Genomic DNA, 56,033 nt, shown 5'->3' on the forward strand with positions numbered 1-56,033 from the left:
CAGCCTCGGACACCTGCTCGCCGCCTACGTCGTCGACATCAACCAGATCGCGAACGGCGCCACGGACCTCTCCGCGAGCCCGCCGAACAGTGCCGTGTGGGAGACGGACCTGCCGCCGTCGGCCGTGTTCAGCGCCACCGAGCTGCGGAAGGTCCTCCGCGAGGTGATGACCGACCCTGCCGCGGCGAGCACCCTCGGCGAGGCCACCGCCGCACTCAACGCCGCACGGATGGCCGCGGGCCTGGACGCGTGGGCGACGGGCTCCGACTTCGGCGCGGCCCAGGCTGCCGCGAACCAGTCCGCCGCCCTGCAAGGATTCGTCGTGCACTCCATGACCCTGGGCCTGACCGCCGAGGCCGCCGAGGCCGACGCCAACGTCCAGGCCTTCCTGGGCGCGGCGACCGACATCATCGACCTCATCCCGACCGGCGGGGCCGTCACGTCCTTCTTCGTCGACCAGGCCAAGTCCGCCGGCACGGACGCGGTCACCTCGGCCTGGACGCAGCACGCAGCGCGCGTCACGGAGGCACGGCAGACGGTCGAGCAGACCGCTCTGATCGACGTGCAGATGGCGATGGTCACGGCGATGGCCGAACGCGGCCTGCTGCCCGAGTCGGCGATGCGCGACAACGACGACCGGCTCTACCCCTGGTTCACCGGTGGCGCGTTCGACGCCGACGAGGCCTCACGGCCCGAGGTCCGGTCGGCCTTCGTGGCGTGGATGACGTCCGGCGACCCCGGGGAGCGTGCCGCAGCGCTCCTGCCCGACGTCGCCGCCGAGTTCGCATTCGGAGCAGACAGGGCGACATGAGACGCACACCGGCGACACTGACGGGCCTCGCGCTCGCCCTCCTGCTGGGCGCCTGCTCGACGCCCGACGACTCCCCCGTGCCGACGACGGCCGCGGCGCCGTGGGCGTGCCCCGGCGTCCCGCAGGAGGGTGTCGACCTCATCCTCGGCGGGGCTGCCGAGGACACGGAGACGAGGAACTCCTGGGAGCCGGGTCTCGGCCACGCCACCTTCGGCTGCCTCGCCGACCGGGGCGACGACGCGCGCCTGACGGTGACCTACGGCGGCCCCGGCAGCGGACCGACCGCGGACAGCATGAAGACGATGCGCGGCGCCGTCCCGATCACGGCGGACGCGACCGGCGAGGGCTGGGCCGACCAGAGCGACGAGCTGAACGTCGCCGTCTGGGAGTGCGGCGACAACGTCCTGATGGTCAGGTTCGAGGGCACCGTCGAGGGGCGCGACAGCCTGACCGACGCCACCCACCTGCTCGTCTCGATGCTGCCGTGGGCGTGCGACGGCGCAGAGGTCCCCGGTCTCCCCGGGTAGTCGTGCCCAGGTGTGGACCTGGCGTCGCACCTGGCGGGACCTGCGTGCGCCGGACGCCACGTGCGCGGCCCTGAACGACGAGGAACCCGCGCTGACACAGGCTGGGGTGCCTGGTCCAGCGCGGGTTCCTGGTGGAGCCGCCTTGGGGAATCGAACCCCAGACCTTCTCATTACGAGTGAGACGCTCTGCCGACTGAGCTAAGGCGGCGTCGTCGTCCCCGTGGGCGGACCCCCGGATCGACGAGCGCGCCCACTGTACCCGGCGCAGGGCCCTGGCTCCAAAGCGGCTAGCAGCGCGTGCCCTCGGGCGGGACGGTGCCGGTGAGGATGTACTCGTCGACGGCGTCGGCGATGCAGTCGTTGGACGACCCGTAGGCGGTGTGGCCCTCGCCCTCGTAGGTGAGGAGCGTCGCGGTCGACAGGGTCGTCGCGAGCTTCTCGGCCCACGCGTACGGCGTCGCGGGGTCGTTCGTCGTCCCGACGACGAGGATCGGCGCGGTCGCGTCCTTGGCCGAGTAGTCGTCGAGACCGCCGACGACGGGCACGGGCCAGTCGGCGCAGATGGTGCCGCCGTAGGAGAAGAACGAGCCCATCGTGGGTGCGACGGCCTGGATGCGGTCCGCCTGCGCGCGCATCTCGGCCGGGTCGGCGCTCTGCCGGTCGTCGAGGCAGCCGATCGCCCAGAACGCCTCGGTCGCGTTCGTCGAGTAGGTGCCGTCGGCCTCGCGGTCGAAGTACGCGTCGGCGAGCTGCAGCAGGATCGAGCCGTCGTTCTCGTGGATCGCCGCGTCGAGCGCCTGCGTGAGATACGGCCACGAGGGCTGCGAGTACAGCGGCAGGGCGATGCCGTAGAACGCGAGCGAGCCGGTGACGCGGCGGTCGGTGCCGGTCGGCAGCGGGTCGGCGACAGCGTGGTCGAGGAGCGCGCGGATCTGCCCCATCGCCTGGTCGACGTCGCCGGTGAGCGGGCAGCGGGCGCCGGCCAGGCAGTCCGTGACGTACGCGCGCAGCGCGTTCTCGAAGCCCTGCGCCTGCCCCTCGGCGAGCTCGTCGGCGGTCAGGGTGGGGTCGAGCGCACCGTCGAGGACGAGGCGGCCGACGCGCAGCGGGAACAGCGCCGCGTAGGTGGCCCCGAGCTGCGTGCCGTACGAGAAGCCGAGGTAGGTGAGGGCGTCGTCGCCGAGCGCCGCGCGCAGCACGTCGAGATCGCGTGCCGCGCTCACCGTGTCGACGTGCGCGAGCGTCTGGCCGGAGCGCTCCTGGCACGCCTCGCCGACGCCGCGGAAGACGTCGATCGCCTCCTGGATGCCGGCGTCCGTCGAGTAGTCCGCGTCGTAGGCGACGACCTTGTCGAGCTCCTCGCCGTCCATGCAGGTGATCGGGCTCGAGCGCTGCACGCCGCGCGGGTCGAACGCCACGAGGTCGAGCTGGCGCAGCACGTCCTCGCTGATCATCGACGCGGCCTGGTCGAGGAAGTCCACGCCCGAGACGCCGGGGCCGCCGGGGTTGACGAGCAGCGACGCGACGGCCGAGCCCCCGGTCGCAGGACGGCGCGCCAGCGCGATGCCGATGGTCGCCCCCGACGGGTCCGCGTAGTCGAGCGGGACGGTCGCCGTGGCACACTCACCCTGATCGCACGTCGTCCACTCGAGCTGCTGGTCGTAGAACGACGCGAGCGCCTCGTCGGGCGCACCCGACGTCGCGGCGGACGTCGGGACCTGCGCCTGGTTCTTGGCCGGGACGCACCCGCCGAGCACGAGCACGACGACCGTGCCCAGCGCGGCGACGACGACGGCGGCACGCCGCCGCGCACCCGCTCGGGCGGTCGCGGCGGACGGTCGGGGCGAGGCGGTCGTCACGGGCACGCGCCTACGGTAGTCGGCGCGCCTGTGCGGTCCGGCTCATGCCCGCCGCGCGTACCGCAGATGGACCACACCCTCGGAGAACGCGCGCTCCTCGACGAGGCGCAGGTCGAGGCGCAGGCCGTCGGGCAGGAACCGGGTGCCGCCGCCGACCGCGACCGGGACGACGAACAGCAGCACCTCGTCGACGAGGCCCGCGCGCAGCGCGTGCGCCGCGAGGGTCGGGCCGCCGATCGACACGTCGGCCGGCGAGGACTCGACGAGCGCGCGGACCGCGACCGGGTCGAAGCTCCGCTCGAGCCGCGTGCGGGCCGTCGTCACCGCGTCGAGCGTCGAGGAGTACACGACCTTGTCGGTGCCCTGCCAGACGGCCGCGTAGTCGAGGACCACGTCCGGGGCGTCGGGGAGCGTGTGCGCCGTCTCCCAGAACTGCATGACCTCGTACATGCGGCGGCCGTACAGGTACGTGCCGACCGGGCGCTCGAGGTCGTTGACGTACGCGTGCACGTCGTCGGGCGGCCGCGCCCAGTCGAACGCACCGGCCGCGTCGGCGGTGTACCCGTCGAGCGACGTGATCCCCGCGTAGAGCAGCGCCACGACGTCCCCTCTCGCCCGGAGGCCCTTCGGCGCCGCCGTCCTGCGCGGCGGCGGCGCGGCCGCGGCCTCGTCCCGTCAGCCCTGCGGTCGCAGCGCGATGGCCATCGCCTCGACCGCGAGCAGCGGCGCGACGTTCCCCGCGATGCGCGTGCGCGCCTGCCCGACGGCGTCCATGCGGCGCAGCGTCTGCTCGGGCGTGCTCTGCTCGGCGAGCGTGCGCACCGCCTCGGCGTGCTCGACGTTGACGAGCTCGACGCCCGCGCCGAGCTGCACGACGAGCACGTCGCGGTACAGCGACAGCAGGTCGACCATCGCGCGGTCCAGCACGTCGCGCTGCGCGCGTGTGGCGCGACGCTTCTGCTCCTCCTCGAGCTGGCGCACCTGCGAGCGCAGCGCGGGCGGCAGCGTCGTCGCACCCTCGGCGCCCAGCGACCGGAGCAGCTCGGCCTTCTCGGCGGCGTCGCGGTGCTCGGTCGCGGCCTTGGCGTCGGCCTGCGCGGTCTCGACGAGCTCGCCCGCCGCGAGGACCGCGTCGCCGACCCCGCGGATCTTGGCCGCGATCGCCAGGACCGCGGACCGGCGCGCACGTCCCTCGGGGTCGCGCGCCAGGCGCCGGGCGATGCCGACGTGGCTCTGCGCGGCCCGGGCGGCGACGCCCGCGACATCCGCGGGGATGCCGTCGCGCGACACGAGCAGCGCCGCGACCGCGTCGACCGGCGGCACGCGGAGCGCGACCGAGCGGCTGCGGGATCGGATCGTCACGAGCACGTCCTGCGGGCTCGGCGCGCACAGCACCCACACGGTGCGGGCGGCGGGCTCCTCGATGGCCTTGAGCAGCGCGTTGCCGCTCGTGTCGTTCAGGCGGTCGGCGTCCTCCACGACGATCACGCGCCAGCGACCCTGGGACGGCGACCGCTGCGCGAGCTCGACGAGCGGGCGGACCGTGTCAGCCCGGATGACGACGCCCTCGGTCGCGACGTACGTGACGTCGGGGTGCGTGCCGCCGAGCGTCGTCGTGCAGTCGTGGCAGCGGCCGCAGCCGCCGTCGACGCACTGCAGCGCGGCGGCGAACGCGCGCGCCGCGTTCGAGCGGCCCGACCCGGGCGGGCCCGTCAGCAGCCAGGCGTGCGTCATGGCCGACGGGTCGCGGACCGCCGTGCGCAGCACCTCGACGGCGGGCTCCTGCCCGACGACGTCGTCCCACACGCTCACGACGTCACCGCGCTCGGGTCGGCGGGCGCCTCGCGACGGGTCCCCGCGTCGGCCGCCGCCGCCGGGTCGTCGTCGGCGGCGCCGTCGACGTCCGCGGCACGGTCGGCGTCCGCCGACACCGCCGCCGCGAGCAGCGCGTCGACGCGGTCGCCGATGACCGCCGCGAGCTCCTCGGCCGGGCGCGTCGCGTCGAGCACGAGCCAGCGGTCGGGGTCGGCCGTCGCGCGGTCGAGGAACGCGAGGCGGGTGCGGCGGTGGAAGTCGTCGCCCTCGCTCTCGAGCCGGTCGGGAGCCGAGGTGAGGCGGGCGCGGCCCACGTCGGGGTCGAGGTCGAGCAGCACGGTCAGCGCGGGCAGCAGGCCCCGCGTCGCCCACAGCGACAGGTTCTCGACCTCGTCCGCGCCGAGCTCGCGGCCGGTGCCCTGGTAGGCGACGGACGAGTCGAGGTAGCGGTCCGTGACGACGACCGCTCCGCGCTCGAGCGCGGGCCGGACGAGCGACGCCACGTGGTGCGCGCGGTCCGTGGCGTACAGGAGGGCCTCGGTGCGGGCGTCCACGTGCTCGCCGTGCAGCACCGCGTCGCGGAGCGTCTGGCCGAGCGCCGTGCCGCCGGGCTCCCGGGTCAGCACGACCGCGCGGCCCTGCGCCCGCAGCCGCTCGGCGAGCAGCCGAGCCTGCGTCGACTTGCCGGCACCGTCGCCGCCCTCGAACGACACGAACAGGCCGGGAGCAGGAGTCACGACGTCAGGGTAGTCGCGGCCACCCACGGCCCCCTCACTCGCCGGGGTAGGTGACCCCGATCTGCCGCCGGACCTCGTCCATCGTCGCCATGACGGCGAGCGTGTCGTCCCACGTCAGGCGCGGACTCTCGACCTCGCCGGCCGCGACGCGTCGCGCGACCTCGGCGGCCTCGAACTGCAGACCCTTGCTGCCGGGCTGGTCGAAGGACCACACGCGCCCGTCGGTGCGCTGCACCCGGAACGACGTCGGCCGGTAGAAGGAGCCCGCGACCTGGATGTTGCCCTCGGTGCCGCTGATGAGCGCGACGGTCGGCGTGCGCGACCACAGCGTCGTCGAGAGCGTGGCCTGCGCGCGCTCGCCGTAGGACAGGACGATCGAGACCTGCCCGTCGACGCCCGTCTCGGTCAGCGCACCCACCGCGTGCACGGCGTCGGGGACGCCGAGGAAGTCGTGCGCGAACGACACCGGGTAGACGCCGAGGTCCAGGAGCGCGCCGCCCGCGAGCTCGGGCGCGAACAGACGGCTCGCCGGGTCGAACGCGAACGCCTGCCCGTGGTCGGCGGACAGGTTGACGATCTCGCCGATCTCGCCCGCGTCGATGACCTGGTGCAGCGCGGCGACGTGCGGCAGGAACCGCGTCCACATCGCCTCCATGACGAAGACGCCCGCCTCGCGTGCGGCGGCGAAGATCTCCTGCGCCTCACCGACGTTGCGCGTGAACGACTTCTCGACGAGCACGTGCTTGCCGGCGCGGATCGCGAGGAGCGCGTGCTCACGGTGCTCGGAGTGCGGGGTCGCGACGTAGATCGCGTCGACCTGCGGGTCCTCGACGAGCTGCCGGTAGCCGACGTGCGTCGTCGGGATGCCGTGCGCGGTGGCGAACCGCTCGGCGCGGTCGCGGTGGCGCGAGCCGACGGCGACGAGCTGCGCGCGCGTGTGCTCCCGGACGGCGTCGGCGAACGCGGCGGCGATGCCGCCGGCGCCGAGGATGCCCCAGCGGATCGGCGGTGCGGTACGGGGGTCCTCGGTGCGAGCCATGCCCGACAACCTAGCGCGGGGAGGTGGACGGGTCCTGGTCGGCAGCCCGTCCACCGCGCACGCGGCTACTTCTTGGTCGCGGCCTTCGCGCGGGTCGTCGTGCGGCGGGCCGGCGTCTTCTTCTTCGCCGGGCCCTGCGCGCGCTTCTCGGCGAGCAGCTCGACGGCCTGCTCGGGCGTGATCGACTCGGGCGTGACGTCGCGCGGGAGCGTGCGGTTCGTCTCGCCGTCGGTCACGTACGCACCGAACCGGCCGTCCTTGACGACGATCGGCTTGCCCGACGTCGGGTCGTCACCGAGCTCGCGCAGCGGCGGCGCCGCGGTCGCGCCACGGCCGCGCTTGGGCTGCGCGTAGATCGCGAGCGCCTCCTCGAGCGTGGTCGTGAACAGCGCCTCCTCCGAGGCGAGCGTCCGCGAGTCCGTGCCCTTCTTGAGGTACGGCCCGTAGCGGCCGTTCTGCGCGGTGATCTCGGCGCCCGACTCCGGGTCGACGCCCACGACGCGCGGCAGCGACAGGAGCTTGAGCGCGTCGTCGAGCGTGACCGTGTGGAGCGACATCGACTTGAACAGCGACGCGGTGCGCGGCTTGGGCGCTGCGGCCAGGGCCTTCTTGCGCGCGGCGGCCGACAGCGACGGGTCGAGCTCGGGCTCGGGCAGCAGCTCGGTCACGTACGGGCCGTAGCGGCCGTTCTTCGCGACGATCGTCGTGCCCGTCGACGGGTCCTCGCCGAGCACCAGGTCGCCCTCGGGCTGCGTCTCCATGAGCTCGCGCGCCTTCTCGACCGTGAGCTCGTCGGGTGCCAGGTCGTCGGGCACCGACGCGCGGCGCGGGTTGCCGTCCTCGCCCAGCACGGTGGCGTCCTCGAGGTACGGGCCGTACCGGCCGACGCGCAGCGTGAGCCCGTCGCCGATCTCGATCGAGTTCACCTCGCGCGCGTCGATCTCGCCGAGGTTCGCGACCAGGTCGCGCAGGCCCTCGCCCTCGCCGGGGAGCGCCGGGTCGCCGAAGTAGAACTGCGCGAGCCAGTCGCTGCGCTCCTTCTCCCCCGACGCGATGAGGTCCAGGTCCTCCTCCATCGACGCCGTGAAGTCGTAGTCGACGAGCCGGTCGAAGTTCTCCTCCAGCAGCCGCGTCACGGCGAACGCGAGCCACGACGGCACGAGCGCCTGCCCGCGGGACGTCACGTAGCCGCGGTCGAGGATGACCGAGATCGTCGCCGCGTACGTCGACGGGCGACCGATCCCCCGCTCCTCGAGGGCCTTGACCAGCGACGCCTCGGTGTAGCGCGGCGGCGGCGACGTGCGGTGCCCGTCGGCCGTGAGGTCGCGTCCCGTCAGCGGGTCGCCCTCGGCCATCGTCGGCAGGCGCGACTCGCCCTTCTCGCCCGAGGCGCCCTCGGCCGCGTCGTCCTCGTACCGGGAGACGTCGCGACCCTCCTCGTACGCGGCGAGGAAGCCGCGGAAGGTGATGACGGTGCCCGACGCGGAGAACACGGTCTCGACCGGCGCGTCGCCCACCGACGTCCCCGCGGTCGGGGTCGCGGTCGCCGCGATCCGGACGGACGCCGTCTGCCCGCGCGCGTCCGCCATCTGGGAGGCGACGGTCCGCTTCCAGATCAGCTCGTACAGCCGGAACTGGTCACCGGTGATCTCACGCGCGACCTGGGCCGGAGTGCGGAAGTGGTCGCCCGCGGGACGGATCGCCTCGTGCGCCTCCTGCGCGCCCTTCGCCTTCGACGTGTAGACGCGCGCAGCGTCCGGCACGTACTCCGGGCCGTACAGCTCGGACGCCTGGCGGCGGGCCGCGTCGATCGCCTGCGACGACAGCGCGGGCGAGTCGGTCCGCATGTAGGTGATGTAGCCGTTCTCGTACAGCGTCTGCGCGGTGCGCATCGTCTGCCGGGACGACATGCGGAGCTTGCGCGACGCCTCCTGCTGGAGGGTCGACGTCGTGAACGGCGCGGCGGGGCGACGCGTGTACGGCTTGGTCTCGAGGCTCGCGACCGACCACGACGCGTCGTCCAGGCCCGCGACGAGCGCGTGCGCGGCGGCCTCGTCGAGGTGCACGACGTCCCCGCCGCGCAGACGGCCGCGGTCGTCGAAGTCACGGCCCGACGCGACGCGACGCCCGCCGACGCCCGTCAGGCGCGCGGAGAACTCCGGCTGGGTCGCGTCCTCGACGGCGAACGTGCCGGTCACGTCCCAGTAGTCGGCGGCGACGAACGCCATGCGCTCGCGCTCACGCTCGACCACCAGACGCGTCGCGACGGACTGCACGCGACCCGCGGACAGGCCCTGGCGGACCTTGCGCCACAGCACCGGGCTGACCTCGTAGCCGTACAGACGGTCGAGGATGCGGCGGGTCTCCTGCGCGTCGACGAGCCGGTCGTCGAGGTCACGCGTCGACGACAGCGCCCGCTGGATCGCCTCACGCGTGATCTCGTGGAAGACCATCCGCTTCACCGGGACCTTGGGCTTGAGCTCCTGCAGCAGGTGCCACGCGATGGCCTCGCCCTCGCGGTCCTCGTCGGTCGCGAGGTAGAGCTCGTCGGAGTCCTTCAGCAGCTTCTTGAGCTCGCTGACCTTCTTCCGCTTGTCCGGGTCGACCACGTAGTAGGGGACGAAGCCGTTGTCGACGTCGACCGCGAACTTGCCGAACGGACCCTTCTTCATGTCGGCCGGCAGCTCGGACGGCTGCGGGAGGTCGCGGATGTGCCCGACGCTCGCCTCGACGTCGTACCCCTCGCCGAGGTACCCGGCGATCGTGCGCGCCTTCGCCGGCGACTCCACGATCACGAGCTTGCGCCCTGCACCCATTCCGTCAGGCCTTCCTACCGAGTGCGCGAGCCCTTCCGGCCCGCGTGCACCTCACCGCTGGGGACTCTACGACGTGCCGTCAACTCTCCGGCAACCGCGACGCCGCGGCCTGCCGCAGCACCAGCAGCAGCGCGAACGCCACGCACGCGGCGGCCAGCGCCCCCGTCGCACCGCCGGCGTAGGCCAGGACCTCGTCGGCGCGCGAGGGTACCGCGTCGACCTGGCGCCACGTGTGCGACAACGACCAGACGGCCACCGCACCCGCGACCGCCCCGCCGACGAGCAGGCTGGTCACGGCCACGCGCAACGACCCGCGCCCCGTGCCGGCCCCGGCGTCGACCCGGCGCAGCGCGCCCGTCGAGGTCGCGGCGCGCGCCGGCGTCAGCGCCACCATCGCGCACGCCACCGCCCCCCAGGCGAGCACCACGAGCACGCCCGCGACGACGTCCGACGGGCGGTGCCACTGGCCGATGAGCGTCGAGACCCCGGTGAGCGTCGTGTACCCCGCGCCCGCGACCGCCGCCCACGGCCGCACCCGGGGCGGGACGACGAGCAGCAGCGCGACCGACACCGACGCGGCCGCGGTCGTGTGACCGCTCGGCAGCGTGTTGCCGTAGCTCTCCGCGACGCCGAGCTCCGGCCGGTAGAAGACGAAGAACTTGAGGAGCCGCGTCGTGACGTTCGCGCCGATCATGAGGACCGCGACCTGCACCGCGAGCTCCCAGCGGCGCCGGAGCACCGCGATCGTCATGGCGCCGAGGATCACGGCCGCGATGAAGCCGACCGACACGACGTCGAGCACGCGCTCCGCGACGCGCCACAGCTGGGTCTGCCCGTACTCCGCGCCGCGCAGCGCCGCGAGCTCGACGACCTGGCCCGACGTCGTCGTCACGAAGACCTTCCACAGCGCCCACACGCCCACGACGCTCGCCGCCGCCACCGCGAGGCAGAGCGCCACGACGCCGGCGCGTCCGTCGGGCGCGCGCGACGGGACCACGGGGGTCGGTCGGGTCACGGGGGCGCTGCTCACCACCACACGGTAGGTCACGTCACGGCGTGCCGTTCGGCCGCCGCCGCGTCGTGAGGGCGCTCGTCACACGACCTGCACACGACGTGCGTCAGGTGGCCGGGACCGGCTCCCCCGGCGCGACCACGACCGCGTGCCGGCACCCGCCGAGCCGGCGGCGGGACTCGTCGTCCGCGTTGATGCACAGCAGGCAGCCGCCCCGGCGCTCGAGCGCGGCCGCCGCGTCGTCGATCGCCTCCGCAGCGCGGCCGCTGCGCAGCGACATCGCCTGCAGGTCCAGCACGACGAGGGACGCGCACGCGGACAGCGCGTCGAGCAGCGCGCGCAGACGCCCCACGTCGCTGCGCCCGAACGACCCCGCGGGTCGCACGTTCGCCGTCAGCCAGGTCGTCTGCTCGTCGGTGCTGGTCATGGTGCCCTCCGGTGCCACGGGGACTGCGGTCGGGACTGCGTCGGCACCATCCGACCGCCGGGACCTGTGACCGGGCTGGGTGCGCGCCACGGGTCGGCTGGGACGTCCGCGGCGCGAGCGTGACGGGCGCGTCAGGCGGGCGTGGTGCGTGCGGGCGGAGCCGGGGCGTCGTCGTGCCACACCCACGTCGCGAGGATCCTGTCGGCTGCCTCGACAGCGCGCGCGTGCCACGACGACGACAGCACCCCGACGACGAACGCCCAGCCGTCCCGGTCGACGTGCGTGTCGGTCAGCACCGACGGACCGCCCGCGCTCGCCGTGACCCGCCACCCCGCGCCGAGCGGCGAGTCGACGCGGTCGACCGGCCCGAGCGCACGCCAGCCGTCGGGCGGCTGCGTGGCGAAGCGCTCGGCGCGCGCCGGCGCGGGCAGCACCTCGTGCTCCCGCCAGCGCGACCCGACCCGCCCCAGGCACACGACGAGCAGGTGCACGCCGTCGGCCAGGACGACGCGCGCGTCCTGCCGCGAGCCGTCCGGGCCGATGTCGCCGCCACCGGCCGCCGGGCCCGGCGCGCGCAGCGACCAGCCGGGACGGCCGTCGCCGAGCGGGGCGACGGTCACGTCGTGGGTCCGCGCGTACGGGTCAGCGGGCGCGGGCGTCGACGGCCCGAACAGCGGCGCCGACCGGAACGCGCGGCGCAGGTCGTCGGCCTGCTCGGGGAAGTCGCGCACGAGGCGGCGCAGCGTGCGCTCACGCCACCACAGCACGCGGGCGACGTGCAGCACGACGCCGACGCCCGCGATCACGGTGAGGACGACCAGCAGGTCCACCAGCGCGCCGGTCGGGTCGTCGGCGAGCGTGCCGGCCGCACGGAGGCCGGCGAGGACGGGGGTGGGCATGCCAGCGGCATCGGTCGGCCGCCCCGACGACTTGAGCGGGCCCCTGCGCGTCGTGGCCGGTCAGACGGCTCTCTCGACGTGCACGTGCACGACCGTCGACGACTGCCGCACCGACGCGACGCGGTACGCCGCGGGCAGGTCGGCGAGGTCCTCGAACAGCCGCTCGCCGCGACCCAGCAGCACGGGCACCACGGCGAACCGCAGGTCGTCGACGAGGTGCGCGGCCAGGTACTGCCGGACGGTCGCCGCTCCCCCGCCGAGCCGCACGTCCCGCCCGCCCGCGGCCTCCCGAGCCCGGTCGAGGGCGGCGTGGATCCCGTCCGTCACGAAGTGGAACGTCGTGCCGCCCGCCATCTCCAGGGGTGGGCGCGGGTGATGCGTGAGGACGAAGACGTCGCAGTGGTACGGCGGGTCCTCGCCCCACCAGCCGCGCCACGAGCCGTCTCCCCAGTCACCGCGGATCGGCCCGAACATGTTGCGGCCCAGGATCCACGCGCCGATCCCCTCGAAGCCCGCGTCGACCGCCTCGTCGTCGAGGGCGTCGGCGGGCTCGCGACCCTCCGCCTCGTCGAGGTCGCGGAACCGCCGCGTGCCGAACATCCAGCCGTGCAGCAGGTGCATCGCGCCCACGCCGAGCGGCTCGTCGAGGGACTGGTCGGGGCCCGCGACGAAGCCGTCGAGGCTCATCGACATCGTGTGCACGCGCAGCCTGCCCGTCCGGGTCATGGCGTCCTCCTGGTCGTGTCGGGATGCTGTCGTCGGGTGGTCGGAGCGGGACCGTCGATCTCGACACGACGACGACGTCGAGAAGCGCCGGTCGGCTCCGACCAGAGCACGGACCACCCGCCCGGGCGGTCGACCGACGGAAGGACAGACCCGTGAAGTACATGCTGCTCATCTGGAACCGGCCCGGCTTCACCGACGAGCTCTCGGAGGCGGAGCGCACCGCGCTGTTCGCCGAGGTCGGCTCGATCATGGACGAGCTCACCGAGCGCGGGGAGCTCGTCGGCGGCGAGGCGCTGGCCGACCCGTCCGCCGCGCGCACCACGCGGCTCGTCGACGGTCGCACGACGCTCACCGACGGGCCGTTCGTCGAGAGCAAGGAGCAGTTCGCCGGCTACCTCGCGATCGACGTCGAGACGCACGAGCGGGCCGAGGAGATCGCCGCGCGCTGGCCGGACACCCGGTTCGGCGGGGCGATCGAGCTGCGGGCCGTCATGGTGGGGTCGGGCGAGGAGATGTGACGGCGCCTCCTGCACCGGAGTCCGGGGCGACCTCGTCCGCCTCGGTCGAGGACGTGCTGCGCGCGGTGGGGCCGCAGGTGCTCGCGGCGCTCGTCCGACGGTACGGGCAGTTCGACGCGTGCGAGGACGCCGTGCAGGAGGCGCTGCTCGCCGCCGCGACGCAGTGGCCGGTCGAGGGCGTGCCCGCCGACCCGCGGGCGTGGCTCACCACGGTCGCCCGACGACGGCTCACCGACGCGTGGCGGTCCGACTCCGCACGCCGGGTCCGGGAGGCGGCCGTCGCCCTGGACCCGGCGGCGCGGCGCACGGCACCGGGTGCCGACGAGGAGCCGCCGTCGCACGACGACACGCTCACGCTGCTGTTCCTGTGCTGCCACCCGGCGCTCACGCCCGCGTCCCAGGTCGCGCTGACCCTGCGCGCCGTCGGCGGGCTGACGACCGCGGAGATCGCCGCCGCACACCTCGTCCCCGAGGCGACCATGGCGCAGCGGATCAGCCGCGCCAAGCGGACCGTCCGCGGCGAGCCGTTCACGTTGCCGTCGGCGGCCTCGCGGCCCGCGCGGGTGTCGGCCGTCCGCGAGGTGCTGTACCTCGTCTTCACCGAGGGGTACACCGCGTCGGGCGGGTCGGACCTCGTGCGCATCGACCTGACGTCCGAGGCGATCCGGCTGGCGCGCCTGCTGCACGCGCTGCTGCCCGACGACGGCGAGACCACCGGCCTGCTCGCGCTCATGCTGCTCACCGACGCGCACCGCGCTGCCCGGACGGGACCGGACGGTCTCCTCGTGCCTCTCGCGGAGCAGGACCGGGCGCGCTGGGACCGGGGTCAGATCGACGAGGGCGTCGCGCTGGTGTCGGCCGCGCTCGCCGTGCACCCCGCCGGCCCCTACCTGCTCCAGGCCGCGATCGCCGCGGTGCACGCCGAGGCCCCGACCGCCGCCGACACCGACTGGCCGCAGGTCGCCGCGCTCTACCGCCTGCTCGACCACGTCGCGCCCGGCCCGATGGTGACGCTCAACCGCGCCGTCGCGGTCGCGATGGTGTCGGGCCCGCGGGCAGGGCTCGACCTGCTCCGCCTCCTCGACGACGACCCGCGTACCGCCGACCACCACCGCCTCTGGGCGGTCCGCGCGCACCTCCTCGAGCAGGCGGGTGACCTGACCGCGGCCGTCGAGGCCTACCACCGCGCCGCCCGCCTCACGACGAGCCTCCCGGAACGCCGCTACCTCGACGCCCGCGCGTCCCGTCTCACGGCACCGCTCACCCCTCCCGACCCCGTCATGGAGCCCGGTACAGGCCTCTGAACGGTCGCGGTGACGGGGTCGTCAGGCGATCCGGTGGGTCGTCAGGCGTGCGGCGAGGTGCCGTCGCGACGCCGGCGTGCGTCGACCGCCTGCTGGCCGAGCGCCGACCGGTGCAGGAGCTCGTCACGTGCGGCCGGATCGTCCGCGAGCCGGTCGAGCACGGCGTCCAGGACCGGCACGGCGAGGCGCGGCGCGGCGTCGAGCACGCCCGACAGGACGCTCCACGCCGCGAGCGCGTCGCCGTCCGGACGCCCGTGCGCTCGGCGTCGACACAGGTCCGCGACACCGTCCAGGACGTCGTCCCCGACACCGTCGGGGTCGGTCGCCCGCCGGGCGGCGTCGGCCGTGGCCGCCGCGTCCGTCGACCAGCCGGCCTGGTGCCGGAGCACGAGCGCGTGCAGGCTCGGGTCGGCCAGGGCGGCCGCGGCGGCGAGCTCGAGCTGCCAGACGGCGCCGTCGGGTCGGGACAGTGCCGCGCGGACGTGCGGCAGCGCGCGCGGGTCCGACCGGTGGGCGAGCCCCAGCAGCGCCTCGCAGCGGGTCTCGTCGTCCGGGTCGTCGAGCCGCGCCGAGAGCGCGTCGCGGACCTCGGCCGAGTCGACGTCCTCGCGCCACTGCGTGCCGAGCGAGAAGCACGCCCAGTCGCGGACGCGCGGGTCCGGGTCCGACGTCAGGGCGATGGCGATCCCGACGAGGTCGCCGGTGGGGCGGTCCCACGCGGCGTGCTCGCACAGGTCCGACGCGAGCCGACGTCGGACCTCGACGTCGGGGTCGGCGGCGAGGGTGCGGAGCAGACGGACGTCGGTCGCCGGCTCGTGCTCCGCCTGGTCGCTGTCGTCCATGACCGTCCCGTCTCGACCCCGCGGACCGCCCGCGACTGCGCCGAGCGTAGGGCGCCGCGCCGCGCCCAGTCCCGGGACCCACGACGTCGGTCCCTGACGGCGCCCGGTCGCCGAGCACAACGTCACGCGCGTCCGAGCCGTCTCGTGCGCGCGCGATGGTGTGCTCGGCGTGGGGAGCGACGAGCCGAGCGTGCGAGGAGCACCGCTCCGTCCCGGGGTGTCGCGACCGGAGGGACGCGACCGCCCACAGTGCTCCCGGGACGGAGCGGTGGATCGGGGCGACCGGCGTGGATCGGCACGGTCGCGGGTCGGGCCCGACGCGTGGTCGGGCGGGTGGCGGCTCAGCGCAGGGCGAGCTCCGGGGGGACGGGGACGGGCGTGAAGCCGGCCGCCGCGACGCGGTCGGGGTCGTGGCGGAGGCACGCGACGGACCGGCGCGGGTCGTCGCCGGGGACGTCGGGGGCGACGAGCTCGGGCTGGACGTGCGCGCACGCGTCGAAGACGAACGGGCAGCGGGCGCGGAACGGGCAGCCGGAGGGCAGCCGCGCGAGGTCCGGCGGGGAGCCGGGGATGCCGCCGAGCTCGCGTCGCGGGCCGCGCAGCGGCGGGAACGAGTGCAGCAGCCCGTTGGAGTACGGGTGGCGGGGGCGGCGGTAGACGTCCTGCGCGGTGGCGTCCTCGACGATCTCGCCCGCGTACATGATCGCGATCCGGTCGGCGATCTCGATGAGCAGCGACACGTCGTGCGTGATGAAGATGACGGAGAACCCGAGGCGGTCGCGGAGCTCGGCGATCTGCTCGACGATCTGCCGCTGCATGACGACGTCGAGCGCCGTCGTGGGCTCGTCCATGATGAGGACCTGCGGGTCCAGGGCGAGCGCCATCGCGATCATGACGCGCTGCCGCATGCCGCCGGACAGCTGGTGCGGGTAGGCGCGCAGCCGGTCGGGCGAGATGCCGACCATGTCGAGCAGGTCGGCCGCGCGCTCCAGTGCCTCCTTCTGCGACACGGAAGGCCGGTGCGCGCGGATGGCGTCGGCGATCTGCCGGCCCACCCGGAACACCGGGTTGAGCGAGTTCATCGCGCCCTGGAAGACGATCGCGAGGTCCTGCCAGCGGGACGCGCGCAGCTCCGCGTCGGACATCGACAGGATGTCCGCGGTCGAGCCGTCGCGGCCGTGGAAGAGCACCTGCCCACCGGTGATGAGGCCGGGCGGCGGGAGCAGCCGGGTCGCGGCGTACGCGAGGGTCGACTTGCCGCAGCCCGACTCGCCCGCGAGCCCGAGGACCTCGCCGCGGTTCAGCGTCAGGGACGCCTGGCGCAGGACGTGGACCGGGTTCTCGTCGTAGCCGTAGTCGACGGACAGGTTGCGGATCTCGAGCACCGGGTCGGCGGTGAGCCGACCGGGGGCGACGGGGACGGCGCTCACGACCGATCCTCCTTGGCCTCGTGCACGACCGGCGTGAAGCCGATGCGCGGGCGGATGCCGCGCTTGCGCAGCGTGCGGGCGTGCAGGCCCGTCGAGCGCAGGCGCGGGTTGACGAACTCGTCGATGCCGAAGTTGATGAGCGTGAGGGCCATCCCGAGCAGGGCGATGCACAGACCCGCGGGCACGAACCACCACCACGCGCCGCGCTGGAGCGCGAGGTTGCCCTGCGCCCAGAACAGGATGGTCCCCCAGTTCCACTCGGACACCGACGTGACGCCGATGAACGCGAGCGTGATCTGGGACAGGACGGCGAAGGTCACGGTGCCGACGAACCCGGCGGCGATGATCGCGGTGAGGTTCGGCAGGATCTCCGCGAGCACGATGCGCCAGGTCCGCTCGCCGTTGGCGCGGGCCGCCTCGACGAAGTCGCGCTTGCGCAGGGACAGCGTCTGGGCGCGCAGGACGCGCGCGCCCCACGCCCAGCCGGTGACCGCGATGACCGCGGCGACGGTGAGCCCGCCCGCCGACGGGAGCTGGCCCGCGATGAGGATGATGAGGGGCAGCTGCGGGATGACCAGGAAGATGTTCGACAGCGCGGACAGCGTCTCGTCGCCCGCTCCCCCGACGAACCCGGCGGTGACGCCGATCAAGACGCCGATCACCGTCGCGAGCACGCCCGCGACGAGCCCGACGACGAGGACGCCGCGGGTCCCGACGAGCACCTGCGACAGGATGTCCTGCCCGAGGTGCGTCGTGCCGAACCAGTGCGCACCCGACGGCGGCTGCAGGATGTCCGGGCTCACGGCGCTCGGGTCGTAGGGCGCGATCCACTCCCCGACGACGGCGAGCACCGCGAAGAACCCGAGGATCGCGAGGCCGGTGATCGCCTTGCCGTTGCGCAGGAACAGGAGCTTGCGCTTGCCCGCGACGGGTGCCGTCGCGTCGGTCGCGACGTCCTCGGTGTCGGTGAGGACGGATGTCTCGACGGCCATGTCAGCCCTCCTGCCGGGTGCGCGGGTCGAGCGCGGCGTAGACGAAGTCCGCGACGATGTTCGCGACCAGCACGGACAGGGTGATCACGAGGAAGCAGCCCTGCATGAGCGTGTAGTCGTGGTTGGTCGTCGCGTTGTAGAGCAGGAAGCCGATGCCCGGGTAGGAGAAGACCATCTCCATGATGAGCGTCCCGCCGACGATGAAGCCGAGGGACAGGGCGAACGACGAGATCTGCGGCAGGATCGCGTTCCGCGCGGCGTACCCGAAGACGACGGCCCGCTCCGACAGGCCCTTGGCCTGCGCGACCGTCACGTAGTCCTCCGACGAGACCGTCACCATCATGTTGCGCATGCCGAGGATCCAGCCGGCGATCGACGAGACGACGATCGTCAGGGCGGGCAGCGTCCCGTAGTAGAGGACGGACCCGATGAACTCGGGGGTGAACGCGGGCACCATCGACCGGTCGTAGGCGCCCGACGACGGGAACCAGCCGAGGTTCACCGAGAAGATCGCGATGACGACGAGCCCGAGCCAGAAGTACGGGACGGCGGAGAAGAACGTCGAGATCGGCAGCAGCGAGTCGGCCCACGTGCCGCGCCGCCAGCCGATGCCCGTGCCGAGCAGCGTCCCGACGACGAACGCGATGACCGTCGCGACGCCCACGAGACCGACCGTCCAGGGCAGCGTCTGCCGGATCATCTCCGCGACGGGCGTCGGGTAGTACGTGAACGAGACGCCGAGGTTCCCGTGCAGCAGCAGGTTCCAGTAGTCGAGGTACTGCTGCCAGATCGACTTCTGCTCGTCGAGGCCGAAGAGCGTGCGGATCGCGGCCTCCGCCGAGGAGTCCAGGCGGCCCTGGCTCTTGGCCATGATCGCCTTGACCGGGTCGCCGGGCATGAGCCGCGGGATGATGAAGTTGATGGTCACCGCGGCCCAGGCGGTGACGACGTAGAAGATGCCGCGGCGGACGAAGAACCTCACCGCTCGCCCTCCTTGGTCTCGACGGTGATGGTCTCGACGGCCGCCTCGTCGTCCGACGCGTGCAGCAGGTCGACGTCGATCGTCGGCCGCTCCCCGTACGCGTCGAGCACGTCGCCGAGCCGCGGCCGGTCGGGCCTGTCGGAGTAGCCCCAGCACGCGGCCTCGCGCTCCTCGCCGACGGCGAGCAGCGGCGGGACCTCGGCACGGCACAGGTCGACGGCGAACGGGCAGCGCGGGTTGAACCGGCACCCGGACGGCGGCCGGACCAGCGAGGGCGCCTCGCCGCGGGCACCGCGGGCGCGCGCGTCGAGGTCGTCGGGGTCGGGCGCGGACCGCACGAGCAGCTGCGTGTACGGGTGCTTCGGGTCCTGCGTCACCGACTCGGAGTCGCCGGTCTCGACGATGCGCCCGGCGTACATGACCATCGTCCGGTCGGCGAAGTACCGGGCCGACGCGATGTCGTGCGTGATGTAGAGGATCGCGATCTGCAGCCGGTCGCGCAGGTCGCGCAGCAGGTTGAGGATGCCGAGGCGGATCGACACGTCGAGCATCGAGATCGGCTCATCGGCCAGCAGCACCTCGGGATCCGCGGCGAGCGCGCGGGCGATCGCGACGCGCTGCCGCTGCCCGCCGGACAGCTCGTGCGGGAACTTGTCGACGTACCGCTCGACGGGCGTGAGCTGCACGCGCTCGAGCAGCGTCGTCAGCGCGTCCTCGAGGTCCGCGCCGCGCAGCCGGCCCTGGTGGATCCGGACGCTGCGGGTCAGCGTGTAGCGCACCGTGTGCACGGGGTTCAGCGACCCGAACGGGTCCTGGAAGATCATCTGGACGCGCCGCACGTAGCGGCGGAACGCCCGGCGGTTGCGCGCCGTCGCGTCCTGGCCGTGCAGCAGGATCTGCCCGCTCGTCGCGGGCGTGAGCTGCGACAGCAGGCGCGCGATCGTCGACTTGCCCGAGCCCGACTCACCGACGAGCGCGACGACACGGCCGCGGTGCAGCGCGAGGTTCACGTCGTCGACCGCGTGCACGAGCGCGCGGCGCCGGAACGAGCCGGTCACGAAGTGCTTGCGCAGGTCGACGGCCTGCAGGACGGGGGTGTCGGGGGCGGCTGGGTCCGCCGGACGGGTGTCCGGCGACAGCGGGAGGGTCATCAGCGCTCACCTGTCGGCTGGTGGAAGGTCGACGAGGGGTGGCCCCGGGGCGACGGCGTGGAGTCCGCCGCCCCGGGGGCCGGGTCGGTCAGTCCTGCGTCGGCTCCAGGTTCATGACGATCCGCGCCGCCTGCGGACCCGTCGGCTGCGGGTTCGCGTACAGGTCGTCGGCCGTCGGGAAGCCGGTGTAGTTCTTCGTCGAGTACTGCGCGACGGCCGGGCGCGACCAGATGACCAGGCCGGGCACGTCCTCGACGTACGCCTTCTGGATCGTCTCGATCGCGGTCTGCCGCGCGGCGTCGTCGGACGCGCCCTTGAAGTCGGCGAGGGCCTGCGTCACGGCGTCGTTCTTGTACCGGCCGAAGTTCCACGTCGCCGTCTCGCCGAGCGGCACGTACGAGTTGCCGTCCATGAGGTTGGCGTACATGTTCCACGGGGTCGCGCCGCCGTCGGTCCAGTGCAGCGTCGCCTGGAAGTTGCCGAACGGGATGATGTCGTTGAACCAGGCGTCCTGGTTCGCGGCGTTCACCGTCGCGTCGACGCCGAGCTCGGCCGCGCTCGTCTTGATGAGGTCGAGCGCCGTCAGGTAGTCGTTCCAGCCGGCCGGGTTGACCAGCTCGAACGTCACGACCTCGCCGTCCGGGTCGACGAGCTTGTCCGACCCGTTCCACGTATAGCCGGCGTCCGTGAGGATCTGCTTCGCCTCGTCGACGTCGACCTTCAGCTCCTCGCCCTTGAGGTCGGGCGCGAGGTACTGCTCGCCCGACGGCATCGGCATGCCGGTCACCGAGTCGATGACGGGCCACACGCCCGAGCCCGCGAGCTCGGAGATCTGCGCCCGGTCGACGACCAGGTTGAGCGCCTTGCGGAACGCGACGTCGTTGAACGGCTTCGTCTCGTTGTTGAGGAACAGGATGTCGGAGCCGAATCCGCCGCCCGCGACCTGGTGGTTGTGGTCGGGGTCCTTCGCGATGAAAACGTCCTCGTAGTCCGCGATGAACGTCCAGCCCCACTGTGCCTCACCCGTCGTGAGGGCCGTCGTGAGCGCGTTGTTGTCGTTGTAGGACGAGTACTGCAGCTTCGCGACCTTCGGCTCGCCGCCCCAGTAGTCGGGGTTCGGCACGAGCGTCGCGGCCTGCGGCGTCCAGGTGTCGAGCAGGTACGGGCCCGTGCCGACGGGCTCGGTGTCCGTGAACGTCGTCGGGTCCTCGTCCTTCCAGATGTGCTCGGGGACGATCACCTGCTGGAGCAGCTTGACCTGGTTGACGTACTGCGACTCGGTGAACGTGATCGTCACCTTGCCGTCGGCGTTCTCGACCTTCTCGATCTGGTCGGGGAAGTTGTTGTTGATCGCCGGGTAGTCGATGAGCAGCTGCAGCGTGAACGCGACGTCGTCCGCCGTGAACTCCTCGCCGTCCGACCACTTCACGCCGTCGCGCGGGGTGATCGTCGCGGCCGTGTAGTCGTCGTTCCACTCGACCGACTCCGCGAGCCACGGCTCGGGGTCCTCGAGCGGGTTCACGTCGTTGACCTGCATGAGCGACTCGTAGATCACCCAGGCGTAGCCGAGCGACTTCGCCGCCGAGCCCGTCGGGATCAGCGGGCTCTGGTTCTCGTTCTGCGGGCCGTTCGGCATGCCGACCGTCAGGACGGCACCGTCACCGCCGGTGCTGTCGTCCGACGTGCCGCCGCCGCCCGAGCAGGCGGTGGCGAGCAGCGCGACGGTCGCGACACCGGCCACCATCGTTGCGAGCTTGCGCGTTCTCACGAGTGCCTCCTTGCACTGACTGCTGGTTGTGGGGTCCTGCGGTGCTGCGCTGTGGGATCAGGGGGCGGCCGACGACGGGATGTCGACGTCGACCGTGAGGCGCAGGTCGCCCGAGGAGCGACCGACGCGGAGCGTGTACGTCCCGGCGGGGGTGACCCAGCCGTGGCCTGCGGTGTCCCAGGTGCGCAGCGCGTCGGCGCGCACGTGCACCCGGGCGGTCGTGCGCTCGCCGGGGGCGGCGTGCACGACGGTGAAGCCGCCGAGCCAGCGGACCGGGCGGTCCGGGCTGGCGGTGGCGGAGGTCTGGTCGGTGGCCCCGGTCGGGGGCTCGACGTAGACCTGGACGACCTCGCGCCCGGCGCGGGGTCCGGTGTTGACGACGGTGACGTCGAGGTCGAGGCCGCCGTCCGCCGAGGTGCCGGCGAGCAGGGCCGACTCGTGCTCCCACGTGGTCCACCCGAGCCCGTGCCCGAAGGGCGCCGCGGGCGTCCGGCCGAGCCGCAGCCACGACCGGTACCCGACGTGCACGCCTTCGTGGTACTCGACCACGCCACCGACGGGGACCGCGTCGGGCACGGGCACGTCGTCCTCGTGCGCGGGCAGCGTCCACGGCAGACGTCCCGACGGCTCGGTCACGCCGGTCAGCACGTCCGCGAGCGCCTCGGGCCACTCCTGCCCGCCGAGCCACGCCCACACGACGCACGGCACCTCGTCGAGCCACGGCAGCAGCACCGGTGCACCGGCGTTGACCACGACGACCGTGCGCGGGTTGGCGGCGAGCACGGCCTTGACGAGCTGGTCCTGCGTGCCGGGCAGCGCGAGGCTCGTGCGGTCGTACCCCTCGGACTCGATCTCCTCGTTGGTGCCGACGACGACGACCGCGAGGTCCGCGGCCTCGGCGGCAGCGACGGCGTCGGCGAGCAGCTCGTCGGGCGACGTGCCGGGCACGCGGTGCACGAGCTCGGCGCGCGCGAACGACGCGTACCCGACGGGGTGCACGGCCTGCACGTGCGCGTCCACCTCGACGGTCGTCGGCTCGGTCACGTCGAGGACGAGCGTCGCGGGGACGGGCTGGTTGACCGACGAGTCGAGGATGACCTCGGCACCGACGACCTGGTCGCCGGTCGAGACGACCTGCCCGCCGATCGCGATGAGGTGCCGTCCGACGGTCCCGACGCCGACCTCGTGCCGGCCGGGCTCGTCGAGCCGGACCGTGGTGCGCAGGCGGACGGTCACGGCGTCGTCGCGGACGTCGCGCAGCCAGCCGCCCCACGTCGTGGTGGTGTGCGCGTCGAGGAGGGTCCCGTCGGCGTCGAGCAGCTCGACGAGCACGCCGGCGTCGCCCCCGGGCGTCGTGCAGCGGCCCGCGAGGTCGAGCTGCGGCGGCAGCAGGCGGGACACGGCACCGGGGTGCACGTCGACGTGCGCACCGGCGAAGGCGCTGGTGAGGGCGTCGCGCGGGGTCGACGAGCGCTCCGGCCGGACGTACGCGGAGCCCCCTCCCTGCACGAACGGGCTCACGGCGTTCGGGCCGAGCAGCGCGATGCGGCGGACGTCGTCGGCGGCGAGCGGGAGGGCGTACTCCTCGTCGCGGAGCACGACCATCGAGCGGCCGACGAGCCGGCGCAGCGTGCCGCGCACGTCGACGTCGGCGACCTCGTCGCGGCGCTCGCCCGCGGCGTCGACCCCGTCGAGCGCGCCCACCCGCTGCGCGAGGCGCAGGATCCGCAGCACCTTGTCGTCGAGCACGGCCTCGCTGACCCGGCGCGCGCGGACCGCGTCGAGCAGCCCGTCGCCCCACGGCCCGTCGGGGCCGGGCATCTGCAGGTCGAGCCCGCCGTACGCGGCCTTCTCGACGGTGTTGGTCGCGACCCAGTCGGACACGACGACCCCGTCGAAGCCCCACTCGTCCTTGAGCACGCCGGTGAGCAGCGGTCGGTGCTCGAGGACGGGCGCGGCGGTGGTGCCGTCGTCGACGCCGGAGTACGCGCCCATGACGGACCACGCGCGCGCCTCGCGGACCAGCCGCTCGAAGGGTGCGAGGTAGACCTCGCGCAGCGTGCGCTCGTCGACGCGGGACAGGTAGGTGGTGCGCTCGGTCTCGGAGTCGTTCGCGACGAAGTGCTTGACGCACATGCCGACGCCGCGGTCCTGCGCGCTGCGCACGACGTGCACGGCGATCTCGCCGGTGAGGACGGGGTCCTCGGAGTAGCACTCGAAGTGCCGGCCGCCGACGGGCGTGCGCTGGAGGTTCACCTGCGGGGCGAGGACGACGTCGACGCCGTGCCGGCGCGCCTCGGCGGCGAACAGCGTGCCGACCTCGTCGGCGAGGTCGACGTCCCACGTCGCGGCGAGCGCGCTCGGGGCGGGGAACGACGCGGCCGTCTCGGTGGGGTCGTCGCTCACGCCACGCACGCCGGCGGGGCCGTCGGAGACGTGCATCGCGCGCAGGCCGATGCGCTCGATCGGGGTCGTGGACCACAGGCCCGCCCCGACGACCAGACGCACCTTCTCCTCGGTCGTGAGCTGCCGCAGCAGCCCGTCGAGGTGGGCGTCGGGCCGGGTGGCCGCGGTGGTGTCGGTCGACACGGGATGTTCTCTCCGTCCGGACGTCGTCGTTGCCGTCGATGCGCAGTCAAGCACAACTTACTGACTTGTTAGTAAGTCGGTAGGTCACAGTATGGTTTCGGCCATGGACGACGCCGTCACCCCCGGGACGGGCTCCCCCGCGCCCGCCAAGCGCACCCGCCGACCGCGGCAGGCCACCGCCGAGCGCCGCGCGGAGATCCTGCGCGCCGCCGCGCACACCTTCGGCTCCAAGGGCTACAAGACCGGGTCCCTCGCCGAGGTCGCCGAGCAGGTGGGCATCACGCACGCGGGCGTCCTGCACCACTTCGGGTCCAAGGAGCAGCTGCTCGTCGAGGTCCTCGAGTACCGCGACAAGGAGGACGTCCGCGACCTCGAGGGTCAGCACATCCCCGGCGGGATCGAGCTCTTCCGGCACCTCGTGCGGACCGCGCGGATGAACGCCGACCGGCGCGGCATCGTCCAGGGCTACACCGTCCTGACCGGCGAGTCCGTCACCGAGAACCACCCCGCGCGCGGCTGGGTCACGCACCGCTTCAGCGTCCTGCGCGGCGAGATCGCCGACGCGATCGGCGAGGTGGGCGGGCCCGACGTCGACCGCGAGACCGCCGAGCGCGCCGCGAGCGCGATCATCGGCGTCATGGACGGCCTGCAGGTCCAGTGGCTGCTCGACGACGCCGTCGACCTGTCCGAGTCCACCGCGTTCGCGATCGAGGCGATCCTCAGCGCCGCCCTCGCCGGCACCGGGAGGCCGCACCCGCTGCGCTGACCTGCGGGTCTGCCGGCACCGGCCGCGCTCAGGAGATTCACAGGGACGCTTCAGCGCCGGCCAAGGTCGCGCACCGACGATCGGGTCATGACGACCTCGACCCTGCGCCGGCCCGACACCCTCACCCGCGCCGACGGTTCCCCCGTCCGGGCGCTCGTCGTCGATGACGAGCCCACCCTCGCCGAGCTCCTGTCCACCGCCCTGCGCTACGAGGGCTGGACCGTCGAGCACGCGCTCACCGGGCACGCCGCGGTCCGTCAGGCCAAGGCGTCGACGCCCGACGTCATCGTGCTCGACGTCATGCTGCCCGACCTCACCGGCCTCGAGGTGCTGCGCCGCATCCGCGCGACGCACCCGCACGTGCCCGTGCTGTTCCTCACCGCGAAGGACGCCGTCGAGGACCGCATCACCGGCCTCACCGCGGGCGGCGACGACTACGTCACCAAGCCGTTCAGCCTCGAGGAGGTCGTCGCGCGCCTCCGCTCGCTCCTGCGCCGCGCCGGTGCCGTGTCCGCGCGCGAGGAGGCCGTGCTCCGCGTCGGCGACCTCACGCTCGACGAGGACTCGCACGAGGTCACCCGCGGCGGCGACGACATCCGCCTCACCGCGACCGAGTTCGAGCTGCTGCGCTACTTCATGCGCAACCCCAAGCGCGTGCTGTCCAAGGCGCAGATCCTCGACCGCGTGTGGCAGTACGACTTCGGCGGGCAGGCGAACATCGTCGAGCTCTACGTCTCCTACCTGCGCCGCAAGATCGACAAGGGCCGCACCCCGATGCTGCACACGCTGCGCGGCGTCGGGTACGTGCTGAAGCCCGCGTGACCACGACCCGCCCTGGCGCGCGGCGCCCGTCGGCCGGGCTCGTCGCGCGGCTGCGCGGCCGGACGACGGCGCTGCGCGACCGCGCGACCGGCGCGCTCCCCCGCCCCCGGTGGACGCTGCGGCGGCGGCTCGTCGCGCTCGTCGTCGCGCTCGTCGCGGTCGTCGCGGTGGCGATCGGCGGCCTCACGACGATCGCGCTGCGCGGGTCGCTCGTCGACCAGCTCGACGACGACCTCCAGGGCGCGCACAACCGCTTCATGATGTGGTCCGGCGACGGCCCCGTCGGCGCGGGCGCCTCGTCCGGCGGCGACGTCGTCCTCCACCGCCTCCCGACGGAGGCTCCGCCCGCCGGTCTGCCCGGCCAGGTGGTCGGCACCGTGAGCTTCGCCGTCGAGCCCGGGCGGAGCGCCGACGACGTCACCGCGGCCTACCTGCTCCCCTCCGGTGAGCAGCGCGTCGTCCCGACCGAGGCCGTCGCGGCCCTGCTCGACCTGCCGCACGACGGCCGGATCCGCGACGTCGACCTCGCCGGGGTCGGCGAGTACCGCGCGGCGGTGTCGGTCCTGCCCGGCGGCGACGTGGCCGTCACCGCGATGCCGACCGCGTCCGTGACCAGGACCCTCACGACCTACATGCTGATGGTCGGCGTCGTCGCGCTGATCGCCGTGCTCGGCGCAGCCGCCGCCGGGCTCGTCCTCGTGCGCCGCGAGCTGCGCCCCCTCACGCGCGTCGCCGCGACCGCTGCGCGCGTCTCGCGTCTCCCCCTCGACCGCGGCGAGGTCGTGCTCGCCGACCGCGTCCCCGCCGCCGACACCGACACCGCGACCGAGGTCGGGTCCGTCGGCGCCGCGCTCAACCGGCTGCTCGGGCACGTCGAGGGCGCGCTCGCCGCCCGGCACGCGTCCGAGTCGCAGGTCCGGCAGTTCGTCGCCGACGCGTCGCACGAGCTGCGCACGCCGCTCGCGTCGATCCGCGGCTACGCCGAGCTCGTCCGCCGCCTGCCCGACGACCTCCCGCCCGAGGCCCTGGTCGCGATGAGCCGTGTCGAGTCCGAGTCGCAGCGCATGACCGCGCTCGTCGAGGACATGCTGCTGCTCGCGCGCCTCGACGCGGGTCGCCCGCTCGAGTCCGAGCCCGTCGACCTCGCGATGCTCGCCGTCGACGCCGTCACCGACGCGCACGCCGCCGGCCCGGACCACGCGTGGGCCCTCGACCTGTCCGGCCTGCCGGGCGACGACGCGGACGGCGGCACCACCGACGAGCCGGGCGCCGTCGTCGTCGGCGACGACCACCGCCTCCGCCAGGTGCTGGCCAACCTCCTGTCGAACGCGCGTCTGCACACGCCCGCGGGCACGTCGGTCACCGTGCGCGTGGCCCGTCGCGGCTCCGACGTGGTGCTCGACGTCGTCGACGACGGTCCCGGCATCCCCGCCGACCTGCGCGACCGGCTCTTCGAGCGGTTCGTCCGCGGCGACGCCTCCCGCAACCGCGCCGCCGGCTCGACCGGCCTCGGCCTGTCCATCGCGCACGCCGTCGTCACCGCCCACGGCGGCACCCTCACCGTCGACGAGACCGCCGGCGGCGGGACGACCTTCCGGGTCCGCCTCCCCGCCGCCCCACCCGACGGCGCCTCCGCGCGGACAGCGCCGTCGCCCGTGCTCGTCGACGCCTGACGGCCCTCGCGCGGCGCGCGGTCGCTACGGTCGTCGGGTGGATCTGGGACGTGCGACGACGTGGCGGTCGAGCCACGGGCGGGCGCTGCCGCACGACGGGGGTCCGCGTTGAGGACCGTCCTCAGCACCCCGACGACCAGCGACCTGCCCGACGTGCTCCGCGCCCTGCGCACGTGGCAGGACGACGCAGCGCCGGTGCAGCTCCACCCGGGCGACCTCGGCTGGTACTGGCGGTTCGGTGAGGAGGCGGTGGCGCGAGCCCTGCGGACGTGGACGAGGGACGGGGAGATCCTCACGATCGGCTTCCTCGACGGTCCGCAGGTCCTCCGCGCGACCGTCGCCCCGCGTGCCTGGCATGACGACGAGCTCGCACGCGAGGTCGTCGACGACGCGTCGGACCCGGAGCGCGGCGTCCTGCCGACCGGCGCCGCGTCGGTCGAGGCGCCGAACGGCACGAGCCTCCACGCCGCGCTGACCGATGCGGGCTGGCACGAGGGCGAGGCGTGGACGCCGCTGCGGCGCGACCTCGTCGCTCCGGTGGAGGCCCCGGACCTGCGCGTCGAGCTCGTCGAGCCCGGCCGGGAGTCCGCCTTCACGGCGGTGCACCGCTCGGCGTGGGGCACGACGACGTTCACCGACGAGCGGTGGCGCGTGATGGCGGCGGGACCGGCGTTCGCCGACGCGTGGTGCCTGCTCGCCCGGGACGCGGCGGGCCTCCCGGTCGCGGGGGTCACGGTGTGGTCGGCCGGACCGGGACGCCCGGGGCTGCTCGAGCCGATGGGCGTCCACGCCGACCACCGCGGCCGGGGGTACGGACGGAGCATCTGCCTCGCGGCGGCCGCAGAGCTGCGCCGGCGCGGTGCGTCGAGCGCGCTCGTGTGCACCCCGACCTCCCTGACCTCGGCCGTCGCGACGTACGCGTCGGCCGGCTTCCGTCGGCTCCCCGAGCGGCTCGACCGCTCGCGCGACGCCTGATCACCGCCCACCCGGGCCCCTCTCGTCGACACCTGGAAGCCCCGGCGCGTGGGAGGTCTCGACGGTCGACACGGAGGACCTCCGGGAGAGCCCGGTCGTCGCGGGCGCCGACGCGCGACTCACGTCGTCGACGTCGACGCCGACCCGAGCCGGTCGTCAGGCGGTCGACGGGAGCAGCGCCGCGTCGACGAACCGCGCGAACGCCTGCTCGTCGCCGGTGCGACGCACGGCCACGACGGGCTGCGACGCGAGGGCCGGCGCGTCGTCGAGCGCCCCGGTGCGGAGCGCCGCGAGCAGGGCAGCCCCGGCAGCGACGGGCTCGCGCTCGGCGACGAGCCGCAACGGCGACGAGCCGACGCGGGCCTTGAGCCGCAGCCACGCGGGGTTGGCGGACATCGGCCCGCCGAGCACCGCCACGGAGCTCGGCGCCGCTCCGCCGGCCAGACGCCCCTGCTCCTCGAGCATCCAGCGCGCCTGGAGCGCGAGCCCGGCCAGCAGCGCGTGCAGACCCTCCGCCGGCGTGCGACCGGACAGGTCGCCCACGACCGACGGCGTGGCGGCGGGATCGGGTGCGGGGGTCTGCCGACCCGCGACGTACGGCAGGACGAGCACGTCGAGCGGGACGTCGCCCAGCGCCACGACCTCCGCCATGAGCGCGGTGAGGTCGGCGTCGGGCGCGTACGTGCGCAGCCACCACGCGACCGCGGCACCGGCGCTCGACGAGCCCGCGAGGAGCGCCGCGTGCTCGCCCGTGACCGTCCGGACCAGGCTCATCCCCGCCGTGCGGACCGGTTCCGGGTCGGGGTCGCCGTCGATCAGCGTGCAGACCGCCTCCGCCGTGCCCACCGAGTCGGCCGCCTCGCCCGGCCGGCGCACGCCTGCGGCCCACGTGCCGACCGGGTGGTCGTGACCGGCGACCGTCACGGGCGTGCCGCGCGCCAGGCCGGCGGCGGTGGACCGACCGTCGACGACCCCTCCGAGCAGCTCCCCCGGCGCCAGCACCTCCGGCACCTGCGACGGGCGCAGTCCCACCTCGGCCAGCAGGTCGGCGTCGAACGCGGTCGGGAGGTCGCCCGGTCGCCCGAGCCGGTAGGCGCCCGTGCGCCCGGCGAGCGTGTGGTCCGTCGCGAGCCGGCCGGTGAGCAGCAGCCCGACGAGGTCCGCCGCTCCCGCCCAGCGGCCCACGGCGCCCGCACCGCCGCGCGTGTGCAGCGCCTCGGCGTCGTGCGTGCGCAGCCACTCCCACGTCGCGAGCGGGATCTTCGCGCTCGTGCGGACGCCGGTCGCGGCGAACAGGTCGGCGCGGCCGATGCGGGCCGCGAGCGCGTCGGCCTCGACGCCCGCGCGGTGGCCGTCCCAGCGCAGCCAGTCGCCGCGCGGGGTGCCGTCGGGCCCGAGCGGGACGCCCGTCTCCGCCATCGACGCGATCCCGACCGCGACCGGGGCGGGTCCGGCGGGCAGCACACGCGCGACGAGACCGGCGAGGACGTCGGCGGCATGGCGCGGCGGCGGGGTCGGTGCCGACGCGACCGCGAGCACGCGCGGCCCGGTGACGTCGACGAGCGCGACCTTGGTGTTGGTGGTCCCGACGTCCACCCCGAGCGCGGTCAGCACCCGGCCATCCTCACCGATCCGCACGGTCGCCGGGGACCGTCGGGCGACCGGGGGCGCCTCGGCCGCGGACGCAACCTCCCGCCGAGAGCGAGACATCCATGTCTCTGTTCGGAGCGGATGTCGCTCGCGGCACGACCGACCCCACCGAGTTCGTCAGGTCGGGCCCAGTTCGTCGGTCCGAGCTGACGAACTCGACACGAGCTGACGAACCCGACACCCCCTGGCGAACCCCGGACCGGGTGACGCTCGGCACCCGGTGACGGGCCGCGGGCCCAGACCGGGGTGGCCCGGGGTCAGGAGCGGGGGCGCCAGAGGACCAGGGCGCCGGTGTCCTGGCTCGGGCGGCGGCGGGTCTCGCGGACCGAGCGCTGGACGGCGACGACGTCGCCGCGCGGGTCGGCCGTGAAGACGCGTCGGCCGGGCTCGACGAACGCGCGCAGGTACTCGACCTGCCGGCGCAGCCCCTCGACCTCGGCCTCGAGCTCGAGGATGCGCTTGATCCCCGCGAGGTTGACGCCCTCGTCCTGCGAGAGCCGCTGCACCTCGCGCAGCGTGGCGATGTCCCGCAGCGAGTACCGGCGACCACGGCCGCTGGTCCGGCCCGGGGACACCAGGCCCAGCCGGTCGTACTGGCGGAGCGTCTGCGGGTGCATGCCCGCGAGCTCGGCGGCGACCGAGATCACGTAGACCTTCGCGTCGTCCGACACCACGTCACCTCACCACCTCTCCCGCGTCGCGCGGCTCCACGTGCGTGCGGGGTGCCGGGCGGCTCGTCGGCCAGCCCGACACCCCGTCGGCTCACTTCCTCGCGGCGTCCAGCAGGTCGGCCCGGACGTCCTCGCCGGACGTCGCGATGCCGAACGCCTGCACCGCCTCGCGCGCCGCGGCGGACAGCCGCTGCGGCACGACGACCTGCACCGTGACGAGCAGGTCGCCCACGCCCTTCGGCGTGGTGATGCCCTTGCCCTTGACCCGCAGCACCCGGCCCGAGGGCGTGCCCTCGGGCACGCGAACCTTGACGGTCCCGCCGTCGAGCGTCGGCACCTCGATGGTCGCGCCGAGCGCGGCCTCGTCGAACGCGACCGGCACGGTCACCCGCAGGTTGGGGCCGTCCGACGAGAACACCGGGTGCGGCGTGACGTGCACGGTGACGACGAGATCACCGGGCGGCCCGCCCGCCTCACCGGGCCGACCCTTGCGGGGCAGCCGGATCTTCTGGCCGTCGCGCACGCCCGCGGGGATGCGCGCGGTGAACGAGCGGCCCTCGACGGTGAGCCCCACGGTCGAGCCCTCGGTGGCCTGCCGGAACGGCAGCGTCACCTCGGCGGCCAGGTCGGCGCCCTGCTGCGGTCCGCGCGCGCCGCCGAAGCCGCCCTGGTTGAACAGCCCACCCAGGAGGTCCTCGAACCCGGCCCCGCCGGCGCCACCGGCCCCCGGGGACGTCGAGTAGCGGACGCGCCCGCCGGGACCGTTGGCCCCGCCGAACATGCCGCCGAACAGGTCCTCGAAGCCGGCGTTGCCGCCGCCGCGACCGCCCGCCGTGAAACGGGCGCCGCCCGCCATGGCGCGCAGCTGGTCGTACTGCTGGCGCTGCTCGGTGTCCGACAGGACCGCGTAGGCCTCGCCGATCTCCTTGAACTTCGCCTCCGCGGCCGCGTCACCCGGGTTGTGGTCCGGGTGCATGCTGCGCGCGAGCTTGCGGTACGCCTTCTTGATGGTCGCGGCGTCGGCGTCCTTGGGGACGCCGAGAACCGCGTAGAAGTCCTTCTCGAGCCAGTCCTGCCCGGTCACGGCGCCTCCCTCCTGGTCGTGATGATCGTCAGCCCTCCGGGTCGACGACGGCGACGCGAGCCGCCCGAAGCACCCGGTCGGCCGTGCGGTACCCGTGCTGGAGCACCATCTGCACGGTCGGCTCGGTGACCTCCGCGGAGTGCGAGTGCATGAGCGCCTCGTGCACCGCCGGGTCGAAGGCCTCGCCGGCCTGACCGTACTGCTCGACGCCGAAGCGCTGGAGCGTGGTGGTCAGCTTCTCGGCGATCGACAGGAACGGGCCGGACAGGTCGCCGTGCTGGCGCGCCAGCTCGATGTCGTCGAGCACCGGGATGAGCGCCTCCGCGAGCGACGCGACGCCCCGGTCGTGGGCGGCCAGGGCCTCGGCCTTGGACCGCTTCACGTACGCGGAGTACTGCTGCTCGAGGTTGTAGTGCGCCGCCTGCGCGCGCTGCAGCTCCTCGAGCCGCTCGGCCGCGAGCTTCTGCGCCTCGATCAGGCCCTCCAGGACGACCTCCTCCCGACCTTCAGACCCAGCACCCTGAACGATCGATTCTGCGTCGGCGAGCACCTGCTCCTCGGGCGTGGGCTGGCGCACCTCGCCCGTCTCCGGGTCGATGCGCCGCTTGTCGGTGAACCGGGGCCCCTCGGCGGGGTCGGGCTGACCCGACCCCGCGTCCGGACGGTCGTTCTCGCTCGTCACTTCTTGTCGTCCTCGTCGTCGACGATCTCGGCGTCGACGACGTCCTCGTCGGAGGTCGTCGACTCACCCGGGTTGTCCGAGCCGCCGGCCGCGTCGGCCGGGGCCGACTGCTGCTGCGAGTAGATCGCCTCGCCGATGCGCTGGCTGACGGTCGCGAGGTGCTGCGTCTTGGCCTTGACGGCCTCGGCGTCGGTGCCCTCGAGCGCGGTCTTCAGCTCGCCGACGGCGGCCTGGACGTCGGTCTTGACGTCGTCGGGCAGCTTGTCGGCGTTGTCGACGAGGAGCTTCTCGGTCGAGTAGACGAGCTGCTCGGCGGAGTTGCGGGCCTCGGCGTCGTCGCGACGCTTCTTGTCCTCGGCCGCGTGCTCCTCGGCCTCCTTCACCATGCGGTCGATGTCCTCCTTGGGGAGGGCGGACCCGCCGGTGATCGTCATCGACTGCTCCTTGCCCGTGCCGCGGTCCTTGGCGGACACGTGCACGATGCCGTTCGCGTCGATGTCGAAGGTGACCTCGATCTGCGGCACGCCGCGCGGCGCCGGCGCGATGCCGGTGAGCTCGAACGTGCCGAGCGGCTTGTTGTCCCGCGCGAACTCGCGCTCGCCCTGGAACACCTGGATGAGGACCGACGGCTGGTTGTCCTCGGCCGTCGAGAAGATCTCCGAGCGCTTGGTCGGGATGGCCGTGTTGCGCTCGATGAGCTTCGTCATGACGCCGCCCTTGGTCTCGATGCCGAGCGACAGCGGCGTGACGTCGATGAGCAGGACGTCCTTGCGGTCGCCCTTCATGACACCGGCCTGCAGCGCGGCACCGACCGCGACGACCTCGTCCGGGTTGACACCCTTGTTGGGCTCCTGCCCGCCCGTGAGCTCCTTGACGACCTCGGTCACCGCGGGCATGCGGGTCGAGCCGCCGACGAGCACGACGTGGTCGATCTGGTCGAGCTTGATGCCCGCGTCGCGGATGACCGCGTGGAACGGCGCCTTGGTGCGGTCGATCAGGTCCTGCGTCATCTGCTGGAACTGCGCGCGCGTGAGCTTGGTGTCCAGGTGGACCGGGCCGTTCTCGCTCATGGAGAGGTACTGCAGCGAGATGTTCGTCGCCGTCGCGGACGACAGCTCCTTCTTGGCCTGCTCTGCCGCCTCGCGCAGACGCTGCAGGGCGATCTTGTCCTTCGACAGGTCGACGCCCGTCGTGTTCTTCACCTCGGAGACAAGGTGGTCGACGATGCGCTGGTCCCAGTCGTCGCCGCCGAGGCGGTTGTCGCCGGACGTCGCGCGGACCTCGATCGTCGAGAAGCCGTCGTCGTCCTTGCCCACCTCGAGGAGGGAGACGTCGAACGTGCCGCCACCGAGGTCGAAGACGAGGATGAGCTCGTCCTCCTTGCCCTTCTCCAGGCCGTAGGCCAGGGCCGCCGCGGTGGGCTCGTTGATGATGCGCAGGACGTTGAGGCCCGCGATGGTGCCCGCGTCCTTCGTCGCCTGGCGCTCGGCGTCGTTGAAGTACGCCGGGACCGTGATGACCGCGTCGGTGACGGGCTCACCCAGGTACGCCTCGGCGTCACGCTTGAGCTTGGAGAGCACGCGCGCGGAGATCTCCTGCGCCGTGTACTTCTTGTCGTCGATCGCGACGGACCAGTCCGTTCCCATGTGGCGCTTGACGGACGTGATGGTCCGGTCGACGTTCGTGACGGCCTGGCGCTTGGCGATCTCGCCGACCAGCACCTCGCCCGTCTTGGAGAACGCGACGACGGACGGCGTCGTGCGCGACCCCTCCGCGTTGGCGATGACCGTGGGCTCGCCACCCTCGAGGACCGAGACGACGGAGTTCGTCGTGCCGAGGTCGATGCCGACTGCTCGTGCCATGTGTGGTGCCTTCCTTCTGCTGTCCGGGTCTGCGGGGCCCTGGTCGCGGTGCTGCGAGCGGGCCACTCTTGAGTCCGCCGGGCTCAAGTCTGCGTCGCGTGTGTCGGCGACGCAACCTCGGACCGTCGAACTTGAGTCTGCTTGGCTCAACTCTTGACGGCGGCTCCTTGTTCCCGAAGACGCCGCCCGGCGCGAGCTCGGCTCGAGCGCCCGTCGCGCCGGACCGTCCTGCCCCCCGTACGGTGTGCTCGTGCTCGACGTCGACGGCCCAGCCGCCGTCTTCCTGGCGGTCGGCCTGGCCACGTTGGCCGCGGCCGCGCTGCCGCGCGTGCTGCGCCGCGCGCCGATCTCGATGCCGGCGGTGTTCCTCGCGACGGGCGCCCTGAGCTTCTGGCTGCTCCCGCAGCTCCCCGACCCGAGCCCGACCGAGCATCCCGAGATCGCGCTCCATCTGACGGAGATCTGCGTGATCATCTCCCTGATGGGCGCCGGCCTCGCCATCAACCGGCCGTTCGCGTGGCGCACCTGGAGCTCCACGTGGCGGCTGCTCGCGATCACCATGCCGCTGTCGATGCTCGCCGTCGGCGTGCTGGGGTGGGCGGCCCTCGGCCTCGGTGCCGCGAGCGCGATGCTGCTCGCCGCTGCGCTCGCGCCGACCGACCCGGTCCTGGCGAGCGAGGTCCAGGTGAGCGAACCCGTGGACGAGCCGGGGACGCAGGACGACGAGGTCCGCTTCGCCCTGACCTCGGAGGCCGGCCTCAACGACGGCCTCGCCTTCCCGTTCACCTATGCCGCGATCGCTGTGAGCCTCTCGGGGTTGGCACCCGGCGGGTGGCTCGGCCGCTGGGTCGTGCTGGACGTCGTGTGGCGACTGAGCGTCGGTGTCGCGATCGGCTTCCTCGTGGGCTGGTTGCTCGGCCGGCTGTTCTTCTCGTCCGTCGCCGATCGGCTGCGGATCACCGAGCACACGCAGGGCTTCGCGGCACTCGCGGCCACCTTCCTCGCCTACGGTGCGACCGAGCTGGCGGAGGGGTACGGGTTCGTCGCCGTGTTCGTCTGCGCGGTCACGCTGCGCGGGACCGAACGTGAGCACGAGTACCACAAGGTGCTGCACGCGTTCGTCGAGCAGATCGAGCGGCTGCTCACGGTTGCCGTGATCGTGCTGCTGGGCGGAGCCGTCGCACGCGGGGCCTTCACCCAGCTCGGCTGGGCAGAGGTGGGCGTCGTCCTGGTCTTCCTGCTGGCGGTCAGACCGCTCACGGGCTGGGTCGCGCTGCGCGGCGGTCGGACCGGGCCCCGTGAGCGTGCGGTGGTCTCGTTCTTCGGCGTGCGAGGCGTCGGGTCGCTGTTCTACGTCGCCTACGCGGTCCAGGAGGGCGAGTTCGCGGACGCCGACCGACTGTGGGCGATCGCCGGCCTCGTGGTCGTCGGGTCGGTGCTGATCCACGGGGTGGCGGCGACGCCGGTGATGCGCGCGCTCGACCGGCGGCGGGAGCGACACGCCGCGGCGGTGGGCGACGCCGCCGCCGACGCCCACGTCTGACGCCCGCCGGCGCCACGTCGTTCTCCGGCACCGGGCAGCGACCGAGTCCGGGCTCGCCACGCCTCACGTACGGGTCCGAGGCGGACACGACGGGCGGGCCGCTCGACGAGGTGGTGCAGTCGGACGAGGTGCGCGCGTCAGGGCGTGACGCTGAAGTCCCACGACGCGATCGAGAGCCCGAGCGGCTCGGTGTGCTGGAGCTCCCCCGCGGTCGCCGGCGCGTCGACCGTCCGCGTCAGCGTCAGCGTCTCGCCCGCCGGCACCGAGACGACGCCCTCCATCTCGTCCGGCGCGCGCTGCTGCGTCTCGAAGAAGCCGAACGAGCGACCGTCGGGCAGCACGACCTTCAGGTCGCTCCGCCACATCAGGTACTCCTCGACGGCCTCGACCGTCACGACGAAGGTCAGGGAGTACATCGGCGAGCCGTCCGCGTGGGGCTCGGGAGCCGGACGCGCCGTCACGTCGGTCAGCGTCACGTACCCGACGGGCTTCTCCACGCCGGCCGCTGGTTCGACGTACACCGAGACGGCCGTCGTGCCCAACGGCAGGTGCTGCTGGCTCGGGAACGACACGAGACCGCCGTCGGTGCTCGGCATCATGCCCTGCTCGTGCGGTGTGTCGGGGTGGCGCGGGTCCGAGGACGGGGTCGGCGTCGGGCTGGGCGACGCGGCCGCCTGGGCGCCCTCCCGCGAGGCCGCGGGGGACGGCTCGACATCCGGTCCGGTCGCCGCGCAGCCCGCGAGCAGCCCGCACGCGAGGATGGTCGCCGCCACGCGCGGCCGTCGTCCCGTCATGTGCTCCCCCGGTGGTCCGGGCTGGAGGGTACCCGCCGACGTCGCCCGGCCGTGGATGCGCCCGGAACGGTGGACACACCACGGCGGGCCGAACATCCGTGCCGATGGCCCGGACACGCCACGCGCCTAATCGTTTGTGCGGATCGCCTCTCCGACGAACGGCGTGCCAGAGTGAGGCCGTCGCGCCGATGTGAACGCTCACATCGGCGCGACGTACCGGCCAGGGACGCACCGGACCCGCACACGTCCGCACCGAGTGACCCGCACGGCGAGCCGACCCGAGTGCCGGGACGCGCTCGCCACCGCCGTGCAGCGCTGCACGCGCGGAGGGTCGCGCCGCGCGGCCATCTCCAGGAGGCAGAGGACATGCTCCGAACCGCCCGACGGCTGGTGGTCGCCGTCACGCTCTGCGTCGCGCTCGCCGGAGGTGTCGTGACGCAGTCCGCGCCCGCCACCGCCGAGAGCAACGGGGGCACCCGCGTGATGCCCCTGGGCGACTCGATCACGGACGGCGTCGGCATGACCGGAGGCGGCGGCTACCGCGTCGGGCTCTGGCAGCGTCTCGCGCAGAACGGCTACACCACGGACTTCGTGGGGTCGGGCTACAACGGGCCGGCCAGCCTCGGGGACCACGACCACGAGGGGCACTCGGGCTGGCGGATCGACCAGATCGACGCCAACGTCGTCAGCTGGCTGCGCACGTACCAGCCGCGCACCGTGCTGCTGCACATCGGCACCAACGACATCAGCCAGAACCGCGACCTCGCCAACGCACCCGCTCGGCTCGCGGCGCTCGTCGACAAGATCACGAGCACGTCGCCGCAGACCGACGTCTTCGTCGCGACCCTGATCCCCGTGTCGTACGCCGACGCGAAGGTCCGGGCCTACAACTCCGCGATCCCCGGCATCGTGTCGAGCCGGGCCGCCGCCGGGAAGCGGGTGCACCTCGTCGACATGTACGGCGCGGTGAGCCTCTCCGACCTCCCCGACGGCGTGCACCCCCACGCGACCGGCTACGACAAGATGGCGGCCGTCTGGTTCGCCGCGCTGCGCGCCGTGCCGGGGAGCATCGGCAACCCGGCCGAGAACCCCGGGAGCCCCGGCCCCGTGGACACCGCGGCCTGGTACACGCTCGTCAACCGCAACAGCGGCAAGGCCGTCGACGTGTACAACCTGTCCACCGCCGACGGCGCACGCATCACCCAGTGGTCCCGCAACAACGGCACCCAGCAGCAGTGGCAGTTCGTCAGCTCCGGCGACGGCTACTACCGGCTGAAGTCACGGCTGTCCGGCAAGGTCCTCGACGTGAGCGGCAGGTCCACCGCCGACGGTGCGGCGATCATCCAGTGGACCGACAACAACGCCGCCAACCAGCAGTTCAGCCTCCAGACGATCGACGGGTACGTCCAGCTGATCAGCCGCAGCAGCGGCAAGGCGGTCGAGGTGCAGGGCGCCTCCACCGCCGACGGCGGGAACATCGTCCAGTACACCGACTGGAACGGCTCCAACCAGCAGTGGCAGCTGGTGCGCGTGGGCTGAGCCCGCCGACCCACTTCGCGCCGCTACGTTCGGCACGTGGACGAGCCGTTCGGACAGGGAAGCTACGCGGTGCGCCTCGACTGGGGGCCGGTCGGCGCAGTGCGGTGCGGCGCCGACGTGACCGTGGTCGTGGACGTCCTCAGCTTCTCGACCGCGGTCACCGTCGCCGTCGAACGCGGCACACGTGTGTACCCGAGTCGCTGGGGTGGCGAGCACGCGCGGGCTGTCGCGGCCGCCCAGGGAGCCGCTCTGGCGGTGGGTCGCCTCGAGGCGACGAAGGACGGCGCCGTCGCCGCACCGTCCCTGTCGCCGGCTGCGCTCCTCGAGCTCGCCCCCGTCGAGAGTCTCGTGCTCCCCTCGCCCAACGGGTCGACCATCGTCGTCGAGGCCGTGGGCACGGGGTCGACGGTGGTCGCCGGCTGCCTGCGCAACGCGCACGCGGTCGCGACCCGCCTGGCGCGCGCCCTGGACGCCGGGCAGACCGTCGGCGTCGTCGCGGCCGGGGAACGGTGGGACCTCGACCGCTCCCTCCGCCCCGCGCTCGAGGATCATCTCGGAGCCGGGGCGATCCTCGCGCACCTGGCGGCGATGGGGCACGGGGACGCCTTCAGCCCCGAGGCGACCGTCGCGAGCGCGGTGTTCCGCGCGTCGGCCGGTTCGCTCGACCGACTGGTGCACGACTGCGTCGGCGGCCGCGAGCTGACCGCGCTGGGATTCGCGACCGACGTCGCCGTCGCCGCGGCGCTGGACGCCTCCGCGGTCGTCCCGGTGGTCGTCGACGGGGCGTTCGTCGACGCTCGGGGGAGCTGACCCACGACGGCGCTCAGCCGGAGACGCGGAAGCCGATCGACGCGTACAGCGCGAGCGCCGCCTGGGCGTCGTCGTCCACCCGTAGCGCGATGCGGTCCCCGGGCGCCGCGTCCATCGCCCGGGCCATCAACGCCCGCCCGATGCCGCGGCGCCGATGCTCGGGCAGCACGAACAGGTCGGTCACGAACGGTCCCCGCTGCGCGCCCGGCCCCGGGGGGTCGAGGACGCACACGACGGCCCCCAGCACCTCGTCCCCCCGGCGAGCGACGAGGCTGGCGGGGCGGAGCAGCGTCCCGTGCGCACCGGCCCACGTCCGCCGCAGGTCCCCGATCGCGTCCGCCCGGGTCGACTCACCGTCGCCGCCGCCCCAGGAACGCCAGTAGGCGTCGGCGACCGGCTCGATGTCCGTCTCGGTCAGCCGGCTCACGACGACACCGTCGGGGGCGGCAGCAGCGGGCACGGTCGACGGCAACGACGCGACCAGCAGCCGACTGCTCACGCCGGCACGCTAGCGCGCCGTCGGGGGCCGCCGGCGTACGGCCGACCGCTGCTGCACCCGCCGGGTCCGGGGCAGGTGGCGCCCACGGGACTTCTCCCGGGGCCGCGCGTCCGACGGGGCCGCGCGCGTGCCTCTGTGGCGCACGGCCGCCGTCCCGCGCGCCTGCCCGTCAGCCGATGACGAGCCCGAGGCCGGCGAGGAACCCGATCCCCGCGACGACGGCCAGGAGCGCCCAGCGGCGCGCGTGCGGCACGCGACGACCGAAGACCACCGCCGCGAGGACGAACAGCACGCCGGGGACGCCCCAGATGAGCCACGTCGCGCCGAAGTTGAACCATCCCTGGGCACTCATGTCGCTGATGCCCTTGTCGACCGGGTCCATGACCCCGGCGAGGATCGCCACCTTCACGACGGTCTCGGCGAGGGGATAGGCGAGCTGGACGGCACCCGCGCCCCAGAGCCCGCCGAGCACGACCCAGCCGGGCAGCCGTCTCCCCCAGGGCTGGATGGACGCGAGCGCGACGGCGACGGTCGCCAGGCGCAGGCCGATCGCGAGGACGACGACCTCCTGGTCCGCGGTGCTGCCGCCCCGGAGCCGCGACCAGACCAGGGCTCCGCCGGCGACGAGGCAGAAGGTGCCGACCCAGGCGGCCGCGAGCGCGGCGGGCCAGCGCGGCGTGCGGGCCTCGGGGGTGACGGCCCGTCGTGCGGCTCTCGATGTCATGCCCCGACGGTGCCCGTGCAGGCGTGCAGGCCACATCGGGCATCGCCCCGGCCGGTGCCCTGGTCCGCACCGGACGGGACCCTGACCTCACGACGGCGCGCCTCCGACCCGCTCGTCCACCTTCCGGAGGACCCCGCCCTGCGGATGAACCGATTCGGACGTCGTCGTGGGGGTTCCCCGCCGGCCCGCCGCTGGCACGATGGCGGCGATCGATGTGAGCGCTCACATGGGCTCGGCGACCGGCAGCCGACCCCCGCGGGACGCCGTCGACAACCACCACGACCACCGCACGAGGGAGTGCTCCCATGAGAAGTTCTCGACGTCGTCGCTGGTGCACCGCGCTGGCCACGACCGCTCTGACGGTGTCCGCGTTCGCCCTCGGCACGCCCGCGCAGGCGGCCGCCCCGGTCGCCGCGGCGGCCACCCCCACGGTCGAGGAGCCGGCACCGCTGCCGCCGCTCGGCTGGAACAGCTGGAACACCTTCTACTGCAACATCAACGAGCAGATGATCCGCCAGACGGCGGACGCCATGGTGAGCTCGGGGATGGCCGCGGCGGGCTACCAGTACGTCGTCGTCGACGACTGCTGGATGCAGGACACCCGCGACGCGAGCGGGAACCTGCGCGCCCGGACCGACCGGTTCCCGTCGGGCATGAAGGCGCTGGGTGACTACATCCACAGCAAGGGCTTGAAGTTCGGGATCTACCACGCGCCGCGCGAGAAGACCTGCAACCAGTACTTCGCCAACCTCCCGGGGACGTCGTCGTACGGGCGCGAGACGCAGGACGCGAATCTCTTCGCGTCGTGGGGCGTCGACTACGTGAAGCACGACTGGTGCGACCCGCGGGGCAGCGTGAGCGAGCAGGCGACCGTGTTCAAGCGGTTCGGCGACGCGCTCAAGGCCACCGGCCGCCCGATCGTCTACTCGATCAACCCGAACAGCGCGCACTCGAACACCGCGCCGACGTACTCCGGCTGGGGCGCCTTCTCCGACATGTGGCGGACGTCCGAGGACCTGTCGGCGTCCTGGTCGACGGGCTGCTCCCCGTCCGCCGACTGCTTCGTCGGCATCACCGAGGCCCTCGACATCGTCGAGCCCATGCGCGAGTGGACCAAGCCCGGTCAGTACAACGACCCCGACATGCTGATGGTCGGGGTGCGGAACGCGCTGACGGCCACCGAGAACCGGGCGCACCTGACCATGTGGGCGATGCTCAGCGCCCCGCTCATCGCCGGCAACGACCTGCGCAACATGTCCGCCGACGTGCGCGCGGTCCTCACCAACCGCGACGTCCTCGCGATCGACCAGGACCCGCTCGTGCGGCAGGCCGACCGCGTGCGGGACGACGGCGACGCCGAGGTGTGGGCCAAGCCGCTCGCGGACGGGTCGGTCGCTGTCGCCCTGCTCAACCGCGGCTCCGGCAGCCGGCAGATCTCGACCACCCTCGGGCAGGTCGGGCTCGGTTCCGGGACCCACCAGTACCGCGAGGTGTGGACCGGTGCGACGGGCACGACGACGGGCCAGATCTCCGCGCAGGTCGCGCAGCACGGCGTCGCGCTGTTCCGGGTCACGCCCGGCGGCACCACGCCCCCGCCGACCGGCACGACGCTCGTCAGCGCGTCGTCGGGCCGCTGCCTCGACGTGCCGGGGAGCGCCACCGCGAACGGCACCGGCCTCGTCATCTGGGACTGCCACACCGCGCCCAACCAGACGTGGACCGCGGGCACGGACGGCACGCTCCGCTCGCTGGGCAAGTGCCTCGACGCGCCGCCGAGCGCCACCGCGGGCACGCGGGTCCAGCTGTGGGACTGCAACGGCGGGACCAACCAGCAGTGGACGACGCAGGCCGACGGCACCATCCGCGGCGTGCGGTCCGGGCTGTGCCTCGACGTCGACCGCAACCTCACCGCGAACAACACCGCGGTGCTGCTGTGGACCTGCACGGGCGCGGCGAACCAGCTCTGGTCACGCCGGTAGCACCGGAGGCACCGAGGCCCCGAGAGGGCCGACCGGGGACGCCGGCGCGGGCGGGTGCTCGCGCCGGCGTCAGCCCTCCGCGGGCGCGAGCAGCCCGTGCACGAGCACGTCGGCGCAGTCGTCGATCGCGGCGCCACCGCCCACGACGGCCGTGAAGAGGCTCCCGAGCAGGACCAGCGCCGCGCGCTCGGGGTCGAGACCGGCGCGCACGCGGCCGCGGCCCTGCTCCGCCGCGAGGTAGTCGGCGAGGTACCGGGGCGCGCCTGTGAGCTCATGGGCGGCGGCGAGCCGGTCGGCGCGCGCCTGCGCGAGCTCGGGGTCGATGAGCATCGCGAGCTCGAGCGGGAGGACGGCCTCCTTCATCGACGCGAGCTCGTGGAGGGCCGCACGGACGTTCTCGAGCACGCTGCCCTTCCCGGCACGCCCGGGCAGGGCGGCGAGCGCCTGGTCGACCTCCGCGTTCTGGTGCCCCACGGCCGCGGCGAACAGCGCGAGCTTGTCCGGGAAGTGGCGGTAGATCGTCGCTTCCGAGACACCCGCCTCGTCGGCGATGGCGCGGGTGGTCGTGTGCGCGTACCCCTCGCGCGCGGCGACCGCGATCGTCGCCGCGAGCAGGTTGCGGCGGGTGTGCGGTCCGCGGGGCATCGTCGATCCTTCGGTGACGTCGGTCCGCTCAGTCCGTGATGTCGCGGCGCGTGAACACCACCACGGCCACGGTCAGGCAGACGATCACGTAGCCCGCCGCGAGCGCGAGGGCCGACCCGTAGGAGATCACGTCGTTCCCGCCGGAGGCCACCGCGCCGATCGTCGCGCCGGGCAGCCAGTCGCGCAGGCCGTCGAACGCCGCGGTGAGGACCTGCTCGACGACCAGCACCCAGCCCGCGCCGACCGACACCGCGACGGCCGCGGACCGTGTGACGACGGCGAGCACGAGGCCGATGACGCCCCACACGAGCAGCGCGAGGAACAGGTTCAGCCACGCCGACGCGACGACCGCGCCGACGTCGGTCCCCCATGCGCCGAGGTCGAGGTCGGACGTGGCGCCGAGCATCGGGGCGACGACGAGGTCCACGAGCACCGCGACGGTCGTCGCGACGGCCGTCCACACCACGAGCGCACCCACCTTGCCGGCGATGAGCCTCCACCGCCGCGGCTCCGCGGCGACCAGCAGCCGGACGAGCCCCGTGCTGTGGTCCGTCGCCGTGAGGACCGCCCAGAACGACAGCGTGACGATGCCGAACATGCTCGACGCCGACGCGAGCGGCGCCATGAGTCCTGACGCCGACTCCAGCGTCTCCCGGGTGGGGAACGTGACGCCCGGGCCTGCGGCCGGCATCGCCGCCGCGTCCCCCGCGAGCTGGAAGATCACCGCGACGATCATCGCCGCGAACAGCGCCGTCAGGCCGAGCCATGCGCCCAGGACCCCGCGCCGGCGCGAGCGCGTGAGCTCGCTGCGCACCACGTCGAGCATCACGCTGCACCTCCCCCGCGGCGGGCCTGCGCGGCCGCCGCCTCGTCCCGACCCGTGAGGTCGAGGAACACCTGCTCGAGCGACTCGCGGACCGTGCGGAGCTCGGCGAGCGTGATGCCCGCCGCGGCCGCGTCGCGGTTGATCGCCGCGGCCCGCCCGCCCGCGCCGCGGACCCGGACGCCCTCGGCGGTCGGTTCCACGTCGTGGCCCGCGCGGGTCAGCGCGGCGAGGAGCGCCTGGAGGTCGGCCGGGTGCTCGGGCTGGACCTCGACGTGCCCGAGCGTCCGCTCGAGCAGCGCCGCGACCGGGCCGGAGTAGACGAGCTCGCCGAACCGGATCACCACGAGGTGGTCGCACACGGCCTCGATCTCCGCGAGCAGGTGCGACGACACGACCACCGTGCGCCCTTCGCGCGCCAGAGCGCCGAGCAGCGTGCGGATCTCGACGATGCCCGACGGGTCGAGCCCGTTGGTCGGCTCGTCGAGCACCAGCAGCTCGGGGTCCGGCAGCAGCGCGGCCGCGATGCCCAGGCGCTGCTTCATGCCGAGCGAGAAGCGCTTGACGGGCTCCCGGTCGCGGCCCGTCAGGCCCACGGTGTCGAGCACCGCGTCGACCCGCGCGACGGGCAGGCCGCGCAGCTGCGCGAGCGACAGGAGGTTGGCGCGCGCCGACAGGCCCGGCACGAACGCGGGGCTCTCGACGAGCGCGCCGACGCGGCTGAGATACGCGCGGTCACCGTCGATCGGCTCACCGAGCACGCGGGCGGTCCCGGAGGTCGGGCGGATGAGGCCCAGCAGCATCCGGATCATCGTCGACTTGCCGGACCCGTTCGGCCCGACGAGGCCGACGACGCCGCCGGCGGGGACGTCGACGCTGACGGCGTCGAGGGCCAGCACGTCGCCGAACCGGCGTGTCAGCGACTCGGTGGTCACCGCGCCCATCCGTCCTCCTATGTAAGTGGGTACTCACTTACATGCTAGCCGCCGCGACCGGTCCCGACCAGGCCCTGAGGGTGATGCGCCGAGATGCCGCTGTTGCCCGGGATCGCTAGATTTCGCGCGGCGTGCGCTTTCCGCGGACGTCGACCGCACCAGAACGAGGAGCACCATGAAGACCAGGACCCGGGCCGTGATCACGGCCGCCGCCTCCGCTGCCATGCTGGCCGTCCCTGCCGCCGCGCAGGCAGCCGACTTCAGCCTGTACTCGAGCAGCGGGCGCTCCTACGTCTGGTACGACGACGGCGGCAACCGGCTCGTCGTCTGCGACATGACGAGCAACGACGGCGTCGGCGCGAAGCTCGCGGCCTGGCCGACCCGCCAGGCGTCCGGCGTCGCCGACTCCCGCACCGCCTACAACGGGTGCGAGAGCATGTGGCTCGGTGACGGCGTCGAGACGATCGTGCGCATCTGCGACTGGGTCCACGTCGACGGCGGCCGCATCTCGCAGCACTGCAACGACAAGATCTTCACGTCCTGAGTCCTGCGTGGCCGTCGCGGCCCCCCGCGTCCGCGACGGCCACGGGGCTCAGCCGAGCGGGGCCCGGCTCTGCTCCCACCGGTCGCGCGTGATCTCGTAGCGGTAGCCGCCGAGGTCGGCGCCCTCGACGGCCAGCATGTCGTCCGGCGTCTCGAGCGCCTCCGTGACCGTCATCCCGACCTTCTCCATGACGTGCTGCGAGGCCGTGTTGAGCGCCATCGTCGCGCCCCACACGACGCGCACGTCGAGCTCGGTGAACGCCTTCTCGACGAGCGCCGCCGACACCTCGGTCGCGTACCCCTGGCCCCAGGCCGCCTGCCGGAGCCGGTAGCCGAGCTCCGCCTCGTCGAGCAGCCCGTCCCGCTCGGGGCGCAGGCAGAACCAGCCGAGGAACGCGTCGGTCGCGTTCTCGTAGGCGGCGAAGAGGCCGAAGTCACCGGCCCACCGGTCGTAGCCGGCAAGGATGCTCGGCAGGTCGCGCTCGCGGATCAGGTCCGGCGCGGTCGGCTCGCCGCCGCCGGACAGGAAGCGCATGACCGCGGGGTCGCTGTCGAGCTCGATCAGCAGGTCGGCGTCCTCGGGACGGAATCGGCGCAGCGAGACGCGGTCGGTCCGCAGGTAGGTGTGCACGGGGGCAAGCATGCCCGGACGCGTGGCGGCGACCGACCGCCCGCGCCGACGCACCCGCTTGTGGCACCAGGTGGGCGGGCGCACGATGGCGGGACGCGTCAGGTCGAGGGGGACCATGGCTGGTCGGCGAGGACGTGGTCGTGCGCTCGCGGGCGCCGCGGTCGGGGCGGTGCTCATCGCTGCTGTGGCGTCACCGTCGGCGGCGGCCGCGGAGCCGCCTCCGACGCTGTGCAGCGACATCCCGGGCTCGTCGCTCGTGGAGCAGAGCGTCGAGGGCGACCTCGTCGTCGACGTGGACTGCTGGATCTTCCGCGGGACGGTCCACGGCGACGTCACGGTGCGCGCGGGGACGACGTTCTCGGTCGGGCGCGCGACGCTCGACGGCGACGCCGAGGTGGCCGGACGGCTCGAGCTGGGCGACTCGCGGGTGCACGGCGACGTGACCTTGACCAGCACGGACACGGCGTCACTCACGATCTGGGTGGGCGACGGTGCCGGCGGCTCGGTCGACGGCGACGTGACCGGCCAGGCCGCCGACGTCGTCCTCGAGGCGGCACGCGTCTGGGGGTCCTACGACGTCGAGGTGCGTGACGCGACGCGCGTCCGCGGCCGGTCGGAGCTCATGGGTCCGGCGGCCGTGACGGGCGGACGGCTGCTGGTCCACGGCGCGACGTTCTACGGCGGCCTCACGAGCGCCGGGTCCGGCGACGTGCTCGTCTGCGGCGCGACCGTCGCCGGCGACCTGCGGGTCACGGGCCTGACGGACTTCGCGAGCATCGGCGCCGAGCCGCGGCGCGACCAGCGCGACTGCCCCGTCCTGGTGACCGGGTCGCTCGTGCTCGTCGACAACCCGCACAGCGTGGACCTCGGAAACGTCGCCGTCGCGCGTGACCTCGTCTGCACCGGCAGCTCGGGGCCGCGCGGCGTCACCGAGACGAGCTGGACCGAGGTGCACGGCGACCGCACAGGGCAGTGCGTGCGCTGACCCGTCGCGCTCGCAGCGCGACCCCGCACTACGGCGTGCGCGGCGCGACGGCGAAGGCCACAGCCCCCACGAGGGCGACGGCGACACCCCACCAGAGCAGCCCGACGAACGCGGCGAGGAGCGCGACGCCGACGAACACCGCGACCTGGCCCGAGTAGCGCGCGCCTCGTCGGCGGACCCGGTGCGCCGACCGCGGGGCGAACCAACGGCCCCACACGACCACCACCGCGAGCGGCAGGACGACCGCGAGCAGCAGCGCCGTCCACGGCGGGTCGCCGAGCCGCCAGCCGGTCACCGCCGCGAGCACCACGAGCGCGAGCTCGGCGAGGAACGCGGTGACCGCGGCGGGGTGCGTCGCGGACCGCCACTCCGCACCCGTCGGCTGCTCCATGCCCGCAGCGTGCCACCGGCAGCCGCGCAGGTGGAGTCGCGCTCGCCGAGGCGGCCGAGCTCACCTTCCGGCGGGGCTGCGCTGGACGGGGTTCCCCGACCGCCCCCGACCGCGACCCGGGCAGGCTCAGATGAGCTCGACGCCGTCGGCCTGCGGGCCACGGTCGCTCTGCCGCACCCGGAACCGGACGCGGTCCCCCTCTTCCAGGAACTCGGCGTTGCGCACGACGGAGACGTGCACGAACAGGTCCGGGCCCCCGGAGTCGGGCGTGATGAAGCCGAAGCCGCGGTCCGCGTCGTAGCGCGCGACCACGCCCTCGCCGCCGCGCGCCGGTGCACCGCCGCCCGCGGGTGCGCCCGACCGACCACGGGGCGACGCCGCGGGCGCGCTCCGGCGGGGGCGGCCGCCGACGAGCCGGACGCCCCGCGCCTGCGGTCCGCGCTCGCCGGGCTCGACGTCGTAGGTCACGCGGTCGCCCTCGACGAGCTCGTTCAGGCCCCCCGTCAGCGAGCGGGCGTGGACGAACACGTCCTCGCCGCCGGCGTCCTGCGCGACGAAGCCGAAGCCCTTGTCCGGGTCGTACCAGGTCACCGTGCCGTCGGCGCCGTCGTCGGCCGCGGCCGCCGGGGTGGCCTCCGGACCGAGCGGCAGCAGGTGGTCCGCCTGCGGCCCCTTCTCCCCCGGCACGACGAGGAACGCGACCCGCTGACCTTCCGACACCACGCCGCCGCCGACGATGGCCGAGCTGTGCAGGAAGATCTCCGCGCCCCCGCCGTCCGGCGCGACGAACCCGTAGCCCTTGGCGGGCTCGTACCAGCTGACGGTGCCGAGCACACCGAGCGCGGCGTCGGCGGCCACGCCACCGATGACGCGGACGCGGCGGGCCACCGGGCCACGGTCCCCCTCACCCGGCTCGAACTCGACCTGCTGCCCCTCCCGGAGCACGCGCGGCCCGTCGTCACCGACGATCTCGGACGCGTGGACGAACAGGTCGTCGGCTCCGTCCCCGAGGTCGAGGAAGCCGAAGCCTCGCTCGGCGTCGAACCAACGGACAGTTCCCTGGGGCACGGCTCACTCCTCGTTCACGGACGTTCCTGCCCTCCAGTCTCCCCCCACCGGGGACCGACGTCCGCCCGGCACTGTCCACGCGGGCCGGCTCAGCCGGGCCGTCGCGCCGGGTCTTGCGCGTGGTCGTGCGTCGACGACGGGGTCCATCCCTCGTCCTCGCGCATCGCGCGCATGATCCGCCGGCTGATCTCGCGCACCTGCCGCGCCTGGGCCTGCGTCAGCGGGTCGAGGACCAGACGCCGCACGGTGCGCACGTGGCCGGGGGTGGCCTGGTCGAGCTTCTCGACGCCCAGGTCCGTGAGGGTCGCGAGGGTGTAGCGCCCGTCGGCGGGGTCGGGGGCACGTCGCACCCACGCGCGCGACTCGAGCCGTGCGACGGCGCGCGAGAGGCGCGACAGCGAGCTGTTGGCGTACCCGGCCAGGACGCTCATCCGGAGCGTGCGGTCCGGGGCGTCGCCGAGCGCGTACAGGATCCCGTACTCGAAGTGCGACAGCTCGGCGTCGCGCTGCAGCTGGGCGTCGAGCGCGGCCGGCAGCCACTCCAGGACGGTGGCCAGCGAGGACCAGGTCTCGAGGTCCTCGCCGCGGAGGATCGGCGCGTCGACGGGGTCCGGCATGCGTGCAGCGTACGGGAACCCGGGCGATGGCAAGGCGGGCGATGACTTGATCGGGAAAGTCACCGCACGTACGGTTCACTTGATCGGGAAAGTGATGTGCGGGACGGACAGGACGTGAGGACAGCATGGATCTGCAGCTGACGGGCAAGCGGGCCTTCGTGAGCGGCTCGACGCAGGGCATCGGGTTCGCCGTCGCGCGCGCCCTGCTCGACGAGGGCGCGTCGGTCGTGATCAACGGCAGGAGCGCCGAGCGCGCGGACGCGGCGGTGCGCCGGCTCGAGGCCGAGGTGCCGGGCGCGTCGGTCGAGGCCGTGGTCGCGGACTTCGCGGACGCGTCGCAGGTCCAGCGACTCCTGGACGACCTGGGTGACGTCGACGTCCTCGTGAACAACGTCGGCGTGTTCGAGCTCGCGCCGTTCGAGCAGATCACCGACGAGGACTGGCAGCGCTACTTCGACGTCAACGTCATGAGCGGCGTCCGGCTGTCGCGGCACCTGCTGCCCGGCATGCTCGCGCGCGGCTGGGGTCGCGTGATCTTCGTGAGCAGCGAGTCGGGCGTGGACGTGCCGGCCGACATGCTGCACTACGGCTTCACCAAGGCCGGGATGATCGCGCTGGGCAACGGCCTCGCGAAGCTCACGCGCGGCACGCGCGTCACCGTGAACACGATCCTCGGCGGGCCGACCTTCTCCGACGGCGTCGCGGAGACCGTCGCGCAGGTGGCCGCGGCCCAGGGCGTGACGCCCGACCAGATGAAGGACACGATCGCCGCCGGCAACCGGACGTCGCTCCTGCAGCGGTTCATCGAGCCGCGCGAGATCGCCCACCTCGCGGCCTACCTCGCGAGCCCTCTGTCGTCCGCGACGAACGGTGCGGCCCTGCGGGCCGACGGCGGGGTGCTGACGACGCTGGTGTGACGGACGCGTCGTCGCGCTATGCGTCGTCCGAGGGGTCGGGGCGGTCGAGGCGGTCCAGGAGCTCGACGGCGGCGCGGGCGTAGTCGCTGATCCAGCGGTCGTGGATGCGCTTGATGGGCAGGGGCGCGAGGGACAGGTGGCGCTCGCGGCCGATCTTGCGCCCGGTCACGAGGTCGGCGGCCTCCAGGACGCGCAGGTGCTGCAGGACCGTGGTCCGGTCGAGCTCCGGCAGCAGTGCGCACAGCGACCCCGTGGTGTGCGTCGACTCCTTGAGGGCGTCGAGCATGCGGCGGCGCACGGGCGAGGCGAGCGCCTTGAACACCCGGTCGTCGTCGGAGGCCTGGTCGGCCGGTCGGGACATGTGGTAAAAGTACAACATGAATGACACCGAGCGTCTCGACGCGCTGTCCTTCACCGTCTCCGGCCGCGTGAGCCGTCCCTGCGCGGAGGTCTACGAGGCGATCGCCGACCCGCAGCAGCTGTCGCGGTACTTCACGACCGGCGGCGCGCGTGGCCGCCTGGAGTCCGGGGCCGTCGTCACCTGGGAGTTCCACGACTTCCCCGGCGGCTTCCCCGTCACGGTCGTCGAGGCCGAGCCGCCGCGCCGGATCGTCGTCGAGTGGGGCGGGGAGGCGACCACCGGCGAGAACGGGACGACGCGCACGACGTTCGAGCTCGAGCCGCTCGACGGCGACACCCGGACGCTCGTCACGATCACCGAGTCCTCGTGGCAGCCCACGCCGGACGGTGCGAAGAGCGCCTTCGGCAACTGCGCCGGCTGGACCGGCATGCTGGCCGCGCTCAAGGCGTGGCTCGAGCACGGCATCAACCTGCGCGAGGGCTTCTACGTCTGACGAGAGGCGATCACCATGCCGACCCTGGGCCACGGCAAGATCTGCCACGTCGAGCTGCCCGCGGTGGACCCGCAGGCGTCGGCGGAGTTCTACGCCCGCGTCTTCGGCTGGACGGTCCGCGAGGCGCACGGGACCTGGTTCTTCGAGGACTCCACCGACGAGGTCAGCGGGCACTGGGTGCCACACCGCGAGCCGACCCCGCCCGGGGTGCTCGTGTACGTGTGGGTCGACGACCTCGCCGCCGCCGTCGAGCGCGTCGCGGCCGAGGGCTGCGTGATCGTCCAGCCGCCCGGCGGCGACCCCGGCGAGCTGACCGCGCGGTTCCGCGACCCGGGCGGGAGCGTCGTCGGGCTGTACCAGGAGCCGCCGCAGTGACACGGTTCCTACCCGCCACGCACTGACGGTCCTAGCGTCGCCCCGTGGGGTTCGATGCGGGCGCCGACGCGTACGACCGGTTCATGGGCCGGTTCTCGCGGCCGCTCGCGCGCCGCGTCGTCGAGCTGCTCGACGCGCGACCGGGAGAGCGGGCGGTCGACGTGGGCTGCGGTCCGGGCGTCGTGACGGAGGTGCTCGTCGAGGCGCTCGGGGCCGACGCCGTCAGCGCGGTCGACCCGACCGAGCCGTTCGTCGCCGCCGTGCGCGAGCGGCTCCCGGGTGTCGACGTGCGGCTCGGGGACGCCGAGGACCTGCCGTTCGACGACGACGCGTTCGACGTCGCTGTCGCGAGCCTCGTGGTGACGTTCATGGCGGACCCGGTCACGGGCCTGACCGAGATGCGCCGCGTCACGCGGTCGGGGGGTCGCGTGGCGGTGAGCGTGTGGGACCACGTGCACGACCGCGGCGCCGCGTCGACGTTCTGGCGCGCGGTGCGCGACGTCGACACCGGCCGCGTGAGCGAGAGCAGCGACCTGCTGTGGGTCGAGGAGCGCGTCGAGGAGCTGTGCGCGACGGCCGGGTTCGTCGACCTGCGGGTGGAGGAGGTGCCGGTCACGCTCACGTTCGCCTCGTTCGCGGAGTGGTGGGACCCGTTCCTGCTCGCGGTCGGGCCTGCGGGTGCGTACCTCGCGAGCCTCGACGTCGACGTGCGCGAGGCGGTTCGACAGCGGGCGGCGGAGCGGTTCGGCCCGCCGCCGTTCGAGGTCACCGCGACCGCGGTCGTCGTCGTGGGGAACGCGGCCTGACGTCGGCGACCCGCGTCGAACCGCTTGCGAGGTGAAGCGTTTCGACGGCTGCACCCCCGCGCCCGCGTCTGGTGGGCTGCGAGTCCGTCGCCGGGGCCCCCTGCCCTCGGCCGCCCCCGTCCGAGAGGAAGGCCCGTGCGCTCGCTTCGCGCAGTGCTGTCCGTCGCCGCGGCCGCCGCGGTCGCCGTCGCCGGTTCGCTGGTCGCCGCCGACCAGGCGAGCGCCGCGGCCGGCTGCCGCGTCGACTACGCCGTCACGAACCAGTGGCAGAGCGGCTTCGGCGCCGACGTCCGCGTCACCAACCTCGGCGACCCCATGTCCTCGTGGGACGTGCGCTTCTCCTTCGGCGCAGGCCAGACCGTCTCCGCGCTGTGGAACGGCTCGGTCACGCAGACCGGCGCCGCCGTCTCCGTGCGGAACGCGGCCTGGAACGGCTCGATCGGCACGGGCGGCACCGCGTCGTTCGGCTTCAACGGCACGTGGTCCGGGTCCAACCCCGCACCGACCGCGTTCACGCTCAACGGCGTCGCGTGCACCGGCAGCCCGGTCACCCCGACCAGCACGCCGACGACGACCACCGGCCCGATCGGCGGCACCGCCGCGCAGCTCGTCACCGCGATGGGCAAGGGCTGGAACCTCGGCAACCAGCTCGAGGCGAGCATCGACGGCGTCCCGAGCGAGACCGCCTGGGGCAACCCCGTCATCACCGGCGCGCTGCTCGACCGCGTCAAGGCCGCGGGCTTCTCGACGATCCGCATCCCGGTCTCCTACCTCAGCAAGATCGGCCCGGCACCGAGCTACACCGTCGACGCCGCGTGGCTCGACCGGATCCAGCAGGTCGTCGACCTCGCCTACGACCGCGGGCTGTACGTCGTCGTCAACATGCACGGCGACGGCTACAAGAGCGTGAGCGGCTCCTGGCTCATCTGCGACGCGGCCTCCCAGAGCGCGATCAAGGACAAGTACCAGAAGGTCTGGCAGCAGGTCGCCTCCGAGTTCACGACCTACGGCGGCCGGCTGATCCTGGAATCGATGAACGAGGAGTTCGACGGGCAGTACGGGAACCCGACCCAGCCCTGCTACTCGAACATCAACGCGTACAACCAGATCTTCGTCGACACGGTCCGCAGGACCGGCGGCAACAACGCGTCGCGCTGGCTGCTCGTCCCGGGCTGGAACACCAACATCGACTACACGACCGGCGGCTACGGGTTCGTCATCCCGACCGACCAGAACCGCTCGTCGGCGATCCCCAGCAACGAGAAGCGCCTCATGATCTCGGTCCACTACTACGACCCGTGGGACTTCACGGGCGCCGAGAACGGCACCTACACGCAGTGGGGCCCGAACGCCACCGACCCGTCCCGGAAGACGTCATGGGGCCAGCAGGACTTCATGGACGCGCAGCTGAAGAAGACGTACGACGCGTTCACCTCGAAGGGCTACCCGGTCCTCGTCGGCGAGTACGGCTCGATCGACAAGACCTCGGCCGACCCGACGAACAACCGGTACCGCGCCGACTACGCGCGCACCCTCGTCGCGACCGCCACGAAGTACGGCGCCGCCACCGCCTACTGGGACAACGGGCACAACGGCCAGTACGGGTTCGCGCTGTTCGACCGGCGGACCGCGACGGTGACCCAGCAGGGCATCATCGACGCGATCATGGGCCGCTGACCGCGTCCTGACCGGCCCGTGGCCGGGCGTGTCACCGCACCGCGAGGTCGCGGTCGGGACGCCCGGCCTGCTCCATGCTGAGAGGCGTGCGTGCCTCGACCCCGACGGCAGCGCGGGAGGCGACAGCGGCGGCCCTCGGGCCAACGGCAACACCGCCGTGGGCATCCACGAGGGAACTGCTGGCACCGGCCAGGTGATCTGGTCGAAGATCGGCTTCCGGCCAGCCAGCTCGAACGTGTTCACCGGTGAGGGGTCGACGTGTCTCCACGACCAGGGCTCGTCAGATCCGTCATGGGCACTTGCTGCGTCGTCGCAACGAGTACGGCGGCGCTCGCCGCATGCGCGTCTGGCCCCGAAGGCGGCACTGGGATCGTCGAGGGCGGGCCCGTGGCCTACCGCTCCGAGTCGTCCGAGGGCGGCAACGACGGCAGCCTCCAAGGGACCGTGCACGTGTCCGATGGGTGCCTCGCCATCGTCGACGAGCTCGATCAGCGATGGCTGCCGATCTTCCAGGCACCCCGAACCACCTGGGACGGCACGACACTCACCTACGGCGGGAACTCCTACACCGACGGAAGCCGGATCACGCTCCGCGGTGGCGGCGTCGACGTCGACGTGGCGGACTACGCCCCTCAGGCGTGTGACTTCGACATGGCGTTCGGAGTCGCCCCACCATGAACGGCAACCGCTCCCGGTGGCCGGGTTCACGTCGGCCACCGGGAGCGGCATGACCGATGCCGGCCCGTCAGATGGTCGACTCCTCCCGCGCTCGTCGGCCCCGTCACCCCCGGCGTGCGAGGCGCCGGGTCACCGCCCCGCTAGCGCGCGACCGGTCGCTCGTCGAGCACCTCGACGGTCAGGTGCGGCCAGTCCCGGAGTGACGCGACCGCGCCGTCGGACAGGACGCCCAGCGACGGCCGGACGAGCGGCCCCGGCAGGAACGTGACCGTGGTGCCCGTCGTGCCGTCGGGCTCGACCGGCACCAGGTCGGTGACCGGGACGCCGCGCTCGTAGCGCTGCTCCCAGGACCCGTGGCTGCGTCGGTTGCGGTGCACGAGCCAGTCGCTCAGGGCGGCGACGACCGAGACCCCGCGGCGCGGGTGCCCGTCGGGCAGGCGCGGCCCGTCGACCGCGTCGAACACGCGCAGGTCGCGCGTCGACATCACCGGCTTGCGCACCGGGTGGCCGTGCTCGTCGAGGCGCGTGTCCGTGCCGCGGCCCTCGTCGGCGACGCTGACCGAGCCGTCCCGCCGGAAGGTCACGCGGCAGCGGCCGCCGCCGCGCTCGGTGGCCTCCTCGGACGCGTAGGCGAGGACCTCCAGCACCAGGTGCAGCACGCCGCCAGGCGCGAGCTCGGCCGCGCGACGGCGGACGTCCGCGAGGTGCGCGTCGTCCACCGCGGCCGCCCAGTCGTGCGTCGTGCTCACCCACGTGTCCCGGTCGCCCACGGGTCCATCCTGGTGACCGTGCCGGCACGGTGACCAGGTCGAACGACCCTGCTCGTCCCCGGTGCCGGTGCTCAGCCCGTGCGTCCCGAGCGCGTGCCGGACGCGCCCGACGCCTCGCGCGCCCGCGCCCGGAGCACGTCGAGCTCGCAGCCCGGCGCGTCGGGGTCGAAGCCGTGCTCGATGAGCCACCGCGACGCGACGAGGCTGCGCAGCGACCACCACGCGCGGATGACGTCGCGGTCGGCGCCGGGGCCGTAGCCGTCGAGCAGGTCGTCCAGGCGCTCCTCGTGCCCGAGGGTCAGCGTGGCGAGGTCGGCCATCGGGTCGCCCGGTCCGGCCTCGGACCAGTCGATGACGCCCACCACCTCGTCGCCGTCGACGAACACGTGCGTGAGCTGCAGGTCGCCGTGCGCGAACACCGGCGGACGCGGGCGCAGCGCGGCCTCGGCGATGTCCCGGTTGAGCCGGAGGACGTCGGCGGGCAGGACCTCGTGGTCGAGCAGCCACGCGTACTCGCGGTCGAGCTCGGCCCGGACGTCGTCGAGCGCGACGCCCGGCCACGGCGGCAGCGGGGCGTCGTGCAGCCGGCGGACGGCCGCACCGGTCGCCGCCCACGCGGCCGACGACGCCGGCGACGGCTCGCCGAGCACACCGAGAGCCCGGCCGGGTACGGCGGCGATCGCGAGGACGGGCGGCTGGTGCCAGACGACGCGCGGGGTCGGGACGGGTGCCAGCGCCATCGCCCGCACCTCGACGGCGGTCCGCGTCGGGTGCGCGTCGACCTTGAGGAACAGGTCGCCGACGCGCAGCGTCGTGCGCTGCCGGTGGGCGACCACGATCTCGATCTCGTCCATCACCCGCCATCCTGGCGACCGACCGTCGCGGGCGTCGCGCGAAAACCGGAGCCCGCGCGACGCCCGCGACGCGCGCTACGCGGTGCGTGACTGCTGGGCGAGCCACGCGAGGAGCAGCGCGGTCGTCTCGGCCGGCCTCTCCTGCTG

Annotated in this window: 56 protein-coding genes and 1 tRNA gene (2 of these 57 cut by a window edge); 20 read left to right on the forward strand and 37 right to left on the reverse strand. The window is 73.8% G+C overall.

Translation table 11 applies throughout. The annotated features are described in order from the left end of the window. Together OMK64_RS02240 and OMK64_RS02245 are read left to right on the forward strand one after the other, a co-directional pair. Nucleotides 1-811, forward strand: partial view of a DUF6571 family protein gene (locus tag OMK64_RS02240; RefSeq protein ID WP_272726343.1) — the end only. Its footprint begins 1,178 nt before the window's first position; the window shows 811 of its 1,989 coding nt (coding positions 1,179-1,989); its start codon lies beyond the left edge, outside the window; it ends in the stop codon at nucleotides 809-811. Beyond that, a complete protein-coding gene (locus OMK64_RS02245) occupies nucleotides 808-1,338 on the forward strand; it encodes a hypothetical protein (RefSeq protein WP_272726344.1) in 531 nt (176 codons plus the stop codon). Before OMK64_RS02240 ends, OMK64_RS02245 begins: the two co-directional genes overlap by 4 nt. Nucleotides 1,339-1,470: 132 nt before the next feature. Here OMK64_RS02245 and OMK64_RS02250 read toward each other — a convergent pair. The 11 genes from OMK64_RS02250 to OMK64_RS02300 all read right to left on the reverse strand — a co-directional run bounded on the left by OMK64_RS02250 (nucleotide 1,471) and on the right by OMK64_RS02300 (nucleotide 12,668). After that, a tRNA-Thr gene (locus tag OMK64_RS02250) sits at nucleotides 1,471-1,546 on the reverse strand. Nucleotides 1,547-1,625: 79 nt separating this feature from the next. Further along, nucleotides 1,626-3,203, reverse strand: a complete 1,578-nt coding sequence (locus OMK64_RS02255; protein ID WP_272726345.1) for an alpha/beta hydrolase — start codon at nucleotides 3,201-3,203, stop codon at nucleotides 1,626-1,628. 36 nt (nucleotides 3,204-3,239) lie between these two features. Continuing rightward, nucleotides 3,240-3,797, reverse strand: coding sequence for a dihydrofolate reductase family protein (locus OMK64_RS02260; protein ID WP_272726346.1), 558 nt, complete (start codon nucleotides 3,795-3,797; stop codon nucleotides 3,240-3,242). A 75-nt stretch (nucleotides 3,798-3,872) separates the two neighbouring features. Beyond that, a complete protein-coding gene (locus OMK64_RS02265; protein WP_272726347.1) occupies nucleotides 3,873-5,009 on the reverse strand; it encodes a DNA polymerase III subunit delta' in 1,137 nt (378 codons plus the stop codon). Further along, nucleotides 5,006-5,749: a dTMP kinase gene (tmk, locus tag OMK64_RS02270; RefSeq protein ID WP_272726348.1), complete on the reverse strand. Its 744-nt coding sequence runs from the start codon at nucleotides 5,747-5,749 to the stop codon at nucleotides 5,006-5,008. Before tmk ends, OMK64_RS02265 begins: the two co-directional genes overlap by 4 nt. A 34-nt stretch (nucleotides 5,750-5,783) precedes the next feature. Then, on the reverse strand, nucleotides 5,784-6,788 hold the full coding sequence (locus OMK64_RS02275) for a Gfo/Idh/MocA family protein (RefSeq protein WP_272726349.1): 1,005 nt from the start codon (nucleotides 6,786-6,788) through the stop codon (nucleotides 5,784-5,786). 65 nt (nucleotides 6,789-6,853) lie between these two features. Beyond that, a complete protein-coding gene (gene topA, locus OMK64_RS02280) occupies nucleotides 6,854-9,604 on the reverse strand; it encodes a type I DNA topoisomerase (RefSeq protein WP_272726350.1) in 2,751 nt (916 codons plus the stop codon). Between the two features lie 79 nt (nucleotides 9,605-9,683). Then, nucleotides 9,684-10,634, reverse strand: coding sequence for a phosphatase PAP2 family protein (locus OMK64_RS20480; protein WP_272726351.1), 951 nt, complete (start codon nucleotides 10,632-10,634; stop codon nucleotides 9,684-9,686). A gap of 88 nt (nucleotides 10,635-10,722) precedes the next feature. After that, nucleotides 10,723-11,043 carry a hypothetical protein gene (locus tag OMK64_RS02290; RefSeq protein WP_272726352.1) on the reverse strand — a complete coding sequence of 107 codons (321 nt, stop codon included), beginning with the start codon at nucleotides 11,041-11,043 and terminating at the stop codon, nucleotides 10,723-10,725. A 131-nt stretch (nucleotides 11,044-11,174) separates the two neighbouring features. Then, nucleotides 11,175-11,942 carry a hypothetical protein gene (locus tag OMK64_RS02295; protein WP_272726353.1) on the reverse strand — a complete coding sequence of 256 codons (768 nt, stop codon included), beginning with the start codon at nucleotides 11,940-11,942 and terminating at the stop codon, nucleotides 11,175-11,177. A gap of 60 nt (nucleotides 11,943-12,002) precedes the next feature. Then, nucleotides 12,003-12,668 carry a dihydrofolate reductase family protein gene (locus OMK64_RS02300; RefSeq protein ID WP_272726354.1) on the reverse strand — a complete coding sequence of 222 codons (666 nt, stop codon included), beginning with the start codon at nucleotides 12,666-12,668 and terminating at the stop codon, nucleotides 12,003-12,005. Between the two features lie 161 nt (nucleotides 12,669-12,829). Between OMK64_RS02300 and OMK64_RS02305 the strand changes: the two genes are divergently transcribed. Together OMK64_RS02305 and OMK64_RS02310 are read left to right on the forward strand one after the other, a co-directional pair. Next, complete coding sequence (locus OMK64_RS02305) at nucleotides 12,830-13,186, forward strand: YciI family protein (protein WP_272726488.1); 357 nt, start codon at nucleotides 12,830-12,832, stop codon at nucleotides 13,184-13,186. Further along, nucleotides 13,183-14,490, forward strand: coding sequence for an RNA polymerase sigma factor (locus OMK64_RS02310; RefSeq protein WP_272726355.1), 1,308 nt, complete (start codon nucleotides 13,183-13,185; stop codon nucleotides 14,488-14,490). Before OMK64_RS02305 ends, OMK64_RS02310 begins: the two co-directional genes overlap by 4 nt. A gap of 41 nt (nucleotides 14,491-14,531) precedes the next feature. Here OMK64_RS02310 and OMK64_RS02315 read toward each other — a convergent pair whose 3' ends face one another. The 7 genes from OMK64_RS02315 to OMK64_RS02345 form a co-directional block, all read right to left on the reverse strand. Continuing rightward, a complete protein-coding gene (locus OMK64_RS02315) occupies nucleotides 14,532-15,332 on the reverse strand; it encodes a HEAT repeat domain-containing protein (protein WP_272726356.1) in 801 nt (266 codons plus the stop codon). Between the two features lie 341 nt (nucleotides 15,333-15,673). Further along, complete coding sequence (locus OMK64_RS02320) at nucleotides 15,674-16,762, reverse strand: ABC transporter ATP-binding protein (protein ID WP_272726357.1); 1,089 nt, start codon at nucleotides 16,760-16,762, stop codon at nucleotides 15,674-15,676. After that, nucleotides 16,759-17,754 (reverse strand): ABC transporter permease, encoded by a 996-nt coding sequence (locus OMK64_RS02325; protein ID WP_272726358.1) that lies wholly within the window; start codon nucleotides 17,752-17,754, stop codon nucleotides 16,759-16,761. Before OMK64_RS02325 ends, OMK64_RS02320 begins: the two co-directional genes overlap by 4 nt. Nucleotide 17,755: 1 nt before the next feature. Then, complete coding sequence (locus tag OMK64_RS02330) at nucleotides 17,756-18,736, reverse strand: ABC transporter permease (protein WP_272726359.1); 981 nt, start codon at nucleotides 18,734-18,736, stop codon at nucleotides 17,756-17,758. Further along, nucleotides 18,733-19,887 carry an ABC transporter ATP-binding protein gene (locus OMK64_RS02335; protein ID WP_272726360.1) on the reverse strand — a complete coding sequence of 385 codons (1,155 nt, stop codon included), beginning with the start codon at nucleotides 19,885-19,887 and terminating at the stop codon, nucleotides 18,733-18,735. The genes OMK64_RS02330 and OMK64_RS02335 overlap by 4 nt, the downstream gene beginning before the upstream one ends. Before the next feature lie 88 nt (nucleotides 19,888-19,975). Further along, nucleotides 19,976-21,655: an ABC transporter substrate-binding protein gene (locus OMK64_RS02340; RefSeq protein ID WP_272726361.1), complete on the reverse strand. Its 1,680-nt coding sequence runs from the start codon at nucleotides 21,653-21,655 to the stop codon at nucleotides 19,976-19,978. 57 nt (nucleotides 21,656-21,712) lie between these two features. Beyond that, nucleotides 21,713-24,244 (reverse strand): beta-d-glucosidase, encoded by a 2,532-nt coding sequence (locus OMK64_RS02345; protein WP_272726362.1) that lies wholly within the window; start codon nucleotides 24,242-24,244, stop codon nucleotides 21,713-21,715. 91 nt (nucleotides 24,245-24,335) lie between these two features. Between OMK64_RS02345 and OMK64_RS02350 the strand changes: the two genes are divergently transcribed. The 4 genes from OMK64_RS02350 to OMK64_RS02365 all read left to right on the forward strand — a co-directional run bounded on the left by OMK64_RS02350 (nucleotide 24,336) and on the right by OMK64_RS02365 (nucleotide 28,480). After that, the gene (locus OMK64_RS02350) at nucleotides 24,336-25,010 is read left to right on the forward strand and encodes a TetR/AcrR family transcriptional regulator (protein WP_374694053.1); all 675 of its coding nucleotides are present in this window, start codon (nucleotides 24,336-24,338) and stop codon (nucleotides 25,008-25,010) included. Between the two features lie 87 nt (nucleotides 25,011-25,097). Further along, the gene (locus OMK64_RS02355; RefSeq protein ID WP_272726364.1) at nucleotides 25,098-25,832 is read left to right on the forward strand and encodes a response regulator transcription factor; all 735 of its coding nucleotides are present in this window, start codon (nucleotides 25,098-25,100) and stop codon (nucleotides 25,830-25,832) included. Continuing rightward, the gene (locus OMK64_RS02360; protein WP_272726365.1) at nucleotides 25,829-27,505 is read left to right on the forward strand and encodes a sensor histidine kinase; all 1,677 of its coding nucleotides are present in this window, start codon (nucleotides 25,829-25,831) and stop codon (nucleotides 27,503-27,505) included. The genes OMK64_RS02355 and OMK64_RS02360 overlap by 4 nt, the downstream gene beginning before the upstream one ends. A gap of 108 nt (nucleotides 27,506-27,613) precedes the next feature. Then, nucleotides 27,614-28,480: a GNAT family N-acetyltransferase gene (locus OMK64_RS02365; protein ID WP_272726366.1), complete on the forward strand. Its 867-nt coding sequence runs from the start codon at nucleotides 27,614-27,616 to the stop codon at nucleotides 28,478-28,480. A gap of 156 nt (nucleotides 28,481-28,636) precedes the next feature. On the opposite strand, the gene OMK64_RS02370 is transcribed toward OMK64_RS02365, so the two are convergent. The 5 genes from OMK64_RS02370 to dnaK all read right to left on the reverse strand — a co-directional run bounded on the left by OMK64_RS02370 (nucleotide 28,637) and on the right by dnaK (nucleotide 34,429). Beyond that, nucleotides 28,637-30,094, reverse strand: a complete 1,458-nt coding sequence (locus OMK64_RS02370; protein ID WP_272726367.1) for an FGGY-family carbohydrate kinase — start codon at nucleotides 30,092-30,094, stop codon at nucleotides 28,637-28,639. 293 nt (nucleotides 30,095-30,387) lie between these two features. Next, on the reverse strand, nucleotides 30,388-30,801 hold the full coding sequence (locus tag OMK64_RS02375) for a heat shock protein transcriptional repressor HspR (RefSeq protein ID WP_272726368.1): 414 nt from the start codon (nucleotides 30,799-30,801) through the stop codon (nucleotides 30,388-30,390). Between the two features lie 91 nt (nucleotides 30,802-30,892). Continuing rightward, nucleotides 30,893-31,885, reverse strand: a complete 993-nt coding sequence (locus OMK64_RS02380; RefSeq protein WP_272726369.1) for a DnaJ C-terminal domain-containing protein — start codon at nucleotides 31,883-31,885, stop codon at nucleotides 30,893-30,895. Between the two features lie 28 nt (nucleotides 31,886-31,913). After that, nucleotides 31,914-32,567 (reverse strand): nucleotide exchange factor GrpE, encoded by a 654-nt coding sequence (locus tag OMK64_RS02385; protein ID WP_272726370.1) that lies wholly within the window; start codon nucleotides 32,565-32,567, stop codon nucleotides 31,914-31,916. Further along, nucleotides 32,564-34,429: a molecular chaperone DnaK gene (dnaK, locus tag OMK64_RS02390; protein WP_272726371.1), complete on the reverse strand. Its 1,866-nt coding sequence runs from the start codon at nucleotides 34,427-34,429 to the stop codon at nucleotides 32,564-32,566. Before dnaK ends, OMK64_RS02385 begins: the two co-directional genes overlap by 4 nt. 250 nt (nucleotides 34,430-34,679) lie before the next feature. On the opposite strand from dnaK, the gene OMK64_RS02395 reads away from it, so the two are divergent. Continuing rightward, nucleotides 34,680-35,972: a cation:proton antiporter gene (locus OMK64_RS02395; RefSeq protein ID WP_272726372.1), complete on the forward strand. Its 1,293-nt coding sequence runs from the start codon at nucleotides 34,680-34,682 to the stop codon at nucleotides 35,970-35,972. Between the two features lie 137 nt (nucleotides 35,973-36,109). On the opposite strand, the gene OMK64_RS02400 is transcribed toward OMK64_RS02395, so the two are convergent. Beyond that, on the reverse strand, nucleotides 36,110-36,745 hold the full coding sequence (locus tag OMK64_RS02400; protein ID WP_272726373.1) for a hypothetical protein: 636 nt from the start codon (nucleotides 36,743-36,745) through the stop codon (nucleotides 36,110-36,112). 387 nt (nucleotides 36,746-37,132) lie between these two features. Between OMK64_RS02400 and OMK64_RS02405 the strand changes: the two genes are divergently transcribed. Next, a complete protein-coding gene (locus tag OMK64_RS02405; protein ID WP_272726374.1) occupies nucleotides 37,133-38,305 on the forward strand; it encodes an RICIN domain-containing protein in 1,173 nt (390 codons plus the stop codon). Nucleotides 38,306-38,341: 36 nt separating this feature from the next. Beyond that, nucleotides 38,342-39,115, forward strand: a complete 774-nt coding sequence (locus OMK64_RS02410) for a 2-phosphosulfolactate phosphatase (protein WP_272726375.1) — start codon at nucleotides 38,342-38,344, stop codon at nucleotides 39,113-39,115. A gap of 13 nt (nucleotides 39,116-39,128) precedes the next feature. Here OMK64_RS02410 and OMK64_RS02415 read toward each other — a convergent pair whose 3' ends face one another. Both OMK64_RS02415 and OMK64_RS02420 read right to left on the reverse strand, forming a co-directional pair. Beyond that, nucleotides 39,129-39,614 (reverse strand): GNAT family N-acetyltransferase, encoded by a 486-nt coding sequence (locus tag OMK64_RS02415; RefSeq protein WP_272726376.1) that lies wholly within the window; start codon nucleotides 39,612-39,614, stop codon nucleotides 39,129-39,131. Nucleotides 39,615-39,783: 169 nt separating this feature from the next. Continuing rightward, nucleotides 39,784-40,338: a hypothetical protein gene (locus OMK64_RS02420; RefSeq protein ID WP_272726377.1), complete on the reverse strand. Its 555-nt coding sequence runs from the start codon at nucleotides 40,336-40,338 to the stop codon at nucleotides 39,784-39,786. Nucleotides 40,339-40,643: 305 nt separating this feature from the next. Here OMK64_RS02420 and OMK64_RS02425 point away from each other — a divergent pair, with 305 nt between their 5' ends. After that, on the forward strand, nucleotides 40,644-42,317 hold the full coding sequence (locus OMK64_RS02425) for a glycoside hydrolase family 27 protein (protein WP_272726378.1): 1,674 nt from the start codon (nucleotides 40,644-40,646) through the stop codon (nucleotides 42,315-42,317). 69 nt (nucleotides 42,318-42,386) lie between these two features. On the opposite strand, the gene OMK64_RS02430 is transcribed toward OMK64_RS02425, so the two are convergent. Genes OMK64_RS02430 through OMK64_RS02440 form a run of 3 tightly spaced genes read right to left on the reverse strand, consistent with a single transcriptional unit; the run spans nucleotide 42,387 to nucleotide 44,729 of the window. Beyond that, the gene (locus OMK64_RS02430; RefSeq protein ID WP_272726379.1) at nucleotides 42,387-42,962 is read right to left on the reverse strand and encodes a TetR/AcrR family transcriptional regulator; all 576 of its coding nucleotides are present in this window, start codon (nucleotides 42,960-42,962) and stop codon (nucleotides 42,387-42,389) included. Between the two features lie 28 nt (nucleotides 42,963-42,990). Continuing rightward, complete coding sequence (locus tag OMK64_RS02435) at nucleotides 42,991-43,788, reverse strand: ABC-2 transporter permease family protein (protein WP_272726380.1); 798 nt, start codon at nucleotides 43,786-43,788, stop codon at nucleotides 42,991-42,993. After that, a complete protein-coding gene (locus OMK64_RS02440; protein WP_272726381.1) occupies nucleotides 43,788-44,729 on the reverse strand; it encodes an ABC transporter ATP-binding protein in 942 nt (313 codons plus the stop codon). Before OMK64_RS02440 ends, OMK64_RS02435 begins: the two co-directional genes overlap by 1 nt. Nucleotides 44,730-44,895: 166 nt before the next feature. Here OMK64_RS02440 and OMK64_RS02445 point away from each other — a divergent pair, with 166 nt between their 5' ends. Further along, nucleotides 44,896-45,264, forward strand: coding sequence for a hypothetical protein (locus tag OMK64_RS02445; protein ID WP_272726382.1), 369 nt, complete (start codon nucleotides 44,896-44,898; stop codon nucleotides 45,262-45,264). 48 nt (nucleotides 45,265-45,312) lie between these two features. Here the strand turns inward: OMK64_RS02445 and OMK64_RS02450 are convergent, their stop codons facing one another. After that, nucleotides 45,313-45,894, reverse strand: coding sequence for a GNAT family N-acetyltransferase (locus OMK64_RS02450; protein ID WP_272726383.1), 582 nt, complete (start codon nucleotides 45,892-45,894; stop codon nucleotides 45,313-45,315). 115 nt (nucleotides 45,895-46,009) lie between these two features. Here OMK64_RS02450 and OMK64_RS02455 point away from each other — a divergent pair, with 115 nt between their 5' ends. Beyond that, entirely contained in the window at nucleotides 46,010-46,879 is an 870-nt protein-coding gene (locus tag OMK64_RS02455; RefSeq protein ID WP_272726384.1) for a hypothetical protein, read from the forward strand. 28 nt (nucleotides 46,880-46,907) lie between these two features. On the opposite strand, the gene OMK64_RS02460 is transcribed toward OMK64_RS02455, so the two are convergent. The 3 genes from OMK64_RS02460 to OMK64_RS02470 all read right to left on the reverse strand — a co-directional run bounded on the left by OMK64_RS02460 (nucleotide 46,908) and on the right by OMK64_RS02470 (nucleotide 48,955). Beyond that, complete coding sequence (locus OMK64_RS02460; protein WP_272726385.1) at nucleotides 46,908-47,270, reverse strand: DUF2568 domain-containing protein; 363 nt, start codon at nucleotides 47,268-47,270, stop codon at nucleotides 46,908-46,910. A 126-nt stretch (nucleotides 47,271-47,396) separates the two neighbouring features. Beyond that, nucleotides 47,397-48,338 carry a cold-shock protein gene (locus OMK64_RS20980; RefSeq protein WP_272726386.1) on the reverse strand — a complete coding sequence of 314 codons (942 nt, stop codon included), beginning with the start codon at nucleotides 48,336-48,338 and terminating at the stop codon, nucleotides 47,397-47,399. A gap of 89 nt (nucleotides 48,339-48,427) precedes the next feature. After that, a complete protein-coding gene (locus OMK64_RS02470; protein WP_272726387.1) occupies nucleotides 48,428-48,955 on the reverse strand; it encodes a MarR family winged helix-turn-helix transcriptional regulator in 528 nt (175 codons plus the stop codon). Nucleotides 48,956-49,080: 125 nt separating this feature from the next. On the opposite strand from OMK64_RS02470, the gene OMK64_RS02475 reads away from it, so the two are divergent. Further along, complete coding sequence (locus tag OMK64_RS02475) at nucleotides 49,081-49,872, forward strand: SDR family NAD(P)-dependent oxidoreductase (RefSeq protein WP_272726388.1); 792 nt, start codon at nucleotides 49,081-49,083, stop codon at nucleotides 49,870-49,872. 16 nt (nucleotides 49,873-49,888) lie between these two features. On the opposite strand, the gene OMK64_RS02480 is transcribed toward OMK64_RS02475, so the two are convergent. Then, nucleotides 49,889-50,233 (reverse strand): ArsR/SmtB family transcription factor, encoded by a 345-nt coding sequence (locus OMK64_RS02480; protein ID WP_272726389.1) that lies wholly within the window; start codon nucleotides 50,231-50,233, stop codon nucleotides 49,889-49,891. A gap of 16 nt (nucleotides 50,234-50,249) precedes the next feature. On the opposite strand from OMK64_RS02480, the gene OMK64_RS02485 reads away from it, so the two are divergent. The 5 genes from OMK64_RS02485 to OMK64_RS02505 all read left to right on the forward strand — a co-directional run bounded on the left by OMK64_RS02485 (nucleotide 50,250) and on the right by OMK64_RS02505 (nucleotide 54,262). After that, nucleotides 50,250-50,726: an SRPBCC family protein gene (locus OMK64_RS02485; RefSeq protein ID WP_272726390.1), complete on the forward strand. Its 477-nt coding sequence runs from the start codon at nucleotides 50,250-50,252 to the stop codon at nucleotides 50,724-50,726. 15 nt (nucleotides 50,727-50,741) lie between these two features. Next, nucleotides 50,742-51,101, forward strand: a complete 360-nt coding sequence (locus tag OMK64_RS02490) for a VOC family protein (protein ID WP_272726391.1) — start codon at nucleotides 50,742-50,744, stop codon at nucleotides 51,099-51,101. 44 nt (nucleotides 51,102-51,145) lie between these two features. Beyond that, on the forward strand, nucleotides 51,146-51,907 hold the full coding sequence (locus OMK64_RS02495) for a class I SAM-dependent methyltransferase (protein ID WP_272726392.1): 762 nt from the start codon (nucleotides 51,146-51,148) through the stop codon (nucleotides 51,905-51,907). 135 nt (nucleotides 51,908-52,042) lie between these two features. Then, nucleotides 52,043-53,584, forward strand: coding sequence for a cellulase family glycosylhydrolase (locus tag OMK64_RS02500; RefSeq protein WP_272726393.1), 1,542 nt, complete (start codon nucleotides 52,043-52,045; stop codon nucleotides 53,582-53,584). Between the two features lie 387 nt (nucleotides 53,585-53,971). Beyond that, nucleotides 53,972-54,262: a hypothetical protein gene (locus OMK64_RS02505; protein WP_272726394.1), complete on the forward strand. Its 291-nt coding sequence runs from the start codon at nucleotides 53,972-53,974 to the stop codon at nucleotides 54,260-54,262. 140 nt (nucleotides 54,263-54,402) lie between these two features. Here OMK64_RS02505 and OMK64_RS02510 read toward each other — a convergent pair whose 3' ends face one another. The 3 genes from OMK64_RS02510 to OMK64_RS02520 form a co-directional block, all read right to left on the reverse strand. Further along, nucleotides 54,403-55,032, reverse strand: a complete 630-nt coding sequence (locus OMK64_RS02510) for an ATP-binding protein (RefSeq protein WP_272726395.1) — start codon at nucleotides 55,030-55,032, stop codon at nucleotides 54,403-54,405. 71 nt (nucleotides 55,033-55,103) lie between these two features. Next, nucleotides 55,104-55,886 (reverse strand): phosphotransferase family protein, encoded by a 783-nt coding sequence (locus OMK64_RS02515; RefSeq protein ID WP_272726396.1) that lies wholly within the window; start codon nucleotides 55,884-55,886, stop codon nucleotides 55,104-55,106. Nucleotides 55,887-55,961: 75 nt separating this feature from the next. After that, nucleotides 55,962-56,033 carry the final stretch of an alpha/beta fold hydrolase gene (locus tag OMK64_RS02520; RefSeq protein WP_272726397.1) on the reverse strand. Its footprint extends 894 nt past the window's final position, so only the last 72 of its 966 coding nucleotides appear in the window; the start codon falls outside the window, past its right edge; its stop codon occupies nucleotides 55,962-55,964.

The sequence above is a fragment of the Cellulomonas fimi genome, from assembly GCF_028527925.1.
GTDB classification, from domain to species: Bacteria; Actinomycetota; Actinomycetes; order Actinomycetales; family Cellulomonadaceae; genus Cellulomonas; species Cellulomonas fimi_C.

Excerpts from the sequence above, each read along its gene's own strand:
- OMK64_RS02475 (WP_272726388.1), top strand. The coding sequence starts at position 49,081 with ATGGATCTGCAGCTGACGGGCAAGCGGGCCTTCGTGAGCGGCTCGACG.
- topA (WP_272726350.1), bottom strand. The coding sequence starts at position 9,604 with ATGGGTGCAGGGCGCAAGCTCGTGATCGTGGAGTCGCCGGCGAAGGCG.
- OMK64_RS02275 (WP_272726349.1), bottom strand. The coding sequence starts at position 6,788 with ATGGCTCGCACCGAGGACCCCCGTACCGCACCGCCGATCCGCTGGGGC.
- OMK64_RS02335 (WP_272726360.1), bottom strand. The coding sequence starts at position 19,887 with ATGACCCTCCCGCTGTCGCCGGACACCCGTCCGGCGGACCCAGCCGCC.
- OMK64_RS02355 (WP_272726364.1), top strand. The coding sequence starts at position 25,098 with ATGACGACCTCGACCCTGCGCCGGCCCGACACCCTCACCCGCGCCGAC.
- OMK64_RS02455 (WP_272726384.1), top strand. The coding sequence starts at position 46,010 with ATGGCTGGTCGGCGAGGACGTGGTCGTGCGCTCGCGGGCGCCGCGGTC.
- OMK64_RS02405 (WP_272726374.1), top strand. The coding sequence starts at position 37,133 with ATGCTCCGAACCGCCCGACGGCTGGTGGTCGCCGTCACGCTCTGCGTC.
- OMK64_RS02325 (WP_272726358.1), bottom strand. The coding sequence starts at position 17,754 with ATGGCCGTCGAGACATCCGTCCTCACCGACACCGAGGACGTCGCGACC.
- OMK64_RS02490 (WP_272726391.1), top strand. The coding sequence starts at position 50,742 with ATGCCGACCCTGGGCCACGGCAAGATCTGCCACGTCGAGCTGCCCGCG.
- OMK64_RS02315 (WP_272726356.1), bottom strand. The coding sequence starts at position 15,332 with ATGGACGACAGCGACCAGGCGGAGCACGAGCCGGCGACCGACGTCCGT.
- OMK64_RS02420 (WP_272726377.1), bottom strand. The coding sequence starts at position 40,338 with ATGACATCGAGAGCCGCACGACGGGCCGTCACCCCCGAGGCCCGCACG.
- OMK64_RS02445 (WP_272726382.1), top strand. The coding sequence starts at position 44,896 with ATGAAGACCAGGACCCGGGCCGTGATCACGGCCGCCGCCTCCGCTGCC.
- OMK64_RS02460 (WP_272726385.1), bottom strand. The coding sequence starts at position 47,270 with ATGGAGCAGCCGACGGGTGCGGAGTGGCGGTCCGCGACGCACCCCGCC.
- dnaK (WP_272726371.1), bottom strand. The coding sequence starts at position 34,429 with ATGGCACGAGCAGTCGGCATCGACCTCGGCACGACGAACTCCGTCGTC.
- OMK64_RS02300 (WP_272726354.1), bottom strand. The coding sequence starts at position 12,668 with ATGACCCGGACGGGCAGGCTGCGCGTGCACACGATGTCGATGAGCCTC.
- OMK64_RS02350 (WP_374694053.1), top strand. The coding sequence starts at position 24,336 with ATGGTTTCGGCCATGGACGACGCCGTCACCCCCGGGACGGGCTCCCCC.
- OMK64_RS02515 (WP_272726396.1), bottom strand. The coding sequence starts at position 55,886 with ATGGACGAGATCGAGATCGTGGTCGCCCACCGGCAGCGCACGACGCTG.
- OMK64_RS02435 (WP_272726380.1), bottom strand. The coding sequence starts at position 43,788 with ATGCTCGACGTGGTGCGCAGCGAGCTCACGCGCTCGCGCCGGCGCGGG.
- OMK64_RS02305 (WP_272726488.1), top strand. The coding sequence starts at position 12,830 with ATGCTGCTCATCTGGAACCGGCCCGGCTTCACCGACGAGCTCTCGGAG.
- OMK64_RS02470 (WP_272726387.1), bottom strand. The coding sequence starts at position 48,955 with ATGCCGGACCCCGTCGACGCGCCGATCCTCCGCGGCGAGGACCTCGAG.
- OMK64_RS02480 (WP_272726389.1), bottom strand. The coding sequence starts at position 50,233 with ATGTCCCGACCGGCCGACCAGGCCTCCGACGACGACCGGGTGTTCAAG.
- OMK64_RS02245 (WP_272726344.1), top strand. The coding sequence starts at position 808 with ATGAGACGCACACCGGCGACACTGACGGGCCTCGCGCTCGCCCTCCTG.
- OMK64_RS02485 (WP_272726390.1), top strand. The coding sequence starts at position 50,250 with ATGAATGACACCGAGCGTCTCGACGCGCTGTCCTTCACCGTCTCCGGC.
- OMK64_RS02430 (WP_272726379.1), bottom strand. The coding sequence starts at position 42,962 with ATGCCCCGCGGACCGCACACCCGCCGCAACCTGCTCGCGGCGACGATC.
- OMK64_RS02295 (WP_272726353.1), bottom strand. The coding sequence starts at position 11,942 with ATGCCCACCCCCGTCCTCGCCGGCCTCCGTGCGGCCGGCACGCTCGCC.
- OMK64_RS02290 (WP_272726352.1), bottom strand. The coding sequence starts at position 11,043 with ATGACCAGCACCGACGAGCAGACGACCTGGCTGACGGCGAACGTGCGA.
- OMK64_RS02440 (WP_272726381.1), bottom strand. The coding sequence starts at position 44,729 with ATGGGCGCGGTGACCACCGAGTCGCTGACACGCCGGTTCGGCGACGTG.
- OMK64_RS02425 (WP_272726378.1), top strand. The coding sequence starts at position 40,644 with ATGAGAAGTTCTCGACGTCGTCGCTGGTGCACCGCGCTGGCCACGACC.